Origin of the sequence: Pseudoalteromonas lipolytica (assembly GCF_003515105.1) — a bacterium.
Taxonomy (GTDB): domain Bacteria; phylum Pseudomonadota; class Gammaproteobacteria; order Enterobacterales; family Alteromonadaceae; genus Pseudoalteromonas; species Pseudoalteromonas lipolytica.
On the sequence record NZ_CP032090.1, the window covers coordinates 2,400,244 to 2,457,914 of the forward strand.

Here is a 57,671-nt window from a genome sequence, read left to right on the forward strand (position 1 = left end):
GCGTCATTGAGTTAATAATCGCTTCCATTTGCACAAATGTTTTATCACCCATTTGCCCTTTTACTGCATCGGGTAAATTTTGCATACCTGGCAATTTATCAAGCATCGACATCATACCGCCCATGTTTTTCATTTGGCGCAGCTGCTCAGCAAAATCATCAAGTGTAAAGCCATCGCCTTTAAATACTTTTTCAGCAACTTTGGCGGCTTTCTCCTTGTCGACTTTCATTTCGACTTCTTCGATCAATGAAAGTACATCACCCATGCCTAGAATACGCGACGCTATACGGTCAGGATGGAATGGTTCAAGAGCATCGGTGCGCTCACCCACACCCATGAACTTAATCGGCTTACCGGTGATATGGCGAATAGATAAAGCAGCACCACCACGGGCATCACCATCAGTTTTCGTTAGAATCACACCACTGAGTGGTAATGCTTCATCAAACGCTTTTGCTGTATTTGCAGCATCTTGACCTGTCATTGCGTCAACAACAAATAAGGTCTCAATAGGATTAATCGCACTGTGTAGTGCCTTGATTTCATCCATCATGTCGCTGTCAACGTGCAAACGGCCCGCTGTATCAACTAAAACAACGTCAATAAACTTTTTCTTCGCGTGGGCAATCGCATTACTGGCAATATCAACAGGCTTTTGCGAAATATCACTTGGGAAAAACTCAACCCCTACTTCAGTAGCTAGGGTTTCAAGCTGTTTGATTGCCGCAGGACGATATACGTCAGCACTCACCACAAGCACAGATTTCTTTTTGCGTTCTTTTAAGAACTTAGCAAGTTTACCCACACTGGTCGTTTTACCGGCACCTTGTAAACCCGCCATCATCACAACTGCTGGCGGCTGCGCATTCAGGCTTAGCTCTTCATTTGCTTCGCCCATGGCTTTTTCAAGCTCTTCACGAACGATTTTAATGAACACTTGGCCTGGACTTAAGCTTTTAGTTACTTCAACGCCAACAGCGCGTTCTTTAACCTGCTTAACAAAATCACGAACAACGGGTAACGCAACATCCGCTTCCAAAAATGCCATGCGGACTTCACGTAATGTATCTTTAATATTGTCTTCAGTTAAGCGTCCGCGGCCACTGATATTTTTTAAGGTTTTACCTAAGCGTTCTTGGAGATTCTCAAACATGTAAAGGTTCCGATAAAACGTGTTTCACCTGTAAAGCGCGCAAAAAACACAATTTAAGTTGCAATACAGGCAATATTAAATTTCAATTCCTAGCAGTATACCGTAAATGGTGGTCGACAATACAGTGTTCAAGTGCGCTGTTTGAGTTTCTTTTTACAAACTCTATGCTTTTGCCTTGCTATAAAATACAATGGCATCAATGAGACAAGGATTTATTGATATAAATTAAGTGGCCAAAACACGATGATTATTAGTTTAACTATTATTGCTAGTTTGTTTTATGTGTTAGCAACGTCGCATGTGCTTTCACGCCTTTTTCACAAACAAGGCCCAAGCCAAAAGCTCACGGTGATTTTAAGCACCGTAGCAATCCTTGCACATATGTTATTACTGGTGAATTCTGTTTTTCGAGCAGACGGCCAAGATTTAAGCATTGTTAATGTGGCACTTTTAACCTGCTGGGTCATTGTGGTGTCTGTCACGGCGGTGTCGCTTAAGTTTCCTGCAACGTTGCTATTGCCTGTTGTTTATGGCTTTGCAGCTATTTTAACGCTTGCTAGCCTATTTATACCGCACCATGTGATTATTCATACCATTGATGTAGAACTAGGCTTAGTGACACATATCTCGCTATCTTTGCTAGCTTATTGCGTACTTATTATCGCGACTTTATACGCTATACAATTTTACTTTATTGATAAGCGCTTAAAGCGTAAAGATTTAGCCATTGTGCACAGCCATTTACCCCCGCTAATGGTGGTCGAGCGTCAGCTCTACCAACTATTAACTTTAGGCACTATTTTACTCACCTTCGCACTTCTGTCTGGTTTTATATTCTTAGACGGTATGTTTGCCAGTGAGTTTATCCATAAAACGGTTTTATCATTGATTGCGTGGCTTATTTTCACGGTTGTTACGGTTGGTCACTTACGCCAAGGTTGGCGAGGAAAACCCGTGGTATTTTCGATCATGATAGCTGCATTTATCCTATCACTTGCTTATTTTGGCAGCCGTTTCATTCAAGAAGTGATACTAAATAAGTTTTAACTTGACTCAGCAAGCTCTCTCTAGCTTAATATGCATTGGTTTATAAAAAAAGGATCCATCGTTGGACGACATATCGACTAGTACCCTGTTTATCGTATTGGGATTATTGATACTTATTTCTGCTTATTTTTCGGGTTCTGAAACCGGAATTATGTCAATTAACCGTATTCGTTTACGCCATCTTGCGAAAGAAAACCATCGCGCAGCGAAACGCGTCAGTAAACTCTTAAGTCGCCCAGACAGACTTATTGGTCTGATCTTGATTGGTAACAACCTAGTTAATATCGCTGCAGCACAGGTTGCGACGATTATTGGTATTCGCTTATACGGTGACGTTGGCTTGGCTATTGCGACAGGTGCTCTGACTTTAGTGGTGTTAATTTTTGCTGAAGTTACACCAAAAACGCTCGCGGCTCTCTACCCTGAAAAAGTCGCGTTTCCTAGCTCTATCGTGCTTAAAGGCTTGCTTAAAATACTCTTCCCGTTCGTTGTAATGGTAAACTGGCTGACCAATGGTATGTTACGTTTATTTGGTATTACGACCGCGCAAATCGAAGAGCACAGCTTAAGTAAAGAAGAATTAAAAACCGTGGTTAATGAATCGGGTGCCTTATTGCCTGCACGTCACCAAAGCATGCTGACGTCTATCTTAGATTTAGAGCAAGTGACCGTCGAAGACATCATGATCCCACGCAACGAAATTGTTGCCATTGATATTAATGACGATTGGAAACTAATCAGTCGCCAACTAACACACGCACAGCATACTCGCGTATTACTTTATCGCGACCAAATTGATGATGCGGTTGGTTTTATTCACTCACGTGATGCACTTCGTCTATTGACGAAAGAGCAGTTTGATAAACCATCATTACTGCGTGCGGTCCGCGAGATTTACTTTATCCCTGAAGGTACCTCGCTGAACACACAGCTTTTGAAATTCCAACAATCAAAAGAACGAATTGGTTTAGTGGTTGATGAATACGGTGATATTCAAGGCCTTGTAACTCTTGAAGACATTCTTGAAGAAGTGGTAGGTGATTTCACCACAACGCAAACACGTACTCCAAGTGAAGAAGTGACAACTCAAGATGATGGCACAGTGCTTGTTGATGGTGGTGCAAACATCCGTGATCTAAATAAAGAGATGGGGTGGGAATTACCTATCGATGGCCCTAAAACCTTGAGTGGCTTAATTGTTGAATACCTTGAAGATATCCCAGATTCGAATTTAAGCCTACGAATAGCAGGCTACCCAATAGAAGTATTGGAAGTGAAAGAGAATATGGTAAAACTGGTGAAAGTTATTCCCAGTAAACGAACTGAATAACAGATAAGGAGTAGCTTGCTACTCCTTTTTTTATAGCTTATTTCATAATTCTACCCCGAAGTTTCCTATTTCATACCTATAAACACACATTAAGCTGCTAATTCGTCTACTATGGCTTGCATATTTTAACGTCTCGTTACATGGAGCAAAAATGGACGAAATATCGATCGAAAAAGTATATAACCAAGCAATTGAGCTACTCATGACGTATGGACCAAAGTTTATTTTAGCGATTTTGGTGCTTGTTATTGGTTGGTGGCTAATTGGCAGAATTGCCAAGATGACCGAAAAATCAATGTATAAAGTAAAGTTTGAAGCAGGCCTGACACACTTTCTAGTGTCGTTTATTTCTGTCATTCTGAAGATACTATTACTTATTTCTGTCGCCTCAATGATTGGCATAGAAACCACCTCATTCATCGCAATGCTCGGTGCTGCAGGTTTAGCTGTGGGTATGGCATTGCAAGGCAGTCTGGCTAATTTTGCAGGTGGTGTGCTGATCTTATTCTTTAAACCTTTTAAAGTGGGCGATGTTATTGAAGCACAAGGTTACATGGGGAAAGTCGTTGAAATTCAGATTTTCGTCACTATTTTGCTTACCTACGATAATGAAAAAATAATCATCCCGAATGGGGCCCTGTCAAACGGCTGCGTGAAGAATAAGTTTGCGGAAGCCACTCGCCGTGTCGACATTGAATTTGGTATTAGCTATGGCGATGACGTTCATAAAGCCCGTGAAGTACTTCTGAGTGTCCTTAATGACTACGAATTAGTGCTTAAAGACCAAGAAGCGAAGAAACCTGTTGTGCATGTTAGTCAACATGGTGACAGCCACATTGGTATGCTCGTTTGGGCATGGGTTGATTCTGATAACTATTGGCCTGTGTATTTTGGCCTCTATGAAAAAGTGAAAATTGCTTTCGATGCAGCAGATATCACTATCCCATTCCCGCAGCGCGATGTGCATATTCACCAGTTTCCTGGCAAGTAATCACATGCACAAGTGTACCTAACAGTAACAGAATGGGTACTCTTTAATGTTATAGTGCAATTGAATGCAATAAAAAAGCCCGTAGTTACGGGCTTTTTTATCTTTGTACGTGTTTAGCCAAATAAGCGCTCAAACCAGTTTTTATCAAGCTCATCTTCACACTGTTTAAGCTGAGCACCATACCGGCTCGCACGGTGTTTTACTTTATTAGCTACACTCATTAACCACTTTTTGCTTTTGTAGGTACCGCGCTTATACCCGCCCCACCCTTCATGGTAATTTAGGTATTGTGCGTAAGCATCCCACTTTGATACACCATTCACTTTATGTGTTTTATAAACAAACCAAGCCATAAAATCGATGGCATCATCAAAGTCATCTCTGTCAGCGCCACTGTTGCCGGTTTCACGAATATAGTCTGACCACGTAGGTGTTTTTGCTTGCGAGTAACCATAGGCAGAGCTTGCTCGGCCGATAGGAATGATCCATAAAAAGTATTCCATCGGTGGAGCGGCATCATGACGGAATGAACTTTCTTGATACATCATGCTCATCAGCACATGTTTTGGCGAGCCCCACTTTTCTTGTGCATCACGTGCATCATAATACCAATCAGGTTTTTCTTCGAAAATCTTACAAATATCATGCGGTTGCTCTGGTGGAGCCGTGGCACAACCCGCCATAGAAGCGACCAGCGATAAAATAATTAAATTTTTTTTCATTTTTTTTAATATCTCGCTGAACTTTTTCTTATTGAGTCAGTCTGACTTTATGAATGCAGCAGTATAGCATTGTTTCATCCCTGAAGAATCTTTGACGCAGCCAACCTAGGCTGCGTTTTTTTATGCCTAAAAGCCGCTAAGCTTTAGCAAAGTAATCATTTAAAAAGGCCGTAAAAGATAGCGTATCTGCTGCTTTTACTTCACGCTCTTTTGCAATCGAATTGACGGCTTGTTCCCTTAAAAAAGCCGGATCGTAATACTGATAATCCGCGGCTAAATGATTTTCTTTATATTGCTGTGCAAGTGCTAAAGCAAACTGGCCGTTATCTTGGTTTTCTTTTGCAAGTGTTGCAACATAACGCCCTGAAAACGTTTTACTTGACTCAGTTACCCAGCTCGACAGCTCATGAATTGTTTCGCTGTAGTAACTTACGCCATACGCACTGTCCATATAACGCGCAACAGGGATTAGACTCTCAAAAATAGTCGATGCCCAATCAACCAAGCTAACTGCTTCACCTTGTTTTGTTAATTGTAATTCAGGGTTACGCCCTTCATTAACTACCGCATCAAGGTTCTGTGTGCTTAACTGTTGCTCTTGCCAATCCATTGTTGGAGATTCGCTTAAAAGACAATACGTTAAAAAGACATCGAGGAAACGGATTTGCTGTAAATCGATCCCTGTTTCACTGAATGGATTTACATCAAGTGCACGCACTTCTATGTACTCAATGCCCCCTCGTAATAGGGCATCTGTCGGTGTTTCGCCTGATGTAGCATTACGTTTTGGTCGAATTGGCGAGTAAAACTCATTTTCTATCTGTAAGATATTTTTATTAAGCTGCTTTGGTTCAGCACGGGTATAGTCGTCAATATGACCGTAAATATCAGAAGGCGTATGAATGGCAGCTTTCAAACCTGCTACGTATTCCTCAAGCGAGTTATACATCACTCGCAACGATGATTGAGCGCTGTTTGTGTAACCTAAATTACCTAATCGCAGTGCGGTGCCAACCTCAAGGTACAATGTGCCTTTGCCCAACTTTTTAAATGGCAGATCAGTTTCTCGCCCTTGTAAAAATGAGCTACATAATGCAGGTGACGCACCAAATAAGTAACTTATTAACCAAAGCTCACGCTTAAAGTTTCGAATAAGCCCCAGATAACCATCTGAAATAAAGGTGCTAAGTGGTTGCTCACTGGCACTCAACGCGTGCAAGCTCTGCCATAACTCATCAGGAAAAGAGATATTAAAATGCACACCAGCAATAGCTTGCATCATGCTGCCATACCGATTCTTTAACCCTTCTCGGTACAACGTTTTCATGCGCCCTATGTTTGAGTCACCAAACTGAGCCAGCACAATGTCATCTTGATTATCAATAAAGCATGGCATGCTGATAGGCCATAGCAGCTCATCATCCATCTGTGACAAGGTAAACTTTTGCAAATCTTTAAGCTGCGCTAATGTTTGCTCAGCCGATGTGCTAACAGGCGTAATGAATTCTAATAAAGACTCAGAAAAATCAGTGGTGATATGGTCATTGGTTAAAGCGCTTCCCACTCCTTGTGGATGACCCTGTTTTGAGATAACACCATTTGGTTTAATCCTTAATGCTTCTCGCTCGATGCCACGTTTAATCCCATTTATTGCGTGTGGAAAATGTGCTGTTAACGCTTCTAGCGTTTTATTTAAATTATGTTTTATCAAAAATGCTTCCTCGAGCCGCGTGGCTTTAATCCTAAGTGTATGGGGGCAAAAAATAAATACTCAAGAGTAAATAGTTGTTTGATTTTATGCTCCGTCACTCATAGCTCATCTTGCCATTGTGAATACTATTATACAATTGGTTTGAGGGCACTTCATTGATGCTAAATTGCTTCATCACCCCCATCAGGAAGACCGATTATTTTTGACATTCATTTCATGCAATACAAAAGGGTTAGTTTAAGCATAATTTATCAGACAAGTTATTGTTTTAGATCAAGGGATGAATAAAATTTCTAAAACTTTAGCAGTAATCAGCTTGTCCCCTCTTCCCTTACATTTTTCTGAGATTATAATCCGCACACCGTAACAAAGTATATTTCAAGGACTCATATGCGTCGTGGGCAAGAAATCATTAATCAAGAAGTGACATACTCTGAACAACAGGAGCTTGTCTCGACAACCGATTTACGCGGGGTAATTACCTACGTAAACACAGAATTTTGTAACATAGCGGGCTATACCGAAGATGAGCTATTAGGTAAAAACCATAACATAGTGCGCCACCCTGATATGCCTAAAGCCGCATTTAAAGAAATGTGGGAAAAGCTTAAACAAGGCCACTCTTGGCGAGGCATGGTAAAAAACCGCTGTAAAGATGGACGTTATTATTGGGTTGATGCCTTTGTCACACCCATTTACGAACATGGACAATTAGTCGGCTATCAATCAGTGCGTACAAAACCCTCTGAACACTTGAAAACACGCGCTACGGCTTTGTATCAAAAGATTAATGATGGCAAATCAATCGCCTCGTTTCGCGAAAATGTGTCACTAAGACAAATAGTGTCTTTGATTATTATTCTTGCGGGGGTTATTGCACTTGGTTTTACCACATCGTTGATGACTGTATTAGCGACACTTGCCATTATTTTACTGCTTGCTGCGCTTAATTATGATGAGTTAATAGTGACTCCTTCAGCACTTAAATCACAGCGTGCAGAGTTTGATTCTGTGTCACGCTATGTGTATTGCGGTGCACACCCATTTAGTATTGCGCAATATAACCAGCAGATGCTATTTGCAAAATTACGAACAGTGCTGGGTCGCGTTAAAGACTCGACCTACTCCTTTAAGAATATCGCAACAAACTTAGATACGCAGTCATCGCTTACTGAGCAGGGTATAGCGGCACAAGGTCAGCGTTTAGGTGATATTGCGACTGCAATGACACAAATGAGCGCAACCATTGGTGAAATATCAGCAAATACGCACCATACAGCTGAAAAAGTAAATGATACATACCAAAGCTGTACAGATATCAAACTGCATATTGAAGACAATAGCGCGATGGTATCAGACCTTGCTAACCAAGTTGAACAAGCAGCAACAACCGCTAATTCATTAGCCAGTGAAGCCGATAAAATCGGCCAAGTGATGACTGAAATTGAAGGTATAGCTGAGCAAACAAACTTACTTGCCTTAAACGCCGCAATTGAAGCTGCCCGTGCAGGTGATCATGGTCGAGGTTTTGCTGTCGTTGCCGATGAAGTGCGTGCACTTTCTTCACGAACACAGAATGCCACTGCGCAAATTCATAGTTCAATTAAAGAAATTCAAGATACATTATTTAGTTGGTCTAAAGTAATGCAGTCAACTAAACAACAAGCTGATAGTTGTGTTGAAACAACCACACATACTCAAGCTGAGCTTGCGAGTATATTCGCACAGATAAATGAAATTTCTGGTTTGGCGACCGAAATCTCTACCGCAGCCGAAGAGCAACAAGTTGTCAGTGCAGATATACGTGAAAACGTTGAAAGTATTAAAGGACACAGCGAAGAGAACTTAAAGCTCAGCTATAACGTAGCTAAAGATGCCGCAGGCCTCGTTGAGGGGTCGCGCAAAGTAAACGATATGCTATTAACGTTTAAAGTTTAGTGTTTCTTAAATAAGCGATTTATTTAAATTGTTTAATCAAACACAAAAGCCGCATCATTTGATGCGGCTTCTTTATTTGCCGATATTAACGGGTTGAAAAAACCAACCCGTTTTCATCTGCATCAATATGGATAATAGCGCCAGGTAGGTATTCACCTCCAAGCAAGCGCTGCGCTAGCGGGTTTTCTATGGTGTGTTGAATTGCACGTTTTAACGGTCGTGCACCATAGACAGGATCAAAACCACTTTCTGCTATACGGTCAAGGGCAGCATCAGTTACCTCAAGAAGATAGCCTTTTTCGGTTAAGCGTTCACGCAGTTTACCTAACTGAATATCGGCAATTTCTTTAATATGATCATTCGCAAGTGGATGGAATACCACCGTTTCATCAATCCGGTTTATAAACTCGGGTCTGAATTGGCTTACCAACACTCCCATCACTTTCTCTTTTAGCGTTGCATAGTCGTTCGAACCAGCTTGCTCTTGGATGATGTCTGATCCTAAGTTTGAGGTCATAATGATCACCGTATTTTTAAAATCAACGGTACGACCTTGTCCATCAGTTAAACGGCCATCATCAAGCACTTGTAAAAGTATATTGAACACGTCGGGGTGCGCTTTTTCTACTTCATCAAGCAAAATAACAGAGTATGGGCGACGACGAACAGCTTCTGTTAAATAGCCACCTTCTTCATATCCAACGTAACCCGGCGGTGCTCCCACTAAGCGTGCTACTGAGTGTTTCTCCATAAACTCAGACATATCAATACGCACCATGGCATCTTCAGTGTCAAACATAAAGCTTGCAAGCGCTTTAGTAAGCTCTGTTTTACCTACCCCTGTTGGGCCTAAGAATAAAAAAGAACCTATTGGGCGGTTTGGATCAGCAAGCCCTGCACGTGACCGACGAATTGCATTCGCTACAGCAACCACGGCTTCATCTTGGCCAATGACTTTGTGATGAAGTTGATCTTCCATTTGCAGTAGTTTTTCTCGCTCGCCTTGCAGCATTTTAGAGACGGGTATACCTGTCCAGCGCGATAAAATTTCTGCAATTTCATCTTCACCAACTTGGTTTTTAAGTAAGCTCATTTCTTGCATTTCTGCTTGCGATGCAAGATCTAACTTGCGTTCAAGTTCAGGAATACGGCCATACTGTAATTCAGACATCCGTTGTAAATCACTTGCTCGGCGCGCGACTTCTAAGTCTAAACGAGCTTGTTCAAGCTCCGCTTTAATCACTTGTGTGCCTTGCAAAGAGGCTTTTTCGGCATTCCATACTTCATCAAGCTCACGATACTGCACTTCAAGTTCAGCTATTAGCTCTTGCATTTCAGTACGACGCTTTTGACTTGCTTCATCTTTTTCTTTGGCAAGTGCATTATCTTCGAGTTTTAACTGAATAATACGACGCTCAAGTTTATCAAGTGACTCTGGTTTAGAGTCAATTTGTAAACGAATTGACGAGCCCGCTTCATCAATCAAATCAATCGCTTTATCGGGTAACTGACGATCGCTAATGTAACGGTGCGATAGCTGCGCCGCTGCAACAATTGCCGGATCGGTAATATCAACAGAGTGATGTAGCTCGTAACGCTCTTTTAAACCACGAAGAATCGCGATGGTGTCTTCTACCGATGGCTCTGCTACGAATACCTTTTGAAAGCGACGTTCAAGTGCTGCATCTTTTTCAATGTATTGGCGATACTCGTCAAGCGTTGTGGCTCCCACACAGTGAAGCTCACCACGTGCAAGAGCGGGTTTTAACATGTTCCCTGCATCCATCGCACCATCAGTTTTACCTGCACCAACCATGGTATGAATTTCATCAATAAAGAGGATTACTTGGCCCTCTTCTTTGGCTAATTCATTTAAAACTGATTTTAAACGCTCTTCAAACTCACCACGGTACTTAGCACCCGCAACTAACGCCCCTAAATCAAGCGACAACACGCGTTTGCTCTTGAGCCCTTCGGGTACCTCACCATTAATAATACGTTGTGCTAAGCCTTCAGCAATGGCTGTTTTACCCACGCCTGGCTCACCAATTAACACGGGGTTGTTCTTCGTACGACGTTGTAAAACCTGAATGGTACGGCGTATTTCGTCATCGCGGCCAATCACAGGATCAAGCTTGCCTTGCTCGGCACGCTCAGTAAGGTCGATGGTGAATTTTTTTAATGCCTGACGGGTTTCTTCTGCATTCGGGTCATCCACTTTTTGACCGCCACGAATAGCCTCTATGGCCGCTTCAATTTTTGTTGAAGTAATATTGAGCGCTTTAAATATATCTCCTAGCGGGCCTTTATCATCGCACGCAGCAAGTACAAAAAGTTCACTCGATATATATTTATCTTTACGCTTTTGAGCATATTTATCACATAAGTTAATTAACGAAACCATATTATTCGATAGCTGTACGTCGCCACCAACGCCTTCTACTTTAAAAAGCTTTTCGATTTCTTGTGATAATTTTGTATTTAACTCGTCTGCACTCACGCCAGCTTGCGCAAGGAGTGCACGGACACTAGAGCCACTTTGCTGAAGTAATGAATACATTAAGTGCACGGGCTCAATAAATTGATGATCGCGCCCAAGTGCTAATGACTGCGCATCTGAAAGCGCAGATTGAAATTTACTTGTAAATCTATCTAAACGCATGAAGGTTTACCTATTAAAAAAACTAATTGCTTAATTAATGGGTATGATATGTAGTTTGTTCAAGTAAGAGATGAAAATTTAATCACTAAAAAGTGCGATTATTTGCGCCAGATCAAGCTTGCCATTCGCCCTGTTTGACCATCTCGTCGATACGAAAAAAATAATGATGGCTGTGAGTAGGTGCAATACTCTGCGCCATAAATACTCACAACACCAAGCTGACTGAGTTGCTGCTTGGCAAGTAAATAAATATCCGCTAAGTATTTTTCACCTTGGGCAGTAAATGCATGCTGATGAATCTGGTTTTGATCGCAAAAACAATCTTTAACATCCTGCCCGACTTCAAACTGCAAAGCCCCGATAGCAGGACCAAACCAGGCAATGATGTCAGCAGGCTCAGCCTTAAACTTACTCAGTGTATTGGCAAGAATTCCCTTCGCTAATCCGCGCCACCCACCATGAACCGCAGCAACCTCATCCCCTGACGTAGAACACAATAGCACGGGTAAACAATCGGCCGTCATGATGGCAAGCGGTTGCTGCTTTAGGCGAGTATAAAGTGCATCTGCGCTACTTACTGAATGAATATCAACGCATTCATCAACCACCACCACATCCGCACCATGTACTTGATTTAACCACACAGCTGGGTTTGGCAATTGCCTCGTTAAAGCAGTGCGATTTGCCTGCACAGCTTGCTCATCATCACCAACATGAAACCCTACATTAAAGCTATTAAACGGCGCCTTAGATACCCCGTTTTCACGAGTTGTACTGAGGGCCCCAATAGTGTCAGGGGCAGTCCATGTTGGCGTAATCATAGTGTTTAATACTCAATATTTGGATTGGCTTTCGTATCAGCTCGCAATGCTTCTGTCATAGCGGCCATATCGTCTGGAATAGGTGCCTGCCATGTCATTAACTCACCTGTGATAGGGTGCGCAATTGACAGTTTAACCGCATGCAATGCCTGACGTTTAAAGTCTCTCAGCATTTGAAATAGCTCAGGCGTTGCGCCTTTCGGTGGACGTGGGCGCCCGCCATATAACTGATCACCAACCAGTGGATGGTTTAAATACGCCATGTGCACACGAATTTGGTGAGTACGGCCAGTTTCTAGGCGTAAACGTAAGCGTGTGTGAGCACGAAACTTTTCAGCAACACGGTAATGAGTCACCGCAGGTTTGCCCATTTCATGAACAGCCATGTGAGTACGTTTTGTTGCATGACGGCCAATTGGCTTTTCAATCATACCGCCTGCCGTCATAGTGCCATTACAAATTGCTTCATATTCACGTGTGAAGTTTTCACGCTTTTGCAGTGCAGACACTAAGTGCGTTTGCGCAGGAATTGTTTTTGCTACCACCATTAAACCTGTGGTGTCTTTATCAAGACGGTGCACGATACCTGCACGCGGCACGTTAATTATATCGGGGTAATGATGAAGCAAGGCATTCAATACTGTACCGTCTGGATTACCAGCCCCTGGGTGTACCACTAATCCCATCGGTTTATTGATTACTAATATATCATCGTCTTCATAAACGATGTTTAATTTGATATTTTGTGCCTCGTACTCGCGCGGTGCTTCAATGGTTGTTTCAACACTGACCAGTTCACCACCGAGTAATTTTTCACGCGGGGTGTTTAATATTTCACCATTCACGGTGATTTTATCATCCAAAATCCACGTTTTTATACGTGAACGAGAATAATCAGGGAACAATTGCGCCAATACTTGGTCTAGACGTTTACCGCCAAGGTCAATTGGAACCTCGGCTTGGAGAGAAATTTGCTCTGACATTAGTAACTTTACCCAATTTACCAGTGCAAGCTTTGCTCGACTGGGTTAGAATCGCTTTAATTAGCATTGTATGTATAGTTTACTCGGTTTTCCTCACTTGGCCTAGCCGAAGACATCGAAGGTAATAAATAAAATGATAAATAAAATAGGGAAACGTGCGTTCGCCATTGTTTTTTCAGTTTCATTACTTGGCCTAGGAGCCTGTTCATCTGCTCCTGATCAAGAAGATATTCAACGCGTTCCGAATAAATCTGCACAAGCTTTATATGAAGATGCGAAACAAACGTTAGATTCGGGCCTTTATGCACGAGCTATTGAGTTATTAAGCGCTATTGATTCACGCTATCCATTTGGTCCACTATCAAAACAAGTACAAATGGATCTCGTGTATGCACATTATCAAGCAGGCAATACTGAACAAGCTCTCGCAACAATTGACCGTTTCATTCGTTTAAACCCAAATCACAAAGATTTAGATTACATGTACTACATGCGTGGCTTGGTTAATATCAAAGCAGACAAAAACGCATTCCAAGAATACTTTGGTGTAGACCGTGCGGATAGAGATGCAAATCGCACTCGGGTTGCATTTACCGATTTATCAACCTTACTGAAACGTTTCCCAAATAGCGTTTATGCGCCAGAAGCGAAAAAACGTTTAGTATGGTTACTTAACAAAATGGCGCGTTATGAACTAAAAGTAGCAGAGTACTATTACGAACGTGAAGCTTATCTTGCCGCTGCAAACCGAGGTAAATATGTCGTTGAACACTACTCGCAAAGCAGTTACCTGGATCAAGCATTAGAGATCATGGAGAAAAGCTACGAGAAGCTAGGTTTACCTGAGCTAAGTGCGCATGCTAAAGAAACGCGCGAAGCAAATAAGCGTAAATAGCCTAAGCGCTGAATAAGCATTAAAAAGGCGCCAAATTTGGCGCCTTTTTTACAGTGTATGTGACTGCTATTTCGTTAAATTGCGTCTTCATCTTCTTCTGCGGTACGAATACGCACAACACGCTCAACATCTGTGACAAATATTTTACCATCACCAATTTTGCCCGTTTGTGACGTTTTAACAATCACATCAATGGCTCTATCTACGTCTTCATCACTTAGTACAATATCTAGTTTTACCTTGGGTAAAAAATCAACCATGTATTCAGCACCGCGATAGAGTTCTGTGTGCCCCTTTTGACGGCCAAAACCTTTAACTTCACTAACCGTCATCCCCGTGATGCCTACCTCTGATAATGCTTCTCGAACATCATCAAGCTTGAATGGTTTAATAATTGCTTCGATTTTTTTCATTTTAAGGCTACTTATTATTTCTTGATTGCCTCGATTTTAGACAATACGGCTCTCTATAGCAAACAAAGCTATGAAATACGGTGATAAAATCAACAATCATGATATTATTAAATAAAGTATTAAAAGTAGAGACAACAATGAAATCATTACAAAAGGGCTTTACACTCCTCGAACTGATGGTCACCATTGCAATCGTGGGCATTGTGGCTGCCATAGCACTGTGGGATAGCTCTGATTTGCTAGAAAATGACCGCGCCGAAAGCTACTTACAAGAATTAAAGCGCAGTATTAGCTTTGCACGGGCAAAAGCCACCAGTAGCGATGCAATTGTTGTAGTCTGTAGTGGAGCAACAGCTAATATTGAGAGTAATACAGAAATGAATTGCTCTAATGATTGGGACCAAGGCACGGTCTTTGTATTTTTTGACTCAGATCAGAATGGCAGTTATGACCCAGCTAATGGCGATACCACTTTGAGAGTCCTCCAAGAAATCCCTAAAACGAGTAAACTGAGTTTCAGTGGCAATAACGCACTTATTTTTGATACTAGTGGCATGATCACCTCTGATCCAGGCACCTTTACTTTTTGCCCTTCTGGCGCAAATGATAACAACAAAGCATTGCAGGTATTAAAATCTGGCACTGCTTTATACCTAGGTGATACAACAAATACCTGTGATTAAGCCCCATAATTTGACACCATTTTAGGTCCAACTATAGTTAATTAAACTGTCACAATTTGGAGTCTTCACGGATGAAGACCTTAAACACATTACACCATAGGAATGGTGCAACACTCATCGAAAGCTTAGTGGTGCTATCAATAGTCGCAATACTTATGAATATTGCGCTGTTTGAATATAAGCCTTATCTAGCTAAAAGTCGCCTAGAAAACCGCACTCACTTAGTTAAACGCGCATTAAGCGTAAGCCGCCATAACGCAAAAACCCACAGCACGTACGTTACTTTTTGTGGGCTGCAAGAAAATCAATGCAATCGAGAGCACTGGCACAAAGCACTCACCGTATTTGTCGACAGGGGCGATATTGGGGTGTTTGATGAAGGTGATACTATTATTTGGGAACTTGAAGCAGTCGATAAACTTGATATGCTAACTTACCCCCGCCATTCAATCACATTTCGTTCAGATGGCACGCCTGTGGGATTTAATAATGGCACCTTTGTGTACTGCCCTGAATACAAAATAGCAAGCCTTAAAGGGCTTGCTATTTCAATAAGCTCTATTGGGCGTATTCGCCTAAAAGACACCAACAAATGCCAATCCTGATATTTCAATTATTCAATGAGGGATTACTTACCCCAGCAGGTGCTCGCACTCGCAGAGCCCGTTGAGGTTTTTAATCCTGTATCTGAAATAGTTAATGTTGCACATTCGCCATCTTGCAAAACGGGCCCTGCTGCGGGTATGGCAGTAAACGCGAATGTACCGGCATCATTATCGACAACAACTGAAATTTTATAAAAATTATTCTCAGTTGTAGCACTGACCCCTAAGTTAGCCAAAGTTGTTGTATACTGCCTGTTATCGACAAAGAACTGCTCTTGCTTATTGGCAGCATCAAGTAATGCAGTAATGGCTTCTGTTCTGGCGGTGCGTTTAACATGCTCAAAGTAACTTGGTAACGCAATACTGGCTATAATACCTAAAATTGCCACGGTAATCATCAGTTCGATTAAGGTAAACCCTTTTACTTTATTAGTTACTCTTGTCATTTACTTCTCGCTTATAAATATAGGTTTGCTGTGTTTTAAAACCAAAACCAATCGGAGTTGCATCATTAACCAGTTGTATTTTTCCATCTTTAACCGTTAAACCCGGACCTTGTATTTCTTTCACTTTAAAGGGGTTTTGCTCGCCTTTAAGACCTGGTCCTATGGTTAAGAACTGACTCATCTCTTTGACTTTTTCGTCTGTATCTTTGATCACATCTGGGTTATCAGGATCCGGGTCTTCAGGATTCGGGTCTTCAGGATTCGGGTCTTCAGGATCCGGGTTTTCAGGATCCGGGTTTTCAGGATCCGGGGTTTCATCACAAAAACCATTATTATTACTATCAACACAGCTATCACCAACACCGAAATAAAGCTGAGGTGTATCAGGTACATCATTTGAGGTCGTAAATTTTAGACTATCATACACTTTTGTACCGTAGTGTAAGTGGAACGCATATAAACTCCCTGAGCCCCCTGTTAATGAACACTGATTCGCTGTTTCTGTTGAAGAAGCGGGTGCGTAACTGGTGAAATAAGCGACTCCTCCAATAACCGTGCTTGCTGCCAGTGATTTTTCACCAGCCGCTAGAAGGTTATAATACCAACCATGGTATTGACCTAATTCAACTTCTAAATCGGTAAATTTATCTACACTATCAAGTGCATTACCAAACGGGTCAGCATCCATATTCATTAAATTAGCCTGGGTGATCGCCGCTGGAATCTCATCGCTTTGGAATGAGCGTGTTACTGTATTGATATCGCGGATCATAAACAATTGATCACTCGTTGTGGTGCCCGTTGGTTTAGAGCGATTCCCACTACCTAGTAATACTGCATCAAAGGGGGTATCAATACGTGTTTTAACCGACTTACCATTTACGTCTGTTTCAGAGACCTTACTAAACATTGTTCTCGCAACCATCGGTTTATAAAAGAAACGACGATCTTGAGATGCAAGTGCACTGCCTAAACTCGCAAGTTTGAAGTGTGTCCAAGGACTTTCTGTGCTCGTTGGGCTATTTGAAGGCATATCAATACGCCATACATCACCGCCGGTGTCGGATGCATATAATCGATCAGTGTAACCGTCATAATCAGAATCCAAAACACTAATATCAGAAGCAATACTGTGTTTACCTGCAAAGCCATTTTCACTCGACGTTAAAGCCCACACTTTTTTGCCGCTCTGTGCATCAACAATATAAATACCGCGCCCTTTTGTATCTTCAGAACGCAGAACATTGTCTTTATTGGTGTCGTACCCTGCACCAAAAACAAGCAGTGGTCGATTTTCATACCCTTTTAAGTTAATGTATGTCACCGTAGGTTTAGACCATGATTGCGCAAGTTCTTTAAAGTCTCCCGTTCCACCAATAATCGGTCCCCCCCACATGAGTCGAGGTGAATCTGGGTTTGTAATATCCAGTCCATAATAATTATTGCCGCCACGTCTTAAGCCAAAAAACGCCCAAACACGATCAGTGCCATTTACAACTCCATCACCATTTTTATCATCAAAGAACACAGAAATAGGTCCATCAACACCATAGACCTTTGATTTTTCTTGATTCTCTCGTAATGGTTTAATAATTTTGTATAAGCTACTGGGTATAAAAGCCCAGCTTTCTTTTAATACATCATTTTTATCTTGAAAAAAGTGTAGGTAACCTGCATTGGTGCCAATTAAAATGCGCACATCATCATTACCGTAATCAATTGTCACAGGTTTTGAGTGCAGAGGATCACCAAAAATATCTTGTCGTTGATCACTGGTACTGCCATCACCGTCTTCATCATCCACATCTATTCCTCGGCTCCACTTGATCGTTTTATCTAACTCGGTCGATAAGAGCCCAAGAGTCAACGAATTGACACTTGTTGCTGTAGTTAAATTAAACTTTAACGCTGCCGCTAAGTCGCCACCTAGTGCCGTAGAAACTGTCGACTTAGTAAAATCAACTAACCCAGCGCTCCCGGCATCGGTATAAATGGTCCGCGATGATAGGTTTGATAACATAAGATTTGCACCACCTTCCTGAACAATGTTCCCGTCTGGTGCTGTATTATCTGGTAACCAAAATGTCTTTGCCCCTTTTGCAATCAAACCATCAGCGTTTAATGCCGGCTTTCCATCCAAATCAACGATTTCATCGCCTGACACTTTCAACTTTTTAAGATTTCCACGCCACCGAGCACCGGTTTCTGGGTAAAACATTGCATAATAAATACCTTCACGACTGCGTGTTTGATCAACATTATTATTCGCAATAGAAGGTGAAGTAAAAGTATCATTTACTTCGCGTATGCGTGTTATCGTATTTTTTAAAGCTTTTGATAATTGTTCTGCAGTGTCAGCATGAAGATACTGACCACCGCCTAAATCAGCGGTTTCTGATAATAAGCGTTTACCATCCTTACTCATACCGCTACCAAAGCCAATCGTATACACCCGCCCTGTTTCATGAATATCAGATGTTGAAGGAAACAAATCCACTTTAACATCTTCAGTGCCATGAATAATCTGCGCAAGCTTGTGTAAATAAACACCCGCAATTTTATCAGAGCCGCTTAAATTGCTACCGAAATAAGATTTATAGAGATCACTGATTTCTCCATCTTGCTCATTATCTGAGCCTGAAGAGGGGTCACCATCTGTCATATAAATAACATTAACAGAGTTATCACAGCGTTTTGCTTCCTCTGTGGTATCAAATGGAGAGATATATGTATAACTGTATTTTGGTTTACGCTTTGACCCCCTTCTGACTTTTGTCTCTACTGACGTGTCTCGCCAAGCCTCATTAACTTTTTCTCCGTAATACAAACTTTGACCCGTAATGTATAAATAGGCTTCCCAAAGCGTCTCTGTTAAAGGGGTCCCCCCGTCAGCAGGTAGTACAGAAATGGCTGTCTTCAAGGATGAAGATGACGAGCCTATTCCAGCTAATACATAACCGCCATTTGTGCTATTAAAACGCATCAAACCGAAATCAATATCGTCATTGTTATCTACTAAGCTTGTAATCGCACTTTTTGCTACACCAAGACGACTGTCTGGGCACACAACATAGCCCGTGTAGCTGCTGTAGCCACAACTTTTACCCGTTGCAGTAGAAAATGCCATACTTCCAGAAGTGTCAAAAATAAGTAAAACACGCGGTTTTTCATTTGTTTTCACATTATAGTTAACGTATAGCTCTATGTCTTCAGCATACACTGCAGTAACCATACAGGTTACAAAACCAGTCAGTATACTGCGCACTAACGTTTTCATTTTCATCATGAGTCTCCGTTAACGGCCTGAGTTACGGCCTACCATCTCTTGAGCAACACCCGTTGTGATTGTGAGTGTGTGATTACTTTTAGAGCCATAGGTAATTGATGTATCTATTTGCAACATGTTGCATGACACACCCGCTGTAAAATTAAACTTGCGTGGACAAGGAATATCACTTGGGCCGTTATTTAAATTAACCATCGAACTTGATGCATCGCCAATATTCCCTAAATCATGAACTCCGCCAGGTATTGCTGATGCTCTTTTAAAAAAGGCACTATTTGCCCCTGCAGCAGCTTGGTTGGCTATTACGCGCTGTACCGTGCCAATTAACTCATTTTCTGCAGCTTCACGTTCTTGTGCTGCATTGGTGATTTTAATGTCAATACTACTGCTACTCATAAGAGTAACTGCAATGCCTGTGACCGCGACAACCATAATAAGAGCAACAATTAACACAACGCCTTGTTGTCTTTTTGCTAACGTTATATACGCCATAAATTAGCTCCCACATTATTTAAGCGAATAGTCGTGGTAAACAATGCTCGACGGTAATTATCAGTAAAGGTTAGCTCTCTACTACTTTCATCTTCACCCAAGGTATACGTTTGATTTTGAATTTTTAAATCGCCATCTGGGGTAAGCGCTCTGACTAATAGGAAAACTTGCACAGTTAAGATGCCATGACGGTTTTCCCAATCAGTATTCGTCATTTGGTTAATACTTTTATACGTATCAACACGGCTATTATTGGTTGTATCGAGACCGAATACAAAGTGCATGTCCTCAACCCCTTCCATTATCGTTTCTGCAACCATGCCTGAACCTGGTTTTAAACGTCTGCGCATTAAAACGGGCACAGTGACAGATTGGTTATTTATTGTGTAATTTTGCTCAGAAATGTAATAAACGTGATGACGATAACGCCACACAGTCGCGTTAACATTAAGTGAGGCACCATCAATTGGCCCTTGTACAAACTGAGCTCTTTCTTGTTCGGCAACAAAGTAATAACTGCCAGCACCTGTATCATCAGGTCGAATTTGCAAACCTTCAAGAAACTTTAACTGCAGAACATCTGTATTTTTTTTAGCGTTTTTTATGCAGCCTAATGCATCACCAGTCGCGGTTAACACTGCATACACCGAGCGAAAGTTACTCGTGGCTGTTTTAACCGGGAAACTACCATTGTTAAGCCCCTGAGAACAATCGGGAGTAGGATTAGCGGTTGACTCTGTATTTGCTGGCGAAAACGAGTCTTCATAAAATGTTCCCCAAAAGCCTATTTGCTCAATATCACGTTGCATAATATTAATCGCTAATCGGCCTGTTTCTTGTAACTCACCAATTGTCATGGTGTCACGCGTGGTCACTTTCATACTAATATAGGTGAACATAACGCCACCTAAAACAAGTCCGCCTATAAATAGCGCAACCATCATTTCAACTAACGTAAATCCTGCATGCTTTCTCATATCAAGACCTTAAGTAAATATAGCTTTCAAGCACAATTAAACGACGCTTATCATTGGCTGCACCGCATTCAATTGCCGACGTACCTGCATTTGCTTTAATTGCTTGTCGACCTTGCCAACTGATCACCACGTTAATATTAAATTCACTTGCATTACCCGCTGCGACAGGCGTGCTCTTGATACACACCGTTGCATCATCTAAAGCCCCGGTATTTTCACGCGCTTGAATAGCCCGCACCCATTGCTGTTTATCAAGGGCTGCAAGTTGCTGAGCATTACACGCTGCGTTGTAGCATTGTAAATTGGTATTTAACGCAGTGTCACTTGTGAAAGTGCCATTATAGAGGGCTGTAAATCCTGTGGAATCGTTTGCTCGCATTCGTTGAATAATATCGTTTCCTAACGCCACCGCTGCAGCACGCTGCATTGAATCAAAACTAGCTTGCTTAGCTTTTGCCTGCAGCGCTACAGCGCCTAACAACCCAAAGCTTAAAATCACAAAAGCAATAAGTACTTCAACTAAGGTAAAGCCTTGAACATGTGAATGCCGTGTCATATTAAAATCAGCTCATAGATTTCCATACAATAAGCATAAAAGGACAATAATAAATAGCAATGAGGGTTTAGATGAACGGTCAAATTTATTGATAAGCGGTCCGAACATACCGACTAAAACAGCATCGAAAATTGGCACCGTAAAACTGTGTGGTAAAACTATTCACCCATCGCTTGTTTTACGGTTTTAAGTGCTCGACGGCTAATGGTGAGAGGTTCATCATAATGTCGCATTATTAAATGATGACCACTCGACACAGAGCAATGAAGGCTCTGTATATGCAGCTTATTAACCAAGGTATTACGATGAATACGCAATAATTGTTGTGAGTACGTACTTTCAAGCTGTTTCAAGCTATGCTCGATAATAGCTTCACCGCCAACAAAAATGAGTCGCGTATATTTTTGCTCTGCAACACAGCACACCACATCGTCTATATTGACTCGGCGCATAGCACCCGCTAACTGATAAGTGATATGTGAATGAACAGGCCTATTAACTTGTGTACGATTTAGTTTGCTAAGTTGCAGTAAGGTTTTTGTAAGTGCTTGCTCGGTTATAGGTTTTACTAAATAGCCATCTACCGCTAACTCAAATGCTTCTAGAGCATGTTCAGAATGGGCAGTTAAAAACACCACAGCCGGAGGTATAGCAAGCAGCTTTAATGCCTTTGCGACCTCTAAGCCGCTTAATTTTGGCATATTAATATCTAATAACACGATATCCGGTTGCAACTCTTTACACAGCGTTACCGCCTGCTCACCATTGTCTGCATCGCCAACAACATGGTAGTTAGGATGCATGGTTAATAAACGCCTAACACGTGCCCGAGCCAGCGGTTCATCGTCAACAATCAAAACATTGATCATGTAATTTCCTGCCTTGGAATAACGAGTTTAGCTCTAAACTCACTATCGCGATGTGTGGTGGTTAACTTGGCACGATAGTGATAAAAAAGCGCCAACCTTTGGCGAATGTTTTCAAGTGCCATGCCATTACCAGCGCGGCGCTGCTCTGCATTTTCAAGCACAGGATTAATAATAATAAACGTATAGCTTTTATCGGTTATATGCATCTCTATGGTAATTTTTGTGCTCTCAGAAGCCGGTTCAAGGCCATAATACACCGCATTCTCAATAATAGGCTGTATCGTTAGACACGGAATTTCAACGTCTGGGACGCACGCTGGCATCTGCCAGTTAACCGTTAATCGCTCGCCATAACGCCAACGCTCAAGTGCAATATATTGCTCACATAATATCAGCTCGTCTTGCAAAGAAATCGCTTTACCGCTTTTCATCGCAGCTTGGGACAACGCAGCTAAAGCCAAAATAGCTTGCTCGGCGGCTTCGGCATCATAATGCGTTAGCTCGGCAGCTGTGTTCAAGCTATTGAATAAAAAGTGTGGACGAATACGTGCTTGTAACGCATCTAACTCAGCATGCGCTAATGCTTTGGTTTGTAGCTCTTTTTGGTTTTGTATAACAACAAATTGACTAAATAATGCCGCCACTAAAAAGATTATGAGTACATTACTCGCGATAAAATAGCCCGCTGATTCAATATAATAAATATCTGCAAAGAGAGATAATACAGCCACACTGTAAAAACACGTTGATAGCAATAATGAAATAGTCAGGATAAGTAGTTGGAAATTATTAGAATAGCGTGCCAAGTATTTTCTAAAAATATACAGTGCAGCAACACTCGTCAGAAAGATTAAGTGCAAAAAGAAACTGAAAATGGCAAGACGAAGCCATACATCGCCTTCGGTTGCAGGGGCAAACGCTAGTAAAATAGCAATAACTTGACTTACCACGAGTGTAGCAAGCACACCTCGGGATTGAAAAAGAGCCGCAATCAACAAGCCGTTTTGATTTGGCTGTGTGCTCATGGGCTCTCCTAGTATCTGTTGTTAACTACTTGTTTAGATTAGCGTAGCTCAACAGGAACGGCAAATACTATATTCTCTTCTTCGCCAGGGTTTTCAACAACTTGGTTTCCACCCAATTCTTTTAGACGAGTAATTACTTGCTGCACTAACACTTCTGGTGCAGATGCGCCCGCAGTAACCCCTACGGCATTGACGTTGTTAAACCAATCAGCTTCAACGTTACTTGCATCATCAATTAAATACGCTTTAGTGCCCATTTTATCTGCAAGTTCACGTAAACGATTTGAGTTTGAGCTATTCTTAGCTCCCACAACCAGTAACACATCAACTTTATCTGCTAAGTCACGCACCGCATCTTGACGGTTTTGTGTCGCATAACATATATCATCTTTACGCGGACCATCAATTGCAGGAAACTTTGTACGTAAAGCATCAATAACATCGGCAGTGTCATCAACCGACAAGGTTGTTTGACTGCAATAAAATAAATTGTCAGGATTTTTAACCGTCAGATTTGCAACATCTTCCGGTGTTTCTACTAAGTAGATACCCCCTGCTTCGTTATTATATTGCCCCATGGTGCCTTCTACTTCAGGGTGACCATGATGACCTATTAAAATGCACTCGATGCCTTTACGGCTCGCGCGCGTTACTTCCATATGTACTTTGGTAACTAGCGGACAGGTTGCATCGAAAACTTTTAATTCACGACGCTTAGCCTCACTGCGTACCGCTTGAGATACACCGTGAGCACTAAAAATAACAATGCTGTCATCAGGAACTTGATCAAGTTCTTCAACGAATACAGCACCGCGGTTTTTAAGACCGTCTACTACATAGCGGTTATGCACCACTTCGTGTCGCACATAAATAGGCTTTTCAAAGATATCTAGTGCTCGCTCAACGATACTGATTGCGCGGTCAACACCTGCACAAAAACCACGTGGGTTAGCTAATAAAATATCCATTACCCTGTTACCTCTAAAATATCGACTTCAAAGGTTAAACGCTGGCCAGCAAGTGGATGATTGAAATCAATCGTTACAGACTCACCTTGTACCTCACGGACAAGTCCTGGTAATTCAGTGCCATCAGGTTGAGTGAAGGCAATAATGTTCCCCACCTCAGCTGGAGTGTCAGCGCCAAACTTACTGCGGTCTACATAGTAAATATTATCTGGGTTTGGTTGCCCAAAGGCATCTTCGGGTTCAAGTTCAAATGACTTACTCTCGCCTGCGGCTAGGCCTAACAAACACTTTTCAAAGTTGGCGGTTAGACTACCATCGCCCATTCTTAATTTTGCCGGCTTATTGTGCACCTTCGTCGAATCAGCTGCTGAGCCATCTTCTAATTTAATTGAGAAATGGAAGATCACTTCAGACTTTTCACCAATTACTGCTTGGCTCATGCTTTTTGCTCCTTAGGACTTTCGCCTGTAAAGGCATCATATAAAAGTAATGCTGCACCGATACAAATTGCACTGTCGGCAATATTGAATGCTGGGAAGTGCCAATTTTCATAATACACATGCAAAAAGTCTATGACATAACCATAGACAATACGATCGTATAAATTACCAATCGCACCCGCGAGTACAAGTGCATACGCAGAGCACAACACCTTATTGCTGGCAGGTAAACGTTTTAACCACCATGTTAAAAGCACACTAATAACCACAGCAATTAAGCTTAAAAACCAGCGTTGCCAACCACCAGCATCACTTAAAAAGCTGAAGGCAGCACCATAGTTATGCACATAGGTAAAATTAAAGAATGGCAAAATTTCAATAGATTCTTTGTAGGTCATAGTATTTACAACAAGTGTTTTTGTCGCATGGTCTACTACTAAAAGTAGTAGACTCAGCCATAACCATACTAAGCCACTTTTTCCGGCTAGTTTGCTCACAAACAACTCCTATGCGAACTGACGTTGTTCACCGTCGCCATCAACATTGCTAACACAACGGCCACATATTTCAGGATGAGCAGGCTCAGCACCTACATCATCACAATAATGCCAACAACGTTCACATTTTTCTGCCGTTGTTGCTGTAACGTTGATGAACAAGCCATCAATTTCAGTTGCTTGGCTACCTTGTGGTTGTTCAGTAACCGTTTCAACAGTGACACCAGAAGTTAATAATACAAAGCGTAATTCATCACCTAATGCGGCAAGTTTTGAACTTAACGCTTCAGTTGCATAAATACTGACATTTGCTTGTAAAGTCGCACCAATGATGTCTTCTTTACGCGCCGCTTCTAATACGCGGTTCACTTCATCACGTACATTCAGAATTGTGAGCCAATCATCGTTACTGAACTTACCTTGCGTAGAGGCTTTAAGCCCATCGTACCACACTGATGTGAATACAAATTTATCACGTTCGCCCGGTAATGCTTCCCAAATCTCTTGTGCAGTGAAGCTTAAGATTGGTGCCATCCAACGCGTCATTGCTTCTGCAATGTGATAAAGCGCTGTTTGACATGAGCGGCGTGCATGGCTATCGCTTTTCGCTGTGTATTGACGGTCTTTGATTACATCTAAATAGAATGAACCAAGCTCACCCGTACAGAAATTCATTAATTTTTGCGTTACAAGTAACATTTGGTACTTGTCGTAAGCAGCTAAAATTTCATCTTGTAACTCGGCAGCACGACCAACAATCCAGCGGTCTAGTTCAACCATATCGTCGATAGCAACGTGATCTGTTTTTGGATCAAAACCATTTAAGTTAGCAAGTAAGTAACGGCTCGTGTTACGGATACGACGGTAACGATCTGCCGAGCGCTTGAAGATTTCATCCGAAACCGTCATCTCTGCGGTAGAGTCAGTTGATGCAACCCATAAGCGAAGAATATCAGCACCCAGCTTGTTCATCACATTTTGCGGTGAAATAACATTACCCAGTGACTTAGACATCTTACGGCCGTTTTCATCAACGGTGAAGCCGTGCGTTAACACTTGCTTGTAAGGTGCATGGCCATTAATTGCAACCGATGTCATCATTGACGACATAAACCAACCACGATGTTGGTCAGACCCTTCAAGGTAAAGATCTGCTGGGCCCGTCAAGTCTTCACGTGCATCAACAACACACGCGTGAGTCACACCTGAATCAAACCAAACATCTAAGGTATCTTGTACTTTCATGTACTGATCAGCGTCATCACCAAGTAATGTTGCGGGGTCTAAATCGTACCACGCTTGAATACCTGATTTTTCAACTAGCTTAGCCGCTTCTTCGATTAATGCTTGCGTATTCGGGTGTAACGCCCCTGTGTCTTTATCAACAAACAACGCAATAGGTACACCCCATGTACGCTGACGTGAAATACACCAATCAGGTCGGCCTTCAACCATGTTCGCAATGCGGCTTTCACCCCACTCAGGTAACCACTCTGTCTTTTTGATTTCATTCAATGAATCTTGACGAAGGTTCGCTTGATCCATGCTTACAAACCATTGTGGTGTCGCACGGAAGATGATTGGCGTTTTATGACGCCAGCAATGTGGGTAACTATGATTGAGTGCATGATGATGCAACAGCGCGTTATTTTCTGTTAATACATCAATAACACTCGCGTTGGCTTTAAATACATGTTGACCTGCAAACAGTGGCGTATCAGGTAAATAAACACCATTTGCACCCACCGGGTTTGCTACTTCTAAACCATATGCAAGACCAGCCGCGAAATCTTCTTGACCATGACCAGGTGCAGTGTGAACAACCCCCGTACCCGAATCAGTCGTTACGTGATCAGCAACAATCACAGGCACTGTAAAGTCATAAAAAGGGTGAGCAACGTGTAAGTTTTCTAAGGCAGCACCTTTAACATAACCCAGTACATGGTAATGATTGAAACCGTAACGATCCATCGCATCTTTAACGAGTTCAGAGCCTAAGAGCAAACGCTGTTGCGCGCCCTCGTCATCAACTTGAACTAATGCATACTCAAGCTTCTCATGAACAGCCACTGCGCGGTTGGCAGGAAGTGTCCACGGTGTAGTTGTCCAGATAACAGTGCTTACAGCGCCTGTACCTTGATGACCATCGGCAAGTTCAAATGCGTTAATAACGGCATCTTGATCTGCAAACTCAAAGCGTACGTCGATAGCAGGTGATTGTTTGTCTTGGTACTCAACTTCTGCTTCAGCAAGCGCTGAACCACAATCTGTACACCAATGAACCGGTTTAGCACCTTTGTGTAAATGACCATTTTTAATAATACGGCCTAATACACGGATTGCATTCGCTTCAAAGTCAAAGTTCATGGTCAGGTAAGGCTTGTCCCAATCACCAAATACCCCTAAGCGTTTAAAGTCTGTTTTTTGACCTTCAACTTGCTTTTTAGCATATTCGCGACATTTTTCACGAAACTCAGCCGCTGACACTTTAACACCAGGCTTGCCAACTTTCTTTTCAACCATTAATTCAATAGGTAGACCATGGCAGTCCCAACCAGGCACATAAGGTGCATCAAAGTCAGACAAGGTTTTTGACTTAACAATAATGTCTTTAAGAATTTTGTTTACAGAGTGGCCTAAATGGATGTCACCGTTTGCATACGGAGGGCCGTCATGCAAAATGAAGGTTTTTTTACCTTTTTTAGCGCTGCGAATTTGACCATATAGATCGTCTTCATACCATGTTTTAAGCATAGTTGGTTCACGTTGTGCCAAATTGCCGCGCATTGGAAACGCTGTTTCCGGTAAATTCAAAGTATGTTTGTAGTCGCTCATTAATCCTACTTTCCGTATCGGCTACCTAATTTAAACCAAAACACTGCTTAGCGGCGGTTACATCATCTGCAATCTGCGCCGTCAGTTGTGTTAATGTCTCGAATTTTTTCTCATCGCGAAGCTTTTTTACAAGCTCCACATGCATAAATTGTCCGTAAATGTCCTGCGCAAAGTTAAAAAGGTGAACTTCTAATAATGCGCGTGTCCCGTTAAATGTGGGTTTGTTGCCAATATTTGCAACCCCAAACAGCTGTTCATTGCCAACGGTCGCTTTCACCGCAAATACGCCATTTACTGGGCATACTTGACGTTTCAAGGCAATATTTGCCGTTCTAAAACCAAGCTCACGGCCTTTTGCCCAACCGTGAATAACACGTCCAGAAATCGCATACCCATGACCCAGCATCGTTTTAGCCTCTTCTAATTGCCCTGCTGCTAGCGCATGGCGGATTAGTGTGCTACTTACTCTGTCATTAAGACGACGAAAGCTGGCCGTACTTTTAACATCTATATTCAGCGCTGCACCCATATTTTTTAGCAACGCAAAGTCACCACTGCGACGTTTTCCAAAACAAAAATCATCACCGACAGTGAGCGCTTTCACTCCGAGCTTATCAACCAAGACTTCGTTAACAAACTGCTCAGCTTCCATGTTAGCAAACTGCTGATTAAAACTAATACAAATTACGCGTTCAACACCCAGTTCTGCTAGCAATCGAAGCTTATCACGCAAACGTGTCAATCGAGCGGGTGCGTTATCTTTAGCAAAAAACTCTTGTGGCTGAGGCTCAAATAACATAACAGTGCTGGGTAACTGATGTTTTTGCGCATCAAGTAGCAAGCCTTTAATCACTTCAGCATGGCCTAAATGCACACCATCAAAGTTCCCAATCGTTAACACGCAACCATAGTGTTGTGCGCGAATATTATGAATACCTCTAATTAACTCCATGCCACCTATTTGCCTTTGTCAGCACGCCCAAAACATGTTCATCGGGCTTGAAGCGCCGATTATAATCTTTTTTTTAGTTGGATTCAGTAGTTGCAACACTTTTTATCGTATTTAGTCGTATTCCTAAAATAAAGAGCACAACAAAGTATACCAATACAGCCAGCACAAGCAGCCCTGCCAACAACATAACTTGTTCACTAAAGTGCCAGCTTCGCCATGCAAAGTGCTGACCTGCATACCATACCGCAGTCGCCATCAAAATACTCGAAAACAAACACTTAAATGTAAAACCGACGCTCATTGAAGAAAACTGATAAACCCCTTCTTTGCGTAACTGCCGATAAAGTAAAAACGCGTTACAGCTGGCCGACATAGACGTGGCTAAAGCTAACCCCAAATAACCAATAAAAGGCGCTAACATGATGTTAAACACCATGTTTAGAACCAAGGTTTTTATGCCTATTTTCACGGGGGTTTTAGTGTCTTGTCGCGAGTAAAAACCGGGTGCTAACACCTTGATTAACATAAAACTGACTAACCCTACCGAGTACGCCATCACGCCATAACTAACCGCTTGAACGTGATCAATTTCACCGTCTTGAAACGCACCATGGTCAAAAAGCACCGTGATGATCAACGGGCTTATCACCATTAAACCAAACATGGCTGGTAAACCTAAGAAAATAACAAATCGCACTCCCCAATCAAGCGTATGCTGAAAATCAAGCGTGCTTTTCGTACTATGTAATTTAGACAGTGCCGGTAATATCACTGTTGCAATACCAATACCGAATAACCCAAGGGGGAACTCTATCAATCTGTCTGAATAGTAAAGCCAGGCAATGGAGCCTGTCATAAGCATTGAGGCAATCATGGTATCGAGCAATAAATTAATTTGACTAATCGATACACCAAACAAGGCCGGTAACATCAACTTTCGTACTTTCACGACATTTTCGTCTTGCCACCCCCACTTAGGTCGGCTCAACATGCCCGCTCGATACAAAAATGGCAGCTGAAAAATCAGTTGCACCAAGCCACCAATGAACACCCCTATTGCTAATGCATAAGCACCTACTGCAAATTTATCATGCAGAAAAATAGCACAGGCAATAATTGAAATATTCAATAATACAGGGGTAAAAGCGGCCACGGCAAAGCGGTTATACACATTCATTACTGCGCCACTAAGAGCAACAAGACTCACAAAAAACAAGTACGGAAACGTGAGCTTTAATAACGCACTCGCTAATTCGAACTTAGCGGCATCCTCTCCCCCTTGCCACCAATCAATAAACCAGCCAGTACCAAATAAAGCGGCAATCACTGGCGAGGCAATCACACCAAATAAAGTGACGAGCAGCAAAATTGTGCCCAAAGTGCCCGCAGCCTGCGCGACAAAGAGTCTAACCTTGTCGTCACCTTGCTGCTCTTTTATTTCAGACAATACGGGCACAAATGCCTGTGCAAATGCGCCTTCGGCAAATAGACGTCGTAAAAAGTTAGGGATTCTATTAGCAAATAAAAACACATCAGCTGCCGCACTTGCACCCAGCAAGTTAGCAACAACCGCATCGCGAACTAACCCTAAAATACGCGAAATCATCGTCATCGCACTGACAATCATCCCGGAACGAAATAATCCTTTTGCCACCTTAAACCTATTATCAAAAAACCTTTAAGATGGGCGATTATGCCTAAAATATCTCTAAAGCACTAGGCTCGGACACGACGCTTTGTTACAATGGCGATATTAACTGCTAAAGCGGCAAATTGATGTTCGTTATAAGGAGCAGTTTTTCTTGAGCCGTCAAAAATTCATTGACATTCATGATAAAAACAGGCATATTCCACGGCCTTTAAATTAAGCTTATTTTAAGATTGTTAGGAGCAAACCTTGGCTAACATCAAGTCTGCAAAAAAACGCGCTATCACGAGCGAAAAAAATCGTCAACATAACGCAAGCCGTCGTTCAATGATGCGCACTTACTTCAAAAAAGTAGTTGCTGCAATTGAAGCGGGCGACAAAGAAGCTGCACAAGCAGCATTTGCTGTTGCAACACCTATCCTAGACCGTTACGCAACTAAAGGTCTAATCCACAAAAACAAAGCAGCTCGTCATAAGAGCCGTTTAGCAGCTAAAATCAAAGCGCTATAATTTGTTTTTGAAAGATATAAAAAAACCGGCTTTTGCCGGTTTTTTTTTACCTGAAATTTGACGTTACACAATTTCCAGCTCTGGGTAGAACTTTTTCAACATTGCCGCAATTTTCTTCGGTGTAAACGGCTTAACAACAAACCCTTTAGCGCCTTTATCAATTGCATCTTTCACATTTTCAACTGTTGAATGGGCTGACACCATCACCACATTCGCCTCTGGTGAAATGTCGTTAATATGAGAAATAATTTCTTTACCATCGCCATCTGGCAATTCAATATCTAAAAAAATGATATTAAACTCTTTCTCTTTACATTCACTTAAACACTGCGCAGCCGTTGAAGCCTCACGCACGTCATCAATCCCCAAGTGCATGAGCGTTTGATTTAAAAAGCTACGGACTGTTCCCACATCGTCAACAATAAGAATTGAAAGCTGCGTATCCATACTATTCCTCTTAAGCAATAAAGGTTCACACTAATTGAATGTAACTCTGTGACGCAATAAGACAATCAGTGTTATATGATCTGAATTTGACTATTATATCAAAAACTTCGTTATAATCTCATTATAGAGAGCTATGTATAAAAGGCCAGATAAGCTTTATGTCTAATAAAATAAAAAAACAATCGCTGTTAGGTAAAACACCAGCACGAAAAAAACCAACATCGACAACAAAACGACGACCTGCAAACCCGCAACGTGTCCCTCCCCAAACGGTGCAGCAGGCTGGCGCCTCCGAACCTGTTAAAAAAAGTGCAAGCCGTTGGTATGCAATTGCCGCTGTTGTATTAATTATGCTAATTACGCCCAAGCCCGTTCTCATTACCTATGAAAAACTAGGGATGGTATCTCAAAGCGTGTATTGGCCAGGTGTTTTTGGCTTCGGGGCAAAGCTCTTTGACTCAACCCTTATACCCCGTGCAGACCTTAGCCGTAATGTGATTTACTTATGCCAAGATAAACGCGACCCTGCGAGCTGCCAAAAATACCGTGTAACAGAGCAAAGCGGTTTTTTTGCGGCAATGAAAAAGCTAATAATGGATTAAAAAATCTAATCTGAAAATAAAAAATTACTTGGTTGAAAGCTGTGTAAAAGATCACCATAATGGCGCTCCTTTTTCAACACAGACACTATTAGATACGACCATGCTAAACGAGCTAGATTGGCTTTTAAACTTTACGTTACTTGCACTAGGATTAGGTGCTTTTTTTATTAATCAGTTAACCTTATTGCGTTTTGCTGCTATTAGCGCGTGTAGTTTATTATTTTTATCGTTTAGTTTAGATCTGATGTCATCAAGTGTGATCTCAAATATGAGCTTAGTGTTGATCAACACATTTTATTTATTCAAGGTCTACACTTTTGGCCAATTGAATATTAATCAAGGTTAATCTTCTCCCAAGATTATTTGATAGAACACTTTAACGCTTCTATCATCCTTTACGCCCAAACATCGCTATGTTTGGGCTTTTTTTTACTTACAATATGACTGAACTGAGATACCATATATTCCGTATAAAGATATTTTAGAGGTGCCTTATGTCATTAAACGACTTCGACTTATTTCTCTCTTCTATGGAAGATGTAAAGCCTCTCAAGCACGATACTGTAAAACTCGATACCACCAAGCAAGGCCCTTCTCTGTCACAACAAGAAAAACGTAAAGCCGCTGAGTCTGATCTCGCAATCGATGAAAACTACCTTCGCAGTGAGTTTGTTGAATTACTTGATCCACACGCTGTTTTAGCGTTCAAGAAAGATGGCGTTCAAGCCCAAGTTTATAAAAATCTTCGCTTAGCGAAATATCAGCTTGATGCAACCCTAGATTTGCATGGACAGGCACTCCAACATGCCCGTAGCACCTTATTCAATTTTATTAATGATTGTCACCTGCGCAATATTCGCGTGGTGTTAATTCGCCATGGAATTGGTATTAAAAATAAATCAAAACCGGGTATCTTAAAAAGCTACACCAATAAGTGGCTACAAGAAATACCCGCTGTACTTGCGTTTCACAGCGCACTTAAGCAGCATGGTGGCAACGGTGCTACCTATGTAATGATCAAAAAGTCAGATGAGAAAAAGCACGAGAATAGAGAGCGCCATTCTAAGAGAAGTTAATAACATAATTTAGATGTAATCAGGTGCAACGCTCACTTTGCGAAGCACCTCTTAAAACGTTATGATTGACTTTGTACAATTTCTGGTACGTCAACACCTGCAGCATTGGCTTGATTAAACCATGCAGATATACCTAATACGATTACAGACACCACCACTAAGCTAAGTTTTGCCCCACCTTGATTAGATTTCATAACACCTCTTATTATTATTGTTGTTGGTTTATTGTCCACCAACAGCATAGCAAAGTTACAGATGTTAACAAGCTGTTTAATAAAATAATTTATTAGATGTCAATAACCTTTTGTTCTATCAACCAGATTTACTAGCCTTTCCCCATTTAGCAATCTTTTTACATTACCTGCAATTTGTTCAGTTACCGTGTTTATATCCGATAAAGCAGCACAATGAGGAGTGAGTGTAATTTTATCATGAGACCAAAATGGGTGCCCTTCAGGTAAAGGCTCTTCAGCGAACACATCAAGCGTTGCGCCACGTAAGGAATTGTTATCTAAAGCCGCCAGCAAATCGGCGTCAACGACATGCTTACCACGGGCGACATTAATGAGCACCGCATGATTTTGCAGCTTACTTAATAATGCAGCATCAATAATGCCTGTAGTATGTTGATTAAGAGGCAACAAACACACCAAGTAGTCAACCTGTTTTAGCATTGTATTCAAGCCATTTTCTGTATGGTAACAAGTAACCTGTTGTTCTTGTTTTTCGCTATTTGACCATGCACTTACCGTAAAACCATTCGCCACCAAACGTTTGGCACATGCCTTTCCAAGCTCACCATAGCCTAAAATACCCACATGCTGATGTGCATAGGCTCGTTTGGGTTTCCATGCTCCTTGTGATTGTTTTAAAAAATATTCTTTCAATCTTAATTTTTGCGCTAATACATGGGTCAACACATATTCAGCCATATCGCTGGCAAGGGTCTCGTCGACAATACGTACCACAGGAACAGAGGGTGCAATCGCCGTTAAGTCAATGCTGTCTACGCCTGCACCAAACGACGACACAGCTTTTAAATTAGGGAGTTTCGCCCATAAGTCTGCAGGCGCATTCCACGCCAATACAAATTCAACGGCGCTATAATCTGTACATTCTGACCACAACTGTACTTCCACTTCGGGTAATAAAGTACGTAATCGTTCAATTAATTGACTGCAATCTCGGCCAGTGATTGCCACAAGTAAAATCATTTTGTTCTCCGCTTATCGTTAGCGCTCTTTAAAAAGTCACACAACTGCAACTTAACTGTCACAGCGAGCTTTTACCCTACTTATATCGCTAGATGCGTTTAAGATTGAGGTGTGTATGATCAGTGTTGATAAAGTAATAGAAGCAAATTTACCACAGTTAGAAAATTCACCAAAAGTAAAAGGGTTGGTAAAAAAGGGGTTAGGCTATTTATTACATGAACAAGAGTTTGTTGCCTTTGGCGATGCCTACCCTCACTTACAGGGACTCGAGTTTGTTGAGCAAGTACTCGATGAACTTGACTTTGATACACGTTACAAACCAAAACAAATGGAACACATCCCCAGTGAGGGCCATGTTGTTATTGTTGCGAACCACCCAATTGGCTCGCTCGATGCATTAGCATTAATCAAAGTGCTATCCAGCATTAGACCCGACCTTAAAGTCGTTGCTAACCGCATGCTGATGTCAATCACGCCAATGCACTCATTGTTATTACCCGTCGACAACTTATCGGGGACAAGTAAAAAGAAAGAGCTGGCCAATATTCAACAGCATTTAAAATCAGAAGGCGCATTGTTAATATTTCCGGCTGGTGAAGTGTCACGACTAAGCCCTACAGGTATCAAAGATTGTAAGTGGAACAGCGGCTTTTTACGCATGGCAAAAAAAGCCAACGCGCCGATCTTGCCAATTTATATTAAAGCCAAAAACAGCCCACTATTTTATGGCACTTCGATGATCTACAAACCATTAGCAAGCTTGTTATTGGTCAAAGAAATGTTTAAACAACGACAAAAATCGTTAGAGTTTGAAATTGGTGCATCAATACCGCCTGAGTCATATTTAATTGAGAATTTAAAAGATAAAGAAATTGCGCAATTAATCAGAAAGCAGCTTTATCGCCTGATCACTAAAAAGCCATTACCTTTAAAAACACAAACGCCAATCGCAAGCCCAGAGGCCACTAAGGATTTAAAGAAAGCCATTGAACAGTGCGAACTGCTCGGTGAAACATCAGACGGAATGAAAATTTATCTTTATCAATATAGCGGTAGCTCTCCGATTTTTCGTGAACTCGGTCGTTTACGCGAAATAGCCTTTCGTGCTGTCGGTGAAGGCAGTGGTAAGCGACGTGATATTGATAAATACGATATGGATTATCAGCACCTCGTACTGTGGGATGCAAAACAACTGGAACTAGTCGGTGCATATCGTCTTGCGTGTGCAAAAGAAATTATAGAAAAACATGGCCAAAAGGGACTGTATACCGATAGCTTATTTAGTTACAGCGACGAAATGGCGCCATATTTCGAACAAGGTATTGAGCTGGGTCGCAGTTTTGTACAGCCCAAATATTGGGGCAGAAAAAGCCTCGATTACTTATGGTTTGGTATTGGTGCATTTGTAAATAGGTACCCGCAATATCGCTATTTATTTGGTGCTGTTAGTGTATCAAATGCCTTACCTGAACAAGCAAAATCTTTACTCGTTCATTACTATCAGCATTATTACGGTGCGCAGCAAACATTAGCGATACCCAACAATGAATTTCGTCATACTGAACAACAGCGTGAACAATGTACTCAGTTATTTTCAGGAAATGATATTAAAGAGGATTTTGTAGAGCTGAAGCATATTCTGGCTAATATTGGCGCCCAAGTCCCCACTTTGTTTAAACAATATACCGAATTATGCGAACCCGGCGGCGTACAATTTCTCAGCTTTAGTATCGATCCTGAGTTTAATAATTGTATCGATGGTCTTGTACTGGTTGATCTTAATAAAGTAAAGGCCAGCAAAGCTAAACGCTATTTGGGCGAGTCTCGCTAAAACAAACAGTGGATATCGGCCAATCGGCCGATTATCTATGCTTTTTAGGTGTTAACATTGCTAAAGATATTAACCAACAGCTCGCTGTAAATTTTTTCAATGAGTAGTAAGTCGGCCACAGGAACATGTTCATTCACCTGATGAATAGTGTGGTTTCGCACACCACATTCAATTACTTGCGTATGCTCACTCGCAAAAAAACGGCCATCTGATGTACCACCGTGAGTGCTTAAGACTGGAAATGTGCCAGTTACTTGATGTATCGCCTGCTCAACCTGTTTGAGCAAACAGCCGCCTGATTTATGGGGGGTGTAATAAGACTCACATGGGCGCTCCCACTGCACCTGTAGGTGCTGCGAAAAGTCAGCCAAGGCAGCCTGAATTTCATTTTTTATATCGGTACTTTTATAGCCATGGCTGTAACGTACATTAAACGTTAATTCACACTGTGCAGGCACAAGATTATCGACCACATTGGCAATATTAATACCGGTTACTTGTAATGTCGTTTCTGAGCTTGGTTCATCTTTAAACCAGTTAATGGCGATGAGTCGCTTTACGACCTCTGCGCTAATATGTGCCGCATTCACGGTGTTCTCAGGATAAGCAACATGCCCCGCTTTCCCTTTTATAAATAAACGTGCAGAGAGCGCTCCGCGGCGACCATTTTTAATCGTATCACCAACATGCAAATGACTGGTTGGCTCACCCACGAGGCACCCATCCAGTATGACGCCTTGTTGAGCCAGTTTCTGTGCAATTAAAAGAGAACCATACTCGGCTTCGCCTTCTTCATCTGAGGTGATCAACCAATAAAAGGTTCCTCGCACGTTTTTGCGTTGTTGCAGCAGCGCCTGTGTTGCACATAACATGGCAGCTACACCGCCTTTCATATCTGCGGCGCCGCGTCCATACACAGCGCCATCAACAATGTCACCCGAAAACGCATCAACTTTCCAATCCCCCTGTGCAGCAGGAACAACATCAATATGCCCTGAGAAAGCCACTACAGGTCCATCACCAAATGAGACTTTAGCGATTAGATTCGTTACTTGATTATCGCTAAACACATCACACTCAAAACCAACCGTGGTTAATTTTTTTGCTAACCAATCAATCGCTCCTGCTTGTGCGGGTGTGACAGATTTAAATCGAATTAAGGTTTGTAAAACATCAACCACCTCATCATAGGCAGATAAATGTTGCTCAACGTGTGAATTTAGTACGCAGTTCATAATAACCCTAGCCACTGAGATAAGTAAGGGTATTACAGCGCGCTTTTATTACCGCAATGTGAAAGTGAAAGTAATGACTGTTCGCCATGCATTATCGTCATTTGCATTCATTAATAAGCCTGCTTTGCACAGCACGTTACTGTTGCGAAAACCATGATGAATAACGCCCCTCTCTGCCAAAGGAGGGCACAGTTGCAGGCCCTTTTTTAGTAATAATTAAGATGTACTAAATACAAATAAACAATAAAAAAGAGCGGCTATAGAGGTTCAAAAAACCGATAAGAGTCAATTACTTTTTTTCTGTTCTTGGTTAAAAACTTAATCTAAATCAAAAAAAGCTTCACTTCGTTCAAACATTTTTGAAACTTTGATCTAGAACAGGTTTTAGCTGTGTCGACTCGGTAATAATAGCCTCAACCAAACAAGACAAGTAGTTCGTGGAGAACAGCATGAAAACTAAATTAAGCATTGCATTACTGACTTCATTATTAGCACTCTCTCCTGTTGCAAACGCTAACTTAAGCGTCAACGTCGGTGCGATTAATGTTAACCCTGATAACGACAGTTCAAAAATCAACGAAGCACCTACTTTAGGTTTACGTGGTGATGACAATACACAAGTGGGTATCACTATCGATTACGCATTTAATGATAATTGGGTACTTGAGTTAGTTGCAGCAACCCCATTTAGTCATGATGTTCAAGGCACGGGTGGCTTAGCAGGCAACAAGATTGCTGACATTAAACAATTACCACCGTCGTTGATCGCGCAATATCACTTTTTAGATTCAACTTACAAATTCCGTCCATTTGTGGGTGTCGGTATCAACTATACAACGTTCTTTGATGAGCAGGCTTCAGCAGCGTTAAAAGCAACGCTGGGTACGAACGATGTAGAAGTAAAATTAGATGATTCATTTGGTTTTGCAGCACAAGCTGGTTTCAACTACATGATGAATGAAAACTGGGGTCTACACGGTATGGTTGCATTAATCGATATCGATACTGATGCAACCGTGTATGCAGATGGCGCAAAAGCACTCACATCAACGGTAGAAATCGATCCAGTTGTTACTATGTTAGGTGTTAAATACAAATTCTAACTTTCATTTTGTGAAAGCCCATACGCACAAAAAGGCCGCAAAGGCCTTTTTTATTGTCTTTTTATTCCTTTCTTCACATCGCTAGTTGTATAAAATTAAAAGTAAAATTCTGCGAAGTATTAAATCTAAACTACACTTAACACTCGGTGCACAAACAAAGCACTAAAATTACAGTTTTGGTTATAAAAGTAGATGGCATGTTGCATTTATGAGGACAATATCTGAATTTTCAGAGTCAATATTTGGTTGTTCCAATCTGTTAACGTCGATAGAATGCGTCCGCAGTAAATATTGCCCTAAAGAAATGTAAATAAAGTAAAAACGAGGATCATTTGTTTAAAGTAGTCGTGAATTTTTTGCTTTTATTTGTTTGTCTTGGTTTAGTGGCATGCAAAGTAAAAGATCCAAATGAGGATAAACCTCAACAACAAAAGCAAGATGTGATCGACGCACGTGAATCACTTTTAACAGGCCATGCTAGTGTTTCGCTGACTGTCGTTAATGACGACTTAACTCCCTTAAGTAACATTCCGCTGACTATTGCAGAGCAACAATATACGACTGACAATAATGGTCAGGTATTTATTGATAAGCTGGGTTACGGTAATCATGCCATTACAATTCAACAGAATGGTTACTTTACCAAAGTAGGTATTCTTGTAAATCACCCAAACTCGACAACCACACAAATCAAACTCCACGCCAAACCTGCAACGAGTAAAAGCCTGGTATTTGGGGGTGATTCAATGTTTGGACGTCGTTACTTAGACCCGAGTCTCGCAACAATGGGCACCACAATCCCCAATGTGAGTGACGCACTCATTCGTCCAGCGACAGCCGCAGCAGATAGCATCGCAATTACTAAAGATGTTGCTCCCCTGTTTAAATACGCAGATTTTGCTTCAGTCAATTTAGAGTCACCGATTACCAGTAACCCTGCTGTCGTTCATCCGACCAAAGAATTTAGCTTTTTTTCGTTACCTGATTCGTTACAAGGCTTAACAGAAATTGGGATTGATTACGTGGGACTTGGTAATAATCATATCTACGATTATTTACAAACAGGTTTAGAAGATACACTACTTGAAATATCAAACACAGGGCTGCTGTATAGTGGTGCAGGTCTTGATGAATTTGCTGCATTCAGCCCTATTACAGCACAGCTCGACACATTCAACTTAGTACTCTTTGCTGCTACATCAATTACCGGAAAAGAGCACGAATTTACTTACGTCACCGATGCAATGAAAGGCGGTGCTGCAGATTTAACAAATGCAGAATATGTGCAAGAAACGCTTGAGAAAATACACCCAAGTAATTTTGTTATTGCGCAAATGCATGGTGGCGACGAATACACTTATTCTCCTTCGCGCTTTATTGCAAGTCGCTTAGATGATTTATCAACGCAAAATACCGACTTACTCATTGCTCACCACCCTCATGTAGCACAAGGTTTTGCGGTATATAATAATGTGCCTGCCATTTTAGGGTTAGGTAACCTCGTGTTTGATCAAGCTCGCCTCGATACCTTATTAGGGGTAACGGTGATGGTCGAATTAGACTCACAAACTCAAACCGTTCAGCGTGCATTTGCCTACCCTATCTTTATTGAAGATTACAAACCACGTTTTACAACGGGCTTTTTAAGTCACTATTTATTAAGGCGCCTAGCCGAATTTTCAGACGATAATATTACGCTTATCCCCCGCGATAATTATGCTGAGGTGTACTTTAAAAAAGCACACGCAACCAAACGCAATCACAAAGTCAGCGTTGAAGTAAATTCACAGACTCCTATCCTTGATTTACGTGAGTATGCTCCCTCTTCTGCCGCCTATCTATCGGCAATAGAAGTCACCAATGGCACTTTAAATGAGCTTACTTTTGGGCGAGATTTAATGGTCTTTGGGGACTTTGAAGATTGGGATAACGACAGCGAGGCATTTGAAATTAGCCGCTGGGATCATAGCAGTAATAGCGTTTTACCCTGCACTGAAAACCCGCACAATGGCATTCAAGCTTTATGCTCAACACGCGATGAGTTTGATAATACCCCCTCAATCATTCCCTTTAGACACACAATGCGTGTGATGGAGCTAACTGATGAAAATTTTCAACCAATGCTTAGCAAGCAGTTTTCTTTATTTGGTTACATTCAATCTGAAAACGGCGGCAAGATAGAAAGCTTACTCACCTATACCACAGAGGTAGATGATCTGGCTTTTTCACAACATCAAGTCTTAATTAGTGAAGGTGGTGACAGAGCATGGCAATCCTTTAGTCACGATTTCACATTACCATCTGATGAATTTACATTAGGTCAAAAAAAACAACCACCTCGGGGTGTAAAACTACAATTTAGGCACTATGCTCCTAATAAGGGAGAGGCCATGACTCGCTTTGATGATATTGCGATGATTTCATGGCAAAAAAGCGTTGCACTGCAAAACAGTCAGTGGAACACAGATAAAATGCACGGATATGACTTTTTAAAGGTCTCTGTAAACGATACAGCAAGCTTAACACTCACTTTTACTTCACTTGATTAAGGAAGAAGCGTGGCTGTCACTCAACGATTATTGTTATTAAAGAATCACCATATTTTTTGGCTTACGCTTGGCTTGTTTGCTTTAGTGGTGATTAATAATGTTTTGAATCTTTTTCAAGCTAGTAATGCTTATTTCTATCAAAAGTTAGCATCGTTTGGTGAAACGCAGCACACCAATATCGTACTTATAACAAGTAAAAACTTGGCTAAAAACCATTCAGAACTTATTGAAAAAATAACTGAATATAACCCCAAGGCCGTTATCGTTTTATCAAACCAAAATATAACACCTTCAATTACCAACCGTGTTTATTATCCTATAACGCAAAGCGAATACTGTGTACCACGTGTTGAAATGTGGTCAAGTTACCACATGCGAATCCCAGCCAATGATAAAGAGTCTCTGTGTAATAGCATCTGGCAAACTGTTTTTGGCTATGAAGGTCAGCAACCTCGGCTAATTGATTTTAAATTAGCGGTCAGTGCTCTCCCTAAATTCAGTGCTGAGCGGGTTCTAAGCTCTGATGTTATGAGTGAACAATTAAAGAATAAAGTCATTATTGTTGGCCAAACAAGTTCTGCGTTTAATGTAAATATTCATGCTCCTAAGTTAACGGGATTGAACGATCCTCTCCTGCTTATGGCCTATGCCGCAGACAGTATCGAAAAAACAACCACGGTGATAGAGCTTAAACCTAGTTATAGCGCCCTCATTGAACTTGCTCTGGTAATTAGCCTGCTGTTTAGCTTTCAAAAACTGGCTGTTATTTACTCATTTGTCATTGCCTTGGCAAGTTGCCTTTTCTGGGTCGTGGTCAGTTACCTTGGTATAGAGTTTGCTGCTGTTTATATCCCTGTTGGCCAATACATTATTGTTATCTTTTCGACCCTTTTTTCGGCTTTGATTGTACGAAAACTATCTGAAGATAAAGCACTAACGGGGGTTGTAAATAATATCCAACAGAAAATGATGGGCCGTTTTTTACCGCAAACCTTTATTGAGCAAGCCTCTCCATGGGATCCAATAATTCAACTAATAAGCCAGCAATTAGATCTCGAAAAATCAATTTTTTTGGCGAGAAAAGAAGATGATCATCGCATTGTTGAAATAAGAGCGATCAATTGCGAACTCGACAATATCCAAGAAATGCGCCGTGACTACAAACGATCCCCGTACAGTGACGCATTAAAAGCACTGGGTATTGTAAAGATTAGCCGACCTTTTTTTAAAAATGTGCTCAACACCGAAATAGAGTTTATGGTCCCCCTTGTTTACGCGGGTGATGTTCGGGGTTTTTGGGCTTTATCGGTTATTCCAAATGAGACTTTTGATCGACACGCCTTTGAGAAAAATGTGAACAAATTTGCAGCACAAGTCGCTGAACTGCTCTTTCATTATCATATTTATAAAACAACTCAGGCGAAGAATCAGAACTTACTCAATAGACTTGTCTCGTTCAAACTACATGAGCCAATCGATCAGCAAGTTAAACGTTCGCTCAATGACATGGAGCAAAAGTTAACAACCTTAGAGTTGGTGTTTAATCATACACGCTGCGCAACAGTTCTCTTTAACCTGTTCGGTCAAGTCGTACAAACAAATGCAGCGTTAGAACACTTTGCTAAACAACATCAGCTTACCATTTTTGAAATGACAGCCTTAGATTTGTTATGTCATAGCTGCGCCCTTGATAGCGAAGTAGCCAAAGGTAAATTGCGCTATGTCACATTAAATAAGGCGGATATTCATTTACCGGCAGTCCTTAATAATCAACATTATGTTTTAAATATAAAAGCGATTCATACCGATGGATCGCAAACCGCTTCGGGTGAACCATTTCAAGTATCGGGTATTTTATTTGAATTTCTCGATACCTTTGAGAATGAGCCACAACTCGACGACGGTTATGATGAAACCCTGAGTGAGCAATAATGGACTTTGTCTTAGCTCTCTTTCCCGCAGGCAGTGGCCTTGGACAGTCAGTTATTACCACCGTGTGGGTGGGTACGGCCGTTGTTTGTCTATTGAACTTACGTTTTGGTTTCCCATTAACGGGGCTTGTGGTGCCAGGTTATATCGTGCCTTTGCTCATCATCAGTCCCACATCTGCCGTCGTTATCATTATTGAAGCAATCGTTGTGTATGGCTTAATGCGATTTAGCGCACATTACATAATGGAAAAATGTGGTTATGGCGAGATGTTTGGTCGTGACCGGTTTTTTGCCATTATATTGCTGAGTATTTTAGTACGTGTTTGTATGGACACGTTAGTATGGCCTCCCGTTGCCAATCAATTAAGTCAGTGGGATATTACCCTAGACTACGCGTCACAACTGTACTCTTTGGGTCTTGTGATTATTGCTTTAACAGCGAATGTAATGTGGAATGGCGGCTTCAAATACGGTCTAAAAGTCACCTTTATTCAACTTTTGATCACCTTTGTGCTCGTGCGCTTCGTACTGATGCCGTTTACTAATTTCAGTATTGCTAATTTAGGTATTATGTACGAAGCCGTTGCGGCATCCATTATTGCCGCTCCCAAAGCCTATATTATTTTAGTGATCACAGCCTTTATTGCCTCAAGAGCAAACATAAAATACGGCTGGGAATTTAACGGAATAATGCTACCCGCCTTATTAGCACTTCAGTTAACTCAACCCAGTAAACTGTTGACCTCTTTCGCTGAAACAGCGGTCATTTTAGTGTTAGGCGGCTCGTTAATTCACTTTACTCGCCTTAAGCACGCCAATATTGAAGGCGCTCGATTACTGCTATTCTTCTTCACTATTGGCTTCGTGTATAAACTAATTCTCAACTACATTGTGGTGTGGTATTTCCCCGCTATAAAGGTCACAGATACGTTTGCATTTGGTTATATGCTTGCCACTTTACTTGCACTCAAAATTTACCAAAAAAACGCATTAGGGCTGGTGATCAGGGCAACATTTCAAACTTCAGTCGTTGGGGGGGCATTTGCTATTTTGGTTGGTTTTATTGTGATGCTTGTACCGTCAATGCTGTCAAAACACACTGAGACTTCAGACATTCAAAGTCACCACGTATTCACCCTTGACCAGCAAATCAGCCGTTACAAAAGTTATTTATATACCGCACAGTCAAACAAAGTCACCGTGAGTAGCTATAAAGCAAATCAAGCTGTCACTGATTTTAAATATGGGGTTTACCAAGTTAATCAGGCGATTAAAAATAATCAATCGATAGCCAGTCTTAACGCGCTGTTTAACCCGATAGGATTCAGACTTGAAAGTGATGAAGACTATATTTATATAATAGACACGTTTGAAGATCAGCAGCGCGGTCTTTTCGTATTAAATAAAAATCCGCAATCAGCGCCTTTATTGATCACCGTACCATTTCCTATCACCGAAAGTTTAGCAAGTGATTCAGCAGGGCTTATATTTCAGCACCTCAAAAGCAAAGCGCTGGTTTATGGTACCGCAAAGACACCACAACAAACGTTAGCGCAAGAGAATCAACAAAGTCCTTTCTATCAGGCATTTATTACGGCACTTAACACTGATGAAGTATTGCAGGTACGTGAGTCTAACCACTTTACTAAAGTCTCTTTAAATGATTCTCCAGCAAAGTCACAGAGCCAATATTGGATTTATAATCAACTTCCTGCATCAATAAGCCAACGAGAAATTCACCAATTTATGGGGTCTGAAGAAACGTTCTTTGGTAGCGCAACAGTAAATAGTCTACCCACCTCACAATTTTCGGGTTCCTTGCTTGAGGTGTTTTTAGATAGCGACAACTACGCGAGTATATTAGCCAATGCTTATCGCGATAATAAACGATACAGCACACTTCAGTTTAATAAATTAGAACGAGACATTAACCAGATAATTGATGATTTTTCTATACATATCAGTGAAAAAGGCAGTTTTAAATATCAACCGCTGTCTAAAAACCAAGTGGCCCTTTGGGAGTTCGAAATACTCAAACCACTGTATAAATTAATTGCACAGATAGGAAATGATCCTCTCAATGAGAATAACCTAAATCAGTTAAAACAAATTAATGGCACTGCTGAGTTACTTAACTACCAATTACAACACGTCCAGACAATGAGCGGCCGCTATTTACTATTGAGCCCTCAGGACAAAACCCAAGCGTATCAGCAAGGTCAGGGCTTATATATCTTTAAGTTAAGTGAATATGAGTCTATCACTCTCAGTGTTCCCCGCCCTTTATTTGAAAGTAATACATTGGCTGTTGCCAGCGAGTTGTTCAGCCGAACCAATGCAGCTTACTTAGCAATTGCGGGTGCTCATCCGTATGCACATCCAAAAGCGAATGTATTAGCCGTCGATAATGTAGAGTCGTTATTTAATATCGTTCATCAAAGCTACTTACGCTTTAATGAAATGACACCCAGTTTAAACATTCAGATAAGAAGCCACAGCGCGCCTTCTTGGGTGCGCCCGAATGCTATCGCGTTCTCGACGACACAGATTAATGAGCTTGCCACACCACTGATGAATCAACTGAGTAATCAGTTAACAGCTTTGGGAATTAAGTATCAAGTTGTTGAAGGACAAGCAGCAACCAGAGGGCTTGAAATTGGTAACTCTCCTCAAGCGGGCTATCAACAATTTAATGTGAATAGCGAGCTGGCAACCTTGTGGTTAGCGTCTGATTTCAAAACGCAATTTTCAGTAAGCCAAACCAGTTTGTTACAGCGTTTACTGGCTATTTCGAACACCCCAACACTAACAGTGATCAATCTCGCTACTTTGTCGCCATCGAACTGGCAAGCGTTAAGCGACCTTGATAAGCAAAATATAAAGAGCATTATTGATAGCTACGCCGCGAACCAACGTCTCACGTCTTTGGCACGATTATGCAACGAAATGAATAAATGTTCACTGCACACAATTGAGTTAGAGCATGTCAATAAATATGCTTTGATGTTCAAACACAACAGCAAAATCACAGCCATATATTACCCCACTAAAAATCAGCTATTTGACCTAGATGGGTTTAATCTTATGATGAGCGGAGGCGACAGTGTATTTAATTAAACGCTTGCTTGCGCTACTGGTTATTGTCAGTGTGGTATTCACCCTACTGTTCTTTGGTCGACACTTTTTTGTTTGGCTCGATTCAGCTGAGCATATTGGTGCCAGCACAGGCGAAGAAACACGCTCTAATGTGCAATGGTTGAGTAGCGATAAGCCGCTGCGATTCAATTTTTCGAATCAGCGGACCCACTCGTTGCGCATTCTTTCTAATGCCGTATTTGATAACTCGATTTCTTTTGATCAACCAGTTAACTACGCTATTAAGTATGTTCTGTATGACCAACAAGAGCGTGTGATTTTAGACGATGTTTATCATCATGCTTCTAAGCTGTACACCGACTTAGACGGCCAAAAAGTTAAGCAAATTATTGAAAACAAACAATCCTTGAGTGTTGCCTCGGGACAATCTTTTTACTTACCCATAGCTCATTACCCACATGCAACCAGCTTAGAGCTGACTATGATCCCCGAACAGGCTAATCTTCAAGGAGTGGTCGTTCGTGTGCATGCTAAAACCCCTGAACAAAGTATTGATCCTCTGAACACATGGCTTAAAAGACCATTAGATCGCCGTCAACGGGCAACAAACTATTTAACGTTAGGTGAAAATGCCTTAACCAGTAACGAAATTAGCAATGCGATGGCTTACTGGTGGCAGAAAATCGCCCCACAGGGTATTCCAGATATCGACTTTAAATCTGATATTCTCTACGAAAGCCTCCCCTATAACGTGTTGACCTATGACTTTAGTGCTGAGCAGCACGATTTAGGTGCTTACTTTACCGAAGAGGGTTTATGCGCCAGCGTTCGCTTAGATGAACCCGACAGCCTTATTTTCACCGTCAAAGAAGGCGCAAAACTGCCACATTTAATTTGGTATGACAAACTGCAATTCTCGGCGCCGACGCCTGTCAGCTTTGCTCCTACCGATATTGAAAACCGCTATCAAACACAGCTCATTGCAGCTGGATTAGTGAGTATTTGTAGTGATGAAGCGATACTTACTCAATGGCAAACTCTCTCAGACACCCCAATTTTAACGAGTTATGCTGGCAGTTATTTAATAAATGAGCTAGGCAATGTCGAGTTTGATATTGACCCCAAAAGTGACTTAAAGCTAGACGTACGTGCTTTAGAAACAAGTCAGTTAGAGGTCGTTTTATTTGATCAAACACACACAGAAATCGAACGCTACTCTTTAGCGCATAAAGGCGACGTCTCACACTACGATCGCCTTATAGACGATACAACGCAAAGGCAGCGTGTTGGTTTACTCACCTCGTATTATTTGCGCACGCCAGCTAATGCGTATCGAGTACAAATAAAGGCGAATAAAGACACTTATGTCCAGTTGCGCGCTCGTTACGCACAATTTCATTATCAGCGTGTAGTTGCTCATCAAAATATCACAACGCCGATTGATCAATTTTATGATATTGCAGCGTGGTACGAACTACGCGCGAATAATCATTTTGAATTAACACAGCAGGCACGTTTTGCCAATATTCGAACCTTTACGCCCCCTGCTGAAGTTGAGCCAATGACGACCTTTTATCAGCCAAGAGAGCTTTACACTCTACTGCCTATTTCAAATGTGGCCCTCGCACTTAGCCCTGACCGTTACTTTATACCTAAACAACCGGCACAAATTTTTAACTTTGGACTTTACACACCTAAGACCCCAGCCAGTTATTCTGATACGGGTGATAACAAACTGATTTTTAAGTTGTCTAATACCCGTGCTCAAGAACGTAATGCATCAGATGTGTCAGCGACTGAGTTAAAACAATTACAAAATAAAGCAACGGCAACCTATCAAAACTGGCATGGTGAGAGACCGTGGATTAAACAACGCCTCTATCAACTCAATAAAAATACGCCTTTGATACTCAACTTTGATGCGCAAGAACAACCAATGAGTGTGGTCTTTAAGCTGTTTCGTTCGCGCAGTGCACAGCCTATTGAGTTTAACATTCTTGAAAAAGCTAATTACAAATCAGGATTAACCAGCGAGTACAGTATCGCTAAACAGCGTGTTCAATTGCATAGCTCAGAATTACTTAACGCGTTTCTAATTCATCCAAAAAATAGCCAATTAAATAGCTACCCTAGCGTCACGCATACGGTATCAAGTGACATAAATAAACTGCACTCACTGACAATTAGCGCATCTGAGACAGTCTGGTTATCGATACTTCAGGAGTACCCGCTGGGGGAGCAAAAAGTAAGGTGGTGGAACAATGAATATTAAGTTTATCATCATTATCACGGGGTTATTGGTCTCGGCATGCCAAGCTGAATCAAACATCTCTGAACTTCATACCGACTTTCAGCAGTGGTTAAAAAATAGCGAGGCCGTCCCTTCCCATTTCACGTTAAAGGATGGAGGGTTATACGCAAAGAAATCATTAGATTCTGGCGGTGAAATACATTTTAAAGAAACCGGATATGCCTGTATTGCGTATGCCCCACACCGCTTCTATGACCTGCATACTTTAGATATTGCACGCTCCCTATTTAATGACTGCCAGGTACTCCTTACCAATACCAAGCACCGCACAAGTCGCGACGCAAATGGCGTGCTGATTGACTTTGGTAAATATAAAGAAAGTGCTGCAAATGCATTTATTTTAGCTTATGCGGATACCGTTGAGTCTTTTACCATTTTCCAATTACATGGATTCGCCAAAGAAAAACGTAAAACTAATCAAGGCAGAAAAGCCGACATTATTGTCAGTCAAGGTCGTGAAAATGCATCGTTATTTACACGTAATATCACCGACTGCTTAAATGAAAAACTAAACATTGCTGTGATGCTCTATGGCCGAGATATTTATGAGCTTGGAGGAACAAAAAATATACTCACAACCCTTGCGCCAAGCAATAGTCAATTTATCCATATTGAATTAAGCCGCGAAATTCGCGAAAAATTAATTACTGATAACCACTTATTAAAGCTGTTTAAACAATGCCTTACTTCGTAATTGCTCTCGTTAGTATAACGCTGCTGCTATGTCAGCCAGCCAAAGCCTCACAGCCAAAACACGCCGTGCTGATGCCCCCTACTTGGTTAAACACATCACCACACTTATCGCCTTTGGCGACAACGCAGCACCTAACTTTTGATGCCAAACAGCACCGTTATTTGTGGCTACCTGAAGGTCATTGGCTTGAAATAGCCCCTGCACTTTTAAATCAGTTTATTCTAAGTGCAGGGAACACGCAGTATTTACAACAACGCTTACGCGTTCACAGCGACTTACTTTGTAATACCAAACGCTGTCAGCTGCCAGCCACTGGGCATAACCGCATTATTGCCATACAAAATCATCTCGACGAGCGTGCTGAATTTACTGCCATGATAGGCCATTACCAAGGCGCAAGAGACAGCTTTAGGCGCGCCATAAAAATAGCCGCTCCTTCCATACAACTAAGCTCTGCCCAAGGAAATGAGCGGTATTATGCGCTCAAAAAAAATGAAGAAGTGAAGCTGTTTTTTCCTGCTGCAAAAAAACTAACGATCTCTGTACGTCAAAATATGCAGCAGCCCGATCCTAATGGTGTGGTGTACGCATCTATTGATAACGAACTGGTTGCCAGAGTAAATACCATAAATAGCCAAGCATTTGAGTTTAGCGAATACGATGTTGGACTTGTAAACAGTGACTACCTTGCCATTGCGGCTGGGCAGTATTTAACTCTTAAAAGTCACACCAATGCGTATATTAAAATAGAGCAAAGCCACCGCGCTATTTATGATGACCGCGCAGCCGAAAAAGAACAAGAAAAACTGTTACTCCCCTATTGGCTAACCACCGCAAATGAAGCGATTGAATCGGTTTATAACACACACTCTTTCAGTGTGTTTAGCGATGATGTGTACACACAAAACAACCCGCTTTCGCTAAAACGTCATTATAACTTATTATCGATGATGACTGTGCAATCAAACCTCACTGGCAGTACTGAGCATTCATCACTACAAATGCATAGCAAAACCATTAGCGAATTAGTGGAGCAACGCCTCGTTGATGAGCGGTTTTACCCACGTATTAATCAGCAAGTGCGCGAATTAACCTACCTTGGACACCAACCCATTGAGTTCGATTTAAGCATTCAACAACGTGCAACGCCGTGGTTAACCCTTATTGCAAAAACACAACAAGACACCCAATTTCAGTTAACCGCGGGTGAGCGTAATTGGCTTATAAACCTAAAAGCGACCGAACATTATCAAACACTTATGATTTCGGTGCCTATTTCAACCTCATCGGTAACGATTAAAAGGCTAACCAACACCTCGAAGCCTATCGATTTTGCCCTGTATGCGAGAACACTCGCCTCCTTACCGAGTGACGAATTACTGTATCAGCAACAGGGAGACCTCAGTGAAACAAGCCCTATTATCGCTAATTTATTGAGTCGTTATTTAAACAAACAACATGACGACTATGTGGCTTCAATCGAACCCTATACACCGGCTTTGCAAAATAACCCCGATATAGACTGGCAAGCGTCACTCACAAAAGCACAACATATTGCTACATCAGCGCCTCTAGAAGCACTGGCTTTATTGAAACCGTTGAGCACAAGCCCAGACCCTGATATTGCAATTCAAGCATGGCAGCTAAGAGTAGCCATACTGCGTGAACAACATCAGTTTCACCTTGCCAACAGTTACCTTGAAGGCTTGTATAAAAGCGCGCAGCACGCTCAGTTAAAGCACTATGCCGCACAAGCCCTTGTTCGTGCCTATCAAGCAGAACAAATCGAGCATAAACTTTTTGCATTATGTGCAGGGAACGTGAGGACAATAGAGCAATGTGAAGCTCAACTTATAAACCTCGCAGTAAAACAGCAAAAGAATCGTTTAGCAGTATGGCTTGCACATCACACCCAGGCGCAAACACAGGTTGAACACAGTTTTAGTGCACTCAATTATCAGAGTTTAACGGAACTTGAAAAACCTGAAGAGGCACTTTATCAACGCTCTATTGGCTCGCAATACGCGTTTATTAACCCAGAAGGAAAGCAACAAAGCACCCTCGTTAATAACGATATACCTTGGGTATTTACCGCTAACCGCGCAATGCATTTAAGCATAAAGGCGCGGACTAAAGCCGATCAAAGTGGTGAATATCATACCGCGTGGTTGAAAGCTGATAGTCAGTATCAGCATAAGTTAATGCCCATTTTTAGTGATATAGCGGCCACATCCCAATTCGTCAGTAATCAGCAAGCAGTCTCTATTGCCGCTAATTTGGTTATTAGCTTGCAAGCCGGTGAAACGCTCACTGTGACCACCAATCAAGCTGCTTACCTTGATATAAGTGTTATTCCAAAGCCGTTATTTGCACTTTTTGATTATTATTCTGATGCCACCACTCAAGCAACCAGCGATGATATTAGCTCGCTTATTCATGCGTACGATACAACGCCAAACAAACTCCTTATCAATGGGTTGTATCTACTATCTGAAAAACGTCTTAGCAATAATCAGTACACACAACTGCTGCAACGAATCGACACACTTCCCCCCTCTGCCCATTCGGTTTTCTTACAAAATAGAATTGAACGCTTTGGTCAGTGGCAGCCCATTGAAAACATGCTCGATTACGCTGGTACACGTCTGTTTAATATGCAAGAGACTGAACAACGTAGTTTTGCCGATAGGTTTGCTCAACACACGACTCAATCCGCACCAGAGCAAGGGATCTTATTACGCCCTTTTCATACTTTATACGTTGATTTAACGAAGACTGAAGGCACACAAATTCGCTTTAAATTTAACTTTTCTAGCGCAGAATTAGCGCGTGCAAATAGAGCAAATATCTCTTTTCAGTTAGCAAATCAACAAAAGGTGTGGTCTGTTTCTGAGCAGCAAAGCATTCCATTCACTTTTAATAAGCAAGAGTTAAGCAACAATACAATTGCCGTACGTTGGCTCAACCCATACCTGTCGCAACAGCTTGCTATTGAAGCAGAGCAATATATTGCGGGGCAATGGAAAGCGTTGCCGCTACCAACAAATTTAGCGTTTTATACTGTATCAGCTGATACGCCACTTATTGCTAACTTACCTGCCGATACATTAGTAAAACTAGAAGAGATGAATGAAAACAAACGCAGCGAGCGTCGTTTTTTCCATCCAGCAGGTAAAATTGAAGTGCGCACGGATCAATTAAAGTATGTACGCCTCTATCGTTGGCATTTAAGTGAAAGAAACAACAAGATTACGAGTTTTTCTGACATCGATACGCCACTGCCAGAACTAATCACTTATCAGGCACCATCAGCACCTAAAATAGTGAATAAGCAAGCCACTTTGCATAGCGATGAGACCAACCTACAAGGCTTTATTCGCTTTGATCGACAACATATATTTCAAAGTGCAGAAGACATTCCTGCACAACAAGAAACCGACATAGGTGTGAGGCTTCGCTTTAATGATCAACAACATTGGTATCAATTAGAAGGCTATTATGCGTTTGACGAAAAGCAGCATGACTTCATTGCCTTAAATGGTTACCACTCTTGGCTTGATGACACGAGTCATTGGTTTATCGATTCACAGATCACAAGTCGATGGCAGCTTAGTCGTGATAACTCAGATAGCCAATACGCGTTAAATGGCGCGATTAGTATTGGACAAGTATGGCGCCAAGATACAGTGCATCGGCATCAATGGTCTGTTGCCCCTTTTATTCACACCAGTAGCGCAGACTTAAACGACTACCTCAATGACAAGAAACTAAACTCAAATATTTTTAATTTTTATCGTGAAAATCATGCTTCTGGCTGGCAAGGTTCTTACCAATATCGCTACCAACCTTGGGTAGATAACTACCTCAACTTTGGTGTTGCATCTGGCTCAAATGATGATTGGCTAAGTCTTGATTATTTGCGGTTTAACAGCAGTTGGAACCAATATTACCATGGTCACATTTTGCAAGTTGGTCTTGATAGCTACTACCGTTTTGCCGATGATCATCGTGCAACAGCCACGTGGCAGTACATCAGTCGGGTAGCTTGGCAAAAACAAATTGATATAGGCTCCTTCTCACAGGGTTGGCTAAAAATCAGTTGGCAGCAAGACTGGGGATGGAATAACCATAATATCAGTCTGGAATTTTCATCGGGCAATAATCAGCATACTGGCTTTGCTCCCTATGCCCATGATGAAATTATTTTTCCGACACTTCAACTTAACCATTTGCTAGAGCGAAGAGATTATGAGCAGTAAAGAACTTAAAAAACGCTTAGAAACCTTACTTTTTGCAGATATCGCAAGCTTTTGGTTAGATCTCTACAGGCAAAAATACCGTCAATTAGTCAACGAGCTAAGTCAGTGGGAATTGATCAAGAACCAACCAGACGGACACGACGAAGATGACTGGTTATTACTGCAAGCAATTGCCTTTTTAACTCATAAAATAGATACCCTACAACATCAACTTACAAAGTTAGATGCAGATCACAGCCGTTTTATAGAAAAGCTAAGTCATGCCGAACTCAAAGCAGAAAGACAGTTCCATATACTGGATTATGCGGCCACGTTAGGGGCTGATAAACAACAGTTACAACAAGATCAAGAAGCCTTCGCACGTTGGTTTGATGAAGGGGCCATGATCAACCGTTATCAAGATAAAGTGTCTGAACTTGAGCAATCATTAAAGTTTTTAATTGGTAAACTGGGCGACTTAACGCACCGTTATTTATGCCTTCATTTACATGAAATAGAGCAGTCATGGCAAACCGTAAATTTAGAAAGCTTTTTTTTAGATTTACTCGAACACACTGATAATGATGCAATAAAAAACTCTCTTTTTAGAGCCTTGGCAAACCAAGTTACTTTATTAAGCGAGCATGTGGACGATCCGGAATTTAGCGCGGATCTGGTTGAAATGCTGTTACTCTCGCTTGAAAAATCAACCACTCCACATGCAGCCAAAGTGGATATATTAGAAATACTGATCAACCTTCGCCCCACCTTTACCCGTTATTTCATGCGTTCGCACATTGACTTAGAGGTCCCAAATACGGGTAAAGTTGACCGCCAGCAATTATTTTTACTAAGCGCTTTTTCAGCCATCATCAGTAAACAACAAACGCTCAATGAGGCAAATCAAAACCTGTTACAGTTGCTGGCAGCTCACCCCTACCCGCGCGTGCGTCAAAGTGTGATAGAACAATGTTTTATTTTGCCGTGCTCATTCGCACTTGCACTAATAACCGAGCGTTTAGAAAAAGAAACCCACCTCGCAATCAGGCTCACATTAATTAAACAATTAACCGCAACCCGATTTAGCGATGGGCAACACAGCTTGATTATTTGGCAACAGCAACTTATGCAAGCTCAACATTTTGCAGAGCAACGTTTATTGCTCGAACTTGCACCACGTATTATGTTTAATTTACAGGTTGAGTGTGAGGAGCAACAAGCCAATACGATTTTCAAGCGCTTCATCGACACCTTAAATAAACACCTTGAAGCACAACAAAACCTTGCCATAAAGCGGATTATTAGCCGTGTCCGTGAACAACTTGTCAGTTTTATGCACCAACAACACGTTGCTGAACTCGAGGCAAACTTAAACACCCATTCGTCAATCAATAACCAAAACATTGACGAAGCACTACTAGGCCGGCTTTTAAGTCAACAGGCTCAAAAATATGAAGCCTACAATGTGAGTCAAAAGAAACAAGGTTGGCACATAAATCAAGGTTATCAACGCGGCTTCCGCTTTTGGCGCTTTTGGCATGAATTTAAAAACCCCAGTACAGGTAAGCGCCAAAGCTATAACCATTTACAAGCAAGAAAACCCAGTGCATACATGCATGTTCCTAGCTGCACTGTCGCAGAAATTAGCCAAACAGATGTCCCCGGCGAACCGCGATTTGATGACCTACAATTTAGTTCGCGTCCTCATTTGCCATTGCTCGACTTTCTTTTAAGTACTTTATCGCAAGATAACTTAAAAGCCCCAGCGAAAACCTATACCCCTGATGGCATATTAGTTGTAACACCACCCAAAACAGTATTTAAACGCATTCAAGCATACTGCTGGATTTCACTTAACTTTGAAGAACTTAATAATTTACGAAACGGCTCTGACATAGAGCAAAATAATTTTTTAAATGCTTTAAGAGCGAAAGGATTTACATTTGATTTCCAACAATATGGTGCGGTACTCGATAGCGACTTCCCGGTAGAATCAAGTATTGCGACTCTGTATAAAAAACTCGCTGTTACCCCTTTTATGTTTAATATTTGGGTGAGTTTTAAAGAATATGCCTATTCAATTTATCAAAACAGTATTGGTCAGCTGGTATTTTTCGTGCTGGCTTTCATAGGTTACTTTTGGACACGCCACATAAAAGTGAGCCGCCAAATTCGCGCCGACAGAGCGCAAATTCCAGTATCTATTGGTGGTTGGGGTACTCGCGGAAAATCAGGTACAGAGCGATTAAAAGCAGCACTGTTTAGTAGCTTGAGTTTAAAGCTAATCAGTAAAACAACAGGCTGTGAAGCCACATTAATTTATGCAAGAGCCAGTGGAGAGCAATTCGAAATCCCCTTGTTCAGACCATTCGATAAAGCCAGTATTTGGGAGCAAGGTGATGTGCTTCATTTTGCAAAAAATGTTAAGGCCGATGTGTTTTTGTGGGAATGCATGGGGTTAACACCTCGTTATGTCCGTATTCTGAGAAACTGGATGCAAGATAACTTTTCAACAATAACCAATGCATACCCAGATCATGAAGATATATTAGGCCCCACAGGCATTGATGTTGCAAACGAAACAAGTCATTTCATTGGTGAGAATAGCCTTGTTTTTACCAGTGAACAAAATATGGCGCCGATTTTAGAACTCAATGCCAAACGAAAAAATGCCAGTTTAATTCAAGTGCATTGGGCAGATGGTATGCAAGTTACTGACGATATTCGTGCTTTATACCCATATCAAGAACACCCCGCTAATATTGCACTTGTGTGTAAAATGGCGCAACACATCGGCCTTAGTAAAGACTATGTGTTTAAAGAAACCTCTGCACGCATTATTCCTGATATCGGCGTATTGCAACACTACCCACAGGCACGCATAGGCGCAATATCTCAGTCGTTTGTTAATAGCATGTCAGCCAATGAGCGCCTAGCAACACTAGAAAATTGGCAGCGATTAAGTCTTTATGATTTAAATAATAAAGCAGATACGCAAGTGATCGCCTTAATCAATAACCGCAATGATCGTGTGGCACGCTCCAAGGTGTTTGCCGGCATTTTAAGCCATGATTTGCGATTTGACCGCATCGTTGTCATTGGTACTAACGTCGATGGTTTTTATAGTTATTACCTGCAAGCACTCACAGAGCGCATCGATAAAATTATCAGCAATAACGACACCAAAGCGCTTGAAATTTTACTCACTCAGCTTAATTTAATGTCATCTTGTCAACTAAAGGCACGTTTAGTTAACGCCTATGATGAAGATATTGCTGAGAAATTACTCTTGGTGGCGCACCGCACTTCAGTAGATAAAACCAATATCAGCGAAGTACTCACAGATGCGAGTAAAAAGGAAATTTCGACAATCCTATTAAACCTAAAACATTATCAAGCCCGAACAACTTTAGACTCTTTAAAACAAGACACATCTAAGCACAGTGAAGAAATCAAGCAGCAACTACTCAGTATTGCAAAATCAAAAGTGACCTTGCTTGATGATAGTAGTTTATCTGCGGATGCACTCACCGACACAATCTCTGACTTAGCATTAGCAAATACTCATCAAGTCATTGTTGGGATGCAAAATATTAAAGGTGTCGGCCTCAATTATGTTTATGCATGGCAACAGTGGCAAAAGATTTCACACTCGGTAGAACACCTTTTTGATGAGCAATGCACGGCCAAAGAGTTTAGAAGTACACTGTCTAATTTAAATATGATTGTGTCTTTCAATCGTTTAGATATTGATTATCTTCAAGAAAAACTAGCGCTTTTAAAGAAAAGTGCATTGGCGCAAAATGAGTTTTGCCAAGCTGAGATCACAAGTCTATTCAACAAACTAGATAAAACAGATAACAAGCAACAACACACACAACAACATCAA

Annotated in this window: 44 protein-coding genes (2 of these 44 only partly in view); 20 read left to right on the top strand and 24 right to left on the bottom strand. The window is 41.5% G+C overall.

What is annotated here, in order from left to right:
• Window positions 1-1,153: the 5' portion of a signal recognition particle protein gene (gene ffh / locus D0907_RS10955; RefSeq protein ID WP_036967108.1), read on the bottom strand. 224 nt of this gene lie to the left of the window's left edge; the window shows 1,153 of its 1,377 coding nt (coding positions 1-1,153); the start codon lies at window positions 1,151-1,153; the stop codon falls past the left edge of the window.
• Window positions 1,154-1,396: 243 nt separating this feature from the next.
• Here ffh and D0907_RS10960 point away from each other — a divergent pair, with 243 nt between their 5' ends.
• The 3 genes from D0907_RS10960 to D0907_RS10970 all read left to right on the top strand — a co-directional run bounded on the left by D0907_RS10960 (window position 1,397) and on the right by D0907_RS10970 (window position 4,521).
• The gene (locus tag D0907_RS10960; RefSeq protein ID WP_065978555.1) at window positions 1,397-2,200 is read left to right on the top strand and encodes a cytochrome C assembly family protein; all 804 of its coding nucleotides are present in this window, start codon (window positions 1,397-1,399) and stop codon (window positions 2,198-2,200) included.
• 61 nt (window positions 2,201-2,261) lie between these two features.
• Window positions 2,262-3,530 carry an HlyC/CorC family transporter gene (locus D0907_RS10965; protein WP_141687232.1) on the top strand — a complete coding sequence of 423 codons (1,269 nt, stop codon included), beginning with the start codon at window positions 2,262-2,264 and terminating at the stop codon, window positions 3,528-3,530.
• Between the two features lie 151 nt (window positions 3,531-3,681).
• Window positions 3,682-4,521 (top strand): mechanosensitive ion channel family protein, encoded by an 840-nt coding sequence (locus D0907_RS10970; RefSeq protein ID WP_065978556.1) that lies wholly within the window; start codon window positions 3,682-3,684, stop codon window positions 4,519-4,521.
• 113 nt (window positions 4,522-4,634) lie between these two features.
• Here the strand turns inward: D0907_RS10970 and D0907_RS10975 are convergent, their stop codons facing one another.
• Window positions 4,635-5,243 carry a transglycosylase SLT domain-containing protein gene (locus D0907_RS10975; RefSeq protein ID WP_036967095.1) on the bottom strand — a complete coding sequence of 203 codons (609 nt, stop codon included), beginning with the start codon at window positions 5,241-5,243 and terminating at the stop codon, window positions 4,635-4,637.
• Between the two features lie 136 nt (window positions 5,244-5,379).
• Window positions 5,380-6,954 carry a glutamate--cysteine ligase gene (gene gshA, locus D0907_RS10980; RefSeq protein WP_118844453.1) on the bottom strand — a complete coding sequence of 525 codons (1,575 nt, stop codon included), beginning with the start codon at window positions 6,952-6,954 and terminating at the stop codon, window positions 5,380-5,382.
• A 390-nt stretch (window positions 6,955-7,344) separates the two neighbouring features.
• Between gshA and D0907_RS10985 the strand changes: the two genes are divergently transcribed.
• On the top strand, window positions 7,345-8,892 hold the full coding sequence (locus D0907_RS10985; protein ID WP_036967088.1) for a methyl-accepting chemotaxis protein: 1,548 nt from the start codon (window positions 7,345-7,347) through the stop codon (window positions 8,890-8,892).
• A gap of 85 nt (window positions 8,893-8,977) precedes the next feature.
• Here the strand turns inward: D0907_RS10985 and clpB are convergent, their stop codons facing one another.
• The 3 genes from clpB to rluD all read right to left on the bottom strand — a co-directional run bounded on the left by clpB (window position 8,978) and on the right by rluD (window position 13,358).
• On the bottom strand, window positions 8,978-11,554 hold the full coding sequence (clpB, locus tag D0907_RS10990) for an ATP-dependent chaperone ClpB (protein ID WP_118844454.1): 2,577 nt from the start codon (window positions 11,552-11,554) through the stop codon (window positions 8,978-8,980).
• Between the two features lie 98 nt (window positions 11,555-11,652).
• Window positions 11,653-12,375, bottom strand: coding sequence for a peptidoglycan editing factor PgeF (pgeF, locus tag D0907_RS10995; protein ID WP_118844455.1), 723 nt, complete (start codon window positions 12,373-12,375; stop codon window positions 11,653-11,655).
• Between the two features lie 5 nt (window positions 12,376-12,380).
• Window positions 12,381-13,358: a 23S rRNA pseudouridine(1911/1915/1917) synthase RluD gene (rluD, locus tag D0907_RS11000; RefSeq protein WP_036967080.1), complete on the bottom strand. Its 978-nt coding sequence runs from the start codon at window positions 13,356-13,358 to the stop codon at window positions 12,381-12,383.
• A gap of 133 nt (window positions 13,359-13,491) precedes the next feature.
• Here rluD and D0907_RS11005 point away from each other — a divergent pair, with 133 nt between their 5' ends.
• Window positions 13,492-14,253 (top strand): outer membrane protein assembly factor BamD, encoded by a 762-nt coding sequence (locus D0907_RS11005; protein WP_036967077.1) that lies wholly within the window; start codon window positions 13,492-13,494, stop codon window positions 14,251-14,253.
• Window positions 14,254-14,327: 74 nt separating this feature from the next.
• Here D0907_RS11005 and glnB read toward each other — a convergent pair whose 3' ends face one another.
• Window positions 14,328-14,666, bottom strand: coding sequence for a nitrogen regulatory protein P-II (gene glnB, locus D0907_RS11010; RefSeq protein ID WP_036967074.1), 339 nt, complete (start codon window positions 14,664-14,666; stop codon window positions 14,328-14,330).
• A gap of 137 nt (window positions 14,667-14,803) precedes the next feature.
• On the opposite strand from glnB, the gene D0907_RS11015 reads away from it, so the two are divergent.
• Together D0907_RS11015 and D0907_RS11020 are read left to right on the top strand one after the other, a co-directional pair.
• A complete protein-coding gene (locus tag D0907_RS11015) occupies window positions 14,804-15,349 on the top strand; it encodes a GspH/FimT family pseudopilin (RefSeq protein ID WP_118844808.1) in 546 nt (181 codons plus the stop codon).
• A gap of 71 nt (window positions 15,350-15,420) precedes the next feature.
• On the top strand, window positions 15,421-15,954 hold the full coding sequence (locus tag D0907_RS11020) for a GspH/FimT family pseudopilin (RefSeq protein ID WP_118844809.1): 534 nt from the start codon (window positions 15,421-15,423) through the stop codon (window positions 15,952-15,954).
• A gap of 23 nt (window positions 15,955-15,977) precedes the next feature.
• Here D0907_RS11020 and D0907_RS11025 read toward each other — a convergent pair whose 3' ends face one another.
• The 13 genes from D0907_RS11025 to murJ form a co-directional block, all read right to left on the bottom strand.
• Window positions 15,978-16,400, bottom strand: coding sequence for a type IV pilin protein (locus tag D0907_RS11025; protein ID WP_118844456.1), 423 nt, complete (start codon window positions 16,398-16,400; stop codon window positions 15,978-15,980).
• Entirely contained in the window at window positions 16,384-19,683 is a 3,300-nt protein-coding gene (locus D0907_RS11030) for a pilus assembly protein (RefSeq protein ID WP_118844457.1), read from the bottom strand. Before D0907_RS11030 ends, D0907_RS11025 begins: the two co-directional genes overlap by 17 nt.
• Before the next feature lie 12 nt (window positions 19,684-19,695).
• The gene (locus tag D0907_RS11035; RefSeq protein WP_036967062.1) at window positions 19,696-20,178 is read right to left on the bottom strand and encodes a pilus assembly PilX family protein; all 483 of its coding nucleotides are present in this window, start codon (window positions 20,176-20,178) and stop codon (window positions 19,696-19,698) included.
• The gene (locus D0907_RS11040; RefSeq protein WP_118844458.1) at window positions 20,166-21,155 is read right to left on the bottom strand and encodes a PilW family protein; all 990 of its coding nucleotides are present in this window, start codon (window positions 21,153-21,155) and stop codon (window positions 20,166-20,168) included. The genes D0907_RS11035 and D0907_RS11040 overlap by 13 nt, the downstream gene beginning before the upstream one ends.
• A 1-nt stretch (window position 21,156) precedes the next feature.
• Window positions 21,157-21,711, bottom strand: a complete 555-nt coding sequence (gene pilV, locus D0907_RS11045; protein WP_075593731.1) for a type IV pilus modification protein PilV — start codon at window positions 21,709-21,711, stop codon at window positions 21,157-21,159.
• A gap of 158 nt (window positions 21,712-21,869) precedes the next feature.
• Window positions 21,870-22,580, bottom strand: coding sequence for a LytR/AlgR family response regulator transcription factor (locus D0907_RS11050; RefSeq protein ID WP_206770761.1), 711 nt, complete (start codon window positions 22,578-22,580; stop codon window positions 21,870-21,872).
• The gene (locus D0907_RS11055) at window positions 22,577-23,605 is read right to left on the bottom strand and encodes a sensor histidine kinase (RefSeq protein WP_118844459.1); all 1,029 of its coding nucleotides are present in this window, start codon (window positions 23,603-23,605) and stop codon (window positions 22,577-22,579) included. Before D0907_RS11055 ends, D0907_RS11050 begins: the two co-directional genes overlap by 4 nt.
• 38 nt (window positions 23,606-23,643) lie before the next feature.
• Complete coding sequence (gene ispH / locus D0907_RS11060) at window positions 23,644-24,573, bottom strand: 4-hydroxy-3-methylbut-2-enyl diphosphate reductase (RefSeq protein WP_036967044.1); 930 nt, start codon at window positions 24,571-24,573, stop codon at window positions 23,644-23,646.
• Window positions 24,573-25,013 (bottom strand): FKBP-type peptidyl-prolyl cis-trans isomerase, encoded by a 441-nt coding sequence (gene fkpB / locus D0907_RS11065; RefSeq protein WP_036967041.1) that lies wholly within the window; start codon window positions 25,011-25,013, stop codon window positions 24,573-24,575. The genes ispH and fkpB overlap by 1 nt, the downstream gene beginning before the upstream one ends.
• Complete coding sequence (gene lspA / locus D0907_RS11070; protein WP_036967038.1) at window positions 25,010-25,510, bottom strand: signal peptidase II; 501 nt, start codon at window positions 25,508-25,510, stop codon at window positions 25,010-25,012. Before lspA ends, fkpB begins: the two co-directional genes overlap by 4 nt.
• A 9-nt stretch (window positions 25,511-25,519) precedes the next feature.
• Window positions 25,520-28,345: an isoleucine--tRNA ligase gene (ileS, locus tag D0907_RS11075; protein ID WP_118844460.1), complete on the bottom strand. Its 2,826-nt coding sequence runs from the start codon at window positions 28,343-28,345 to the stop codon at window positions 25,520-25,522.
• 25 nt (window positions 28,346-28,370) lie between these two features.
• The gene (gene ribF / locus D0907_RS11080; protein ID WP_065978564.1) at window positions 28,371-29,297 is read right to left on the bottom strand and encodes a bifunctional riboflavin kinase/FAD synthetase; all 927 of its coding nucleotides are present in this window, start codon (window positions 29,295-29,297) and stop codon (window positions 28,371-28,373) included.
• A 73-nt stretch (window positions 29,298-29,370) separates the two neighbouring features.
• Complete coding sequence (gene murJ / locus D0907_RS11085) at window positions 29,371-30,909, bottom strand: murein biosynthesis integral membrane protein MurJ (protein WP_036969136.1); 1,539 nt, start codon at window positions 30,907-30,909, stop codon at window positions 29,371-29,373.
• Between the two features lie 285 nt (window positions 30,910-31,194).
• Here murJ and rpsT point away from each other — a divergent pair, with 285 nt between their 5' ends.
• Complete coding sequence (gene rpsT, locus D0907_RS11090; protein WP_036967030.1) at window positions 31,195-31,455, top strand: 30S ribosomal protein S20; 261 nt, start codon at window positions 31,195-31,197, stop codon at window positions 31,453-31,455.
• 63 nt (window positions 31,456-31,518) lie between these two features.
• Here rpsT and D0907_RS11095 read toward each other — a convergent pair whose 3' ends face one another.
• Complete coding sequence (locus tag D0907_RS11095) at window positions 31,519-31,902, bottom strand: response regulator (RefSeq protein WP_036967027.1); 384 nt, start codon at window positions 31,900-31,902, stop codon at window positions 31,519-31,521.
• Between the two features lie 158 nt (window positions 31,903-32,060).
• Between D0907_RS11095 and D0907_RS11100 the strand changes: the two genes are divergently transcribed.
• The 3 genes from D0907_RS11100 (at window position 32,061) to smrA (ending at window position 33,580) form a co-directional block, all read left to right on the top strand.
• Entirely contained in the window at window positions 32,061-32,504 is a 444-nt protein-coding gene (locus tag D0907_RS11100; protein WP_118844461.1) for a hypothetical protein, read from the top strand.
• Between the two features lie 100 nt (window positions 32,505-32,604).
• A complete protein-coding gene (locus D0907_RS11105) occupies window positions 32,605-32,850 on the top strand; it encodes a hypothetical protein (RefSeq protein ID WP_036969134.1) in 246 nt (81 codons plus the stop codon).
• 148 nt (window positions 32,851-32,998) lie between these two features.
• A complete protein-coding gene (gene smrA, locus D0907_RS11110) occupies window positions 32,999-33,580 on the top strand; it encodes a DNA endonuclease SmrA (protein ID WP_036967020.1) in 582 nt (193 codons plus the stop codon).
• Between the two features lie 59 nt (window positions 33,581-33,639).
• Here smrA and D0907_RS21210 read toward each other — a convergent pair whose 3' ends face one another.
• Window positions 33,640-33,774, bottom strand: a complete 135-nt coding sequence (locus tag D0907_RS21210; RefSeq protein ID WP_036967016.1) for a hypothetical protein — start codon at window positions 33,772-33,774, stop codon at window positions 33,640-33,642.
• 99 nt (window positions 33,775-33,873) lie between these two features.
• Window positions 33,874-34,794 (bottom strand): 2-hydroxyacid dehydrogenase, encoded by a 921-nt coding sequence (locus D0907_RS11115; protein WP_075593736.1) that lies wholly within the window; start codon window positions 34,792-34,794, stop codon window positions 33,874-33,876.
• A 115-nt stretch (window positions 34,795-34,909) separates the two neighbouring features.
• Here D0907_RS11115 and olsF point away from each other — a divergent pair, with 115 nt between their 5' ends.
• Window positions 34,910-36,625 carry a bifunctional ornithine lipid synthase OlsF gene (olsF, locus tag D0907_RS11120; RefSeq protein WP_118844462.1) on the top strand — a complete coding sequence of 572 codons (1,716 nt, stop codon included), beginning with the start codon at window positions 34,910-34,912 and terminating at the stop codon, window positions 36,623-36,625.
• Between the two features lie 44 nt (window positions 36,626-36,669).
• Here the strand turns inward: olsF and dapE are convergent, their stop codons facing one another.
• Window positions 36,670-37,860: a succinyl-diaminopimelate desuccinylase gene (gene dapE / locus D0907_RS11125; RefSeq protein ID WP_036967006.1), complete on the bottom strand. Its 1,191-nt coding sequence runs from the start codon at window positions 37,858-37,860 to the stop codon at window positions 36,670-36,672.
• Window positions 37,861-38,309: 449 nt separating this feature from the next.
• Between dapE and D0907_RS11130 the strand changes: the two genes are divergently transcribed.
• From D0907_RS11130 to D0907_RS11165, 8 genes are all read left to right on the top strand, one after another.
• A complete protein-coding gene (locus tag D0907_RS11130; protein ID WP_075593739.1) occupies window positions 38,310-38,963 on the top strand; it encodes an OmpW/AlkL family protein in 654 nt (217 codons plus the stop codon).
• Between the two features lie 332 nt (window positions 38,964-39,295).
• Window positions 39,296-41,512: a CapA family protein gene (locus tag D0907_RS11135; protein ID WP_244223124.1), complete on the top strand. Its 2,217-nt coding sequence runs from the start codon at window positions 39,296-39,298 to the stop codon at window positions 41,510-41,512.
• Between the two features lie 9 nt (window positions 41,513-41,521).
• Complete coding sequence (locus tag D0907_RS11140; protein ID WP_118844463.1) at window positions 41,522-43,444, top strand: hypothetical protein; 1,923 nt, start codon at window positions 41,522-41,524, stop codon at window positions 43,442-43,444.
• On the top strand, window positions 43,444-46,560 hold the full coding sequence (locus tag D0907_RS11145) for a poly-gamma-glutamate biosynthesis protein PgsC/CapC (protein ID WP_118844464.1): 3,117 nt from the start codon (window positions 43,444-43,446) through the stop codon (window positions 46,558-46,560). The genes D0907_RS11140 and D0907_RS11145 overlap by 1 nt, the downstream gene beginning before the upstream one ends.
• Window positions 46,547-48,811, top strand: a complete 2,265-nt coding sequence (locus D0907_RS11150; protein ID WP_118844465.1) for a hypothetical protein — start codon at window positions 46,547-46,549, stop codon at window positions 48,809-48,811. Before D0907_RS11145 ends, D0907_RS11150 begins: the two co-directional genes overlap by 14 nt.
• A complete protein-coding gene (locus tag D0907_RS11155) occupies window positions 48,801-49,544 on the top strand; it encodes a hypothetical protein (protein WP_118844466.1) in 744 nt (247 codons plus the stop codon). The genes D0907_RS11150 and D0907_RS11155 overlap by 11 nt, the downstream gene beginning before the upstream one ends.
• Entirely contained in the window at window positions 49,529-53,803 is a 4,275-nt protein-coding gene (locus D0907_RS11160; protein ID WP_118844467.1) for a hypothetical protein, read from the top strand. Before D0907_RS11155 ends, D0907_RS11160 begins: the two co-directional genes overlap by 16 nt.
• Window positions 53,793-57,671, top strand: the 5' portion of a protein-coding gene (locus tag D0907_RS11165; protein ID WP_118844468.1) for a poly-gamma-glutamate synthase PgsB. Its footprint extends 204 nt past the window's final position; only the first 3,879 of its 4,083 coding nucleotides appear in the window; it begins with the start codon at window positions 53,793-53,795; its stop codon lies off the right edge, out of view. The genes D0907_RS11160 and D0907_RS11165 overlap by 11 nt, the downstream gene beginning before the upstream one ends.

What these genes read in the sequence shown, in the direction of transcription:
- D0907_RS10960 (WP_065978555.1), top strand. Translation starts at nt 1,397, where the DNA reads ATGATTATTAGTTTAACTATTATTGCTAGTTTGTTTTATGTGTTAGCA.
- D0907_RS10970 (WP_065978556.1), top strand. Translation starts at nt 3,682, where the DNA reads ATGGACGAAATATCGATCGAAAAAGTATATAACCAAGCAATTGAGCTA.
- D0907_RS10975 (WP_036967095.1), bottom strand. Translation starts at nt 5,243, where the DNA reads ATGAAAAAAAATTTAATTATTTTATCGCTGGTCGCTTCTATGGCGGGT.
- D0907_RS10985 (WP_036967088.1), top strand. Translation starts at nt 7,345, where the DNA reads ATGCGTCGTGGGCAAGAAATCATTAATCAAGAAGTGACATACTCTGAA.
- clpB (WP_118844454.1), bottom strand. Translation starts at nt 11,554, where the DNA reads ATGCGTTTAGATAGATTTACAAGTAAATTTCAATCTGCGCTTTCAGAT.
- pgeF (WP_118844455.1), bottom strand. Translation starts at nt 12,375, where the DNA reads ATGATTACGCCAACATGGACTGCCCCTGACACTATTGGGGCCCTCAGT.
- rluD (WP_036967080.1), bottom strand. Translation starts at nt 13,358, where the DNA reads ATGTCAGAGCAAATTTCTCTCCAAGCCGAGGTTCCAATTGACCTTGGC.
- D0907_RS11005 (WP_036967077.1), top strand. Translation starts at nt 13,492, where the DNA reads ATGATAAATAAAATAGGGAAACGTGCGTTCGCCATTGTTTTTTCAGTT.
- glnB (WP_036967074.1), bottom strand. Translation starts at nt 14,666, where the DNA reads ATGAAAAAAATCGAAGCAATTATTAAACCATTCAAGCTTGATGATGTT.
- D0907_RS11015 (WP_118844808.1), top strand. Translation starts at nt 14,804, where the DNA reads ATGAAATCATTACAAAAGGGCTTTACACTCCTCGAACTGATGGTCACC.
- D0907_RS11020 (WP_118844809.1), top strand. Translation starts at nt 15,421, where the DNA reads ATGAAGACCTTAAACACATTACACCATAGGAATGGTGCAACACTCATC.
- D0907_RS11025 (WP_118844456.1), bottom strand. Translation starts at nt 16,400, where the DNA reads ATGACAAGAGTAACTAATAAAGTAAAAGGGTTTACCTTAATCGAACTG.
- D0907_RS11030 (WP_118844457.1), bottom strand. Translation starts at nt 19,683, where the DNA reads ATGAAAATGAAAACGTTAGTGCGCAGTATACTGACTGGTTTTGTAACC.
- D0907_RS11035 (WP_036967062.1), bottom strand. Translation starts at nt 20,178, where the DNA reads ATGGCGTATATAACGTTAGCAAAAAGACAACAAGGCGTTGTGTTAATT.
- D0907_RS11040 (WP_118844458.1), bottom strand. Translation starts at nt 21,155, where the DNA reads ATGAGAAAGCATGCAGGATTTACGTTAGTTGAAATGATGGTTGCGCTA.
- pilV (WP_075593731.1), bottom strand. Translation starts at nt 21,711, where the DNA reads ATGACACGGCATTCACATGTTCAAGGCTTTACCTTAGTTGAAGTACTT.
- D0907_RS11050 (WP_206770761.1), bottom strand. Translation starts at nt 22,580, where the DNA reads ATGATCAATGTTTTGATTGTTGACGATGAACCGCTGGCTCGGGCACGT.
- D0907_RS11055 (WP_118844459.1), bottom strand. Translation starts at nt 23,605, where the DNA reads ATGAGCACACAGCCAAATCAAAACGGCTTGTTGATTGCGGCTCTTTTT.
- ispH (WP_036967044.1), bottom strand. Translation starts at nt 24,573, where the DNA reads ATGGATATTTTATTAGCTAACCCACGTGGTTTTTGTGCAGGTGTTGAC.
- fkpB (WP_036967041.1), bottom strand. Translation starts at nt 25,013, where the DNA reads ATGAGCCAAGCAGTAATTGGTGAAAAGTCTGAAGTGATCTTCCATTTC.
- ileS (WP_118844460.1), bottom strand. Translation starts at nt 28,345, where the DNA reads ATGAGCGACTACAAACATACTTTGAATTTACCGGAAACAGCGTTTCCA.
- ribF (WP_065978564.1), bottom strand. Translation starts at nt 29,297, where the DNA reads ATGGAGTTAATTAGAGGTATTCATAATATTCGCGCACAACACTATGGT.
- murJ (WP_036969136.1), bottom strand. Translation starts at nt 30,909, where the DNA reads ATGACGATGATTTCGCGTATTTTAGGGTTAGTTCGCGATGCGGTTGTT.
- D0907_RS11095 (WP_036967027.1), bottom strand. Translation starts at nt 31,902, where the DNA reads ATGGATACGCAGCTTTCAATTCTTATTGTTGACGATGTGGGAACAGTC.
- D0907_RS11100 (WP_118844461.1), top strand. Translation starts at nt 32,061, where the DNA reads ATGTCTAATAAAATAAAAAAACAATCGCTGTTAGGTAAAACACCAGCA.
- D0907_RS11105 (WP_036969134.1), top strand. Translation starts at nt 32,605, where the DNA reads ATGCTAAACGAGCTAGATTGGCTTTTAAACTTTACGTTACTTGCACTA.
- smrA (WP_036967020.1), top strand. Translation starts at nt 32,999, where the DNA reads ATGTCATTAAACGACTTCGACTTATTTCTCTCTTCTATGGAAGATGTA.
- D0907_RS21210 (WP_036967016.1), bottom strand. Translation starts at nt 33,774, where the DNA reads ATGAAATCTAATCAAGGTGGGGCAAAACTTAGCTTAGTGGTGGTGTCT.
- D0907_RS11115 (WP_075593736.1), bottom strand. Translation starts at nt 34,794, where the DNA reads ATGATTTTACTTGTGGCAATCACTGGCCGAGATTGCAGTCAATTAATT.
- olsF (WP_118844462.1), top strand. Translation starts at nt 34,910, where the DNA reads ATGATCAGTGTTGATAAAGTAATAGAAGCAAATTTACCACAGTTAGAA.
- dapE (WP_036967006.1), bottom strand. Translation starts at nt 37,860, where the DNA reads ATGAACTGCGTACTAAATTCACACGTTGAGCAACATTTATCTGCCTAT.
- D0907_RS11130 (WP_075593739.1), top strand. Translation starts at nt 38,310, where the DNA reads ATGAAAACTAAATTAAGCATTGCATTACTGACTTCATTATTAGCACTC.
- D0907_RS11145 (WP_118844464.1), top strand. Translation starts at nt 43,444, where the DNA reads ATGGACTTTGTCTTAGCTCTCTTTCCCGCAGGCAGTGGCCTTGGACAG.
- D0907_RS11155 (WP_118844466.1), top strand. Translation starts at nt 48,801, where the DNA reads ATGAATATTAAGTTTATCATCATTATCACGGGGTTATTGGTCTCGGCA.
- D0907_RS11160 (WP_118844467.1), top strand. Translation starts at nt 49,529, where the DNA reads ATGCCTTACTTCGTAATTGCTCTCGTTAGTATAACGCTGCTGCTATGT.